Here is a 57,671-nt window from a genome sequence, read left to right on the forward strand (position 1 = left end):
GTCCGAATCCGCCTTCTTGGACGTGGGCGGTCAGGGCGGTGGTGCCGGCGGGGCCGGTGAGGGTGACCATGGTGCCGTCGGGAATGTCGTAGAGGCCGCCGATGATGAGGGTGTTGTCATCGAGTCCCTCCAGACCCACCCGGGAGCGGATGACGGGGGAGACCGCTTGCTCGTCGACGACGTTGACTGTGAGCTCCTGGGAGTCTGCGCCGTCGGGGGCGGCTTGGACGGTGAGCTCGGGGACGAGCGTGGTGGTCTGGATGCCGTTGATTCCTTGGATCTGTGCGGTGAGCGAGGCGGTGTCGTAGCCCGCGGTCATGCCCTCGATGCGGATGTCGATGGGGGCTCTGGAGCTGAGGTAGGCGTCCATGGAGGCGTTGATGCTCGCCACGCCGACGACCATGGTGGTGGCCACGCCGACGGATACGAGGAGGGCAGCGGTGATGGCGGCGGCGCGTCCAGGGCTGCGGGCGAGATTGCGGGCCGCGAGATGGAGGATGGGGGCGCGTTCGGCGCCGGCGAGGCGCCCGAGGAGCCGCGCGGCGCCGACCACAATGAGCGGCAGGGCGGCCAGGACGCCGAGGAGGAGGATGACGGCCCCGGCTACCGTGTACTGCAGGATCCTGAGGTTCATCGCGAGGATGAGAATCGAGGCGCCCCCGGCGGCGATGACGGCTCCCCCGATGACGGCGGCCAGACGGCGCCTGCCCAGCGCCCGGTCGTCGGCGACCTGGCCGGTCAGGGCGATCAGCGGTGAGACACGGGCCGCCTGGCGGGCGGGGCGCAGGACGGCGACGAGGGTGACCAGGACGGATATCCCGACAGCCAGGGCCAGGGCGGTCCAGGTGATAGTCAGATGCCGCGGCTCGAGACCGTTGATGGTCCCGGAGCGGATGAGGAGCGCGGCTGCGCCGGTTCCCGCCGCGGCCCCGATGACGGAGCCGAGCAGGCCGGTGAGTGCGGCGGTGCGCAGGACGGCGCCCATGACCTGGGCTCGGGAGGCGCCCACGCAGCGCAGCAGGCCGGTGGTGCGGGTCTGGCGGGCCACCAGGGTGGTGAAGGTGCTGGCGATAATGATTGCGGCCACGATCGCGCAGACGGGGCCGAGGATCACGAGCAGCTGCAGCGTGGTGGACGCGCTGCTGCCGCCGTTGCTTTCGGCGCGCATCGCGACGATCTCGTCGGCCGTGTAGACCTTGGCGTCGCCGGCGGCCTTCGTCACCGAGTCCAGCAGGTCGTCGGTGGAGGTTCCCTCGCGTCCGGTGACGTAGAGGACGGCGGGTGCCTCGCTGACCCCCAGGGCGCTGCGCTCGTCCGCGGTGGCGAAGACGAAGGAGTCCTCCGGGTTGCGCCGAGTCAGCTCGGCTGCCGGCTTGATAATGCCGACAATGGTCGCCGTCGAGCGCGATCCGGTGGTGGTCTCGCCGTCCGTGAAGGCGACGGCGCTGCCGACCTCGACACTCTGGCTCTGGACGAAGGAGGGGGAGACGGCGATCTCGCCGCCGGTCGCGGGCAGGCGACCGGCTTCCAGGCGCGTATCACCCGTCAGCTCGGGGACGTCCAGGACGAAGGTGTGGGAGTCATTGGCGGTGCCGGGATTGTCGATGTAGGTGAGTCCCTCGATATACGGTCGCACCTTCTCGATCTCGGGAGCCGCGGTGATCTTCTGCGCGGTGTCTTCGGACAGATGCTCCTCATGCCGCCCGGGCAGGACGACGACGTCGGCGTTGCCGACGGAGGCGCGGGCGCCGGCCTGCAGCTGGGTGCGCAGGGTGTCGGAGGTGATGAGGGCGAAGGCGATGAGGGCGGCGCTCATGGCCACGGCCACCAGGGCGGCGGTGATGCGGCGCGTATCGAGCAGGGCGGGCATCAGCGGGCCTCCGTCCCGCTGGTGCGCCCGGTCCTCGGGCGGGTGCCCGCGGCGTGGGCGCCGGCCGCGTGGTGCACAGGGCCGTCGCCGACGACGTGCCCGTCGCGCAGGTGGATGGTGCGGTTGGTGGTGGCTGCAGCGTTGTGGTCGTGGGTGACCATGACGACAGTCTGGCCGAGCTCGGCGCACATGCGGGCCAGGGTCTCCAGCAGGGAGGCGGCTGAGGCGGTGTCCAGGGCGCCGGTGGGCTCGTCGGCGAAGACGACCTGGGGCTGGCCGATGAGGGCGCGGGCGACGGCGACGCGCTGTTGTTGTCCGCCGGAGAGCTCGGTGGGGCGGTGGGTCAGGCGGTCGGCGATGCCCAGGGTGGTGATGACGGTGTGGTGCCAGGCAGGGTCGGGTTTGCGGTGGGCCAGGCGGGTGGGTAGGAGGATGTTCTCCTCAGCGGTGAGGGTGGGCAGGAGGTTGAAGGACTGGAAGATGAAGCCGAGGTGGTCGCGGCGCAGGCTGGTGAGCTGCCTGTCGTTCATGGTGGACAGGGGGCGGCCGGCGATGAGGACGTCGCCGGTGGTGGGGGTGTCCAGGCCGGCCAGGCAGTGCAGGAGGGTGGACTTGCCGCTGCCGGAGGGGCCCATGACGGCGGCGAACTGGCCGCGGGTGATGGTCAGGCTCACGTTGTTCAGGGCGGCGACCCGGGCCGGGCCGGTGCCGTAGACCTTGGTGAGGTTGCGCGCCTGGACAACCGCGTCGGCCGGCGGGGCCGCGGCCAGTGGGGGCGCGGCCGGCGGGGCTGTCTGGTGGGCCTGGTGCGGGTGGGTGGCGGGGTGGTGGGGCACTGCTGTCTCCTTACGGGGCGACCGGGCGGGTCCCGGAGCGACGATTCAAGGCTAGGAATCGGCACTACGACACCGGAATGCGCCCAAAGAACCGACCCGTGCGGGGCCTCCACCGAAAGGAGGAGGCGCCCCGCGCCGTCGGCCCGAACCGATCTCGGTGCGGAATACGGCCGATCTCGAGCCGGAGGTGAACCGATCTCGATGTGGCGGTGCGGTGCGGTGCGCGGTCAGTGCCGCCGGCGGCGACGGTGGATCTCCGGGACGTCGAGCACGGGGACGGCGCGCAGCATGAAGGTGTCGAAGTCGGGGGCCGTGAAGGCCGCGTAGCCGTGCTGGGGCGTGTAGAGCAGGCCCATGTCGATGAGCTGGGAGCGGATCGGGGCGACCTGGGGCGACTCGCGGCCCATGAGGGCGGCGACGTCGGCCGCCCTCTGGGGCTCGGGCCCCAGCTGGGCCATGGCCCGCAGGGGGTGGGGCGGCGCCAGAAAGCTCGTCAACGAGCGGCCCTTGGTCGTCGATAAATGTAAGGATCCTTCTGGCGGAGCTCTAGATAGACGACGCTGGTCATTGTGGGGTCACCTCAATAATGCCGCACCAAGGCAGGTCCGTGCGGCTCAGGGGAGGAAACTCAGGAAGTGAGCGACCTGCAATGCAGAAAGTTCATGCAGGGCACTCCGAATCATCAATGGGTCTTTATGCCCAATGTTGCTCAAGCGGATGGGGACGGTATTGAGCCGCCGAGCGGCGCATGAGATTGCGGTGGTCTGAGCGGCGACCGCCCGCCCCGACGGGAGCGGGCGGCTTGCGGGACGATGGGGCGTGGCTTGTGGCTTCGCGCGTGTCGGGTCCGACGCGCTCCGGGCGCCGGTCGCCATCTGTCCGCTCGACGACGTCCGGCACCCGGAGCTGTTCTGCGCAGCCTCTCGGCACTGCCGCGCCACAGCCTCCGTCCGGCACGACCGCGCTACTCCGGACGGAGACGGAGTCTCAGCCTGCGCTGTCGCTGCCATCTCCGACGTCCGCGCGGTCCGCGGCGCCTCCGCCGGCCCCGCGTCAGCGGCGCAGCCTCACTCCGGGTCGGCTGCGCGGTCTGCGCCGGCTGCCTCGGATGCGCCTCCTGTACCGGCCGCCCTGGCCGGGTCGGCCAACCCGGTCGCGCCGCCGGCGCCATTGGCGCTGCTCGCGCCCTCCGCGGCCTCAGCCCCCTCGGCGGCGAGCTCGGCGCGCAGGCGGTCGTTGGCCTTCTCCACATCGAGGCGCCACAGCAGCAGAAGGATGATCCCGTTGGCGATCGCGGGGATCCACAGGTACATGAAGTAGAGCATGGAGATGGTCGAGGCAGGCTGCGTCTCGGCGTTGGCGACGTACCCGCTGGAGGCCAGCAGCCAGCCGGCCATGGCCGTGCCCACGCCGCCGCCGACCTTCACGCCCAGCGACGTGCAGGAGAACATGATCCCGTCAATGCGCTTGCCGCTGCGCAGATAGGTGTACTCCGAGGCCTCGGCGATGAGCGCGTTGAGCGTGCCCTGCAGCGGACTCATGCCGATGGAGGCCACGGCGGTGAAGACGAGCATGAGCGGGACGCTGCCCAGGTACCCGGCGACCACCACGCCCAGGCGCCCGATGACGGCGATCGCGTACCCGGTGGTCGTCACCCCCTGCATCCGGCCGAACCGGGAGACGATCGCAGGGGTGAGCACCAGGCCCGCGATGAGCGGGATATTGATCGCCCAGGCGAAGGCGCCCAGCAGGTTGGCGTCCTTCAGGATGTAGGTCATGAAGTAGATGCCCATATTGAGGGTCGCGGTGAACACCTGGGTGAGGACGAAGACGACCAGGATAATGAGGTAGTACCGGTTCCCCAGGAGCAGGCGGGCGGACTCCCGGGCGGTGGGCTTGTCGGCCGCAGCACTGGGCTCTGCGTCGGATGCGCCGGCCTCTGCCCCGGCCCCGGCGCGGTCCTCCAGCTCCTCGTCGGGCAGCTCGCGCACGGACATGACGGAGATGGTGTTGGCCGCCAGCCCGATGAGCGCGTAGATGATCGCGATCGTGCGCCACCCCTGCTCGCCGCCCCCGAGGATCTCGACGCCCTTGACGGTCACGGTCTGAATGAGCAGGCTCGTGCTGAAGGCGAAGATGAACCGGATTGATCCCATCTGGACGCGCTCGGCGCTGTTCTTGGTGATCAGCGCGGTCAGCGTCGAGTAGGCGATATTGTTCGCCGTGTAGAAGCCCGCGTTGAGCAGGGTGTAGGCGATGAAGAACCAGGCGTACTTCGCATTGTCCCCCAGACCGGCCGGAATCGCGAAGATCGCCACGATCAGGGCGGCGCACCCGAAGAACGCCCACAGCATCCACGGCCGGGCCCTGCCCATGCGCGTGCGCGTCTTGTCGATAATGGCGCCGAAGAAGATGTCGGAGACCCCGTCGAAGATGCGCGCGAGCATCATGAGGGTGCCGATCACGCCCGCATTGAGCCCGGCCGTGTCCGTCAGGTAGATCATGACGAAGGCCGACAGGAGCGCGTACACCACGTTCCCGGCGATATCGCCGGAGCCGTAACCGACCTTGTTGTACCACTTCAGGTACTTCTTCTCGTTCATCAGTTCACCTCATTGTGCTGAGCGGGGATGGGGGAGGAGAGGAGGGGCAGGAGCACCAGGTCGAGGCCGAGCGCCCCGCCGTCGACCCGGTACTCGGGCCGCAGCTCGGGGCCGCAGCTGGCCGACCCGATGCCGGCCATGGCGCCGTCGAGGCACAGGACGGTGCTCCCGCACTGCGCGAGCTCGACGTTGTGGGCGGTGCGGGTCAGCTCCTCCTGGGTGTAGGGCGAGGCGTTGAAGGAGAAAGGTCGCAGCCCCACGGCGGTCAGCTCCAGGGCGCCGTCGGAGAGGGTGACGTACTCGCAGTCGGCGCGGCTGCCGCTCTCCTGGGGGCGGATGCAGCTCCGGTGGAGCTCGGCCGCCAGCTCGGCGACCGTCGTCGTGAACTCGCCGTGACGGCAGGAGCGGCGCTTGTCGACATAGCTCTCTCCCGGCCCCAGGCCGTAGTAGGCGACCTTCTGCATGGCCTCGGGCAGGAAGAGCCGCAGCCCGAACCGCGGCAGGCCGGGGAAGCCCGCGGACGTGTGCGCGCGCAGTCTCACGGCGAGCTCCCCCGTCCTGGTGACCGTCCACACCGCGCGGACGCCCAGCGCCGGCTGGAGGGCGTCGGCGGCCACCGAGATGTCGGCGTGGAGGAAGACCGTGCCCTCCTGGCCGGCGCTCCGTGCCGAGTAGACCCGGGTGGCCCGCGCGGCGGCGCGGTCGTAGCCGGCCCGCTCCCACTGCTCGCGGACGTGACGGTCGTTGTCCGTGGGGGCGCGCCAGATGTTGAGCTCCATCGGGCGCTCCAGCAGCTCCCGGCCGTCTACGCGCAGGGATTGCGGCAGGCCGGTGCGGGTGTCGAGCACGACGGCGAGGTCGCCGCCGGCCAGGGTCACCTCGCACCCGTCCTGCTCGACGGCGGTCGAGCCCGAGCACTCGACGGTGGCGGCCGCGCCCGCGCAGCCTGCGACCGGCCCCAGGGCGGCCACGGCGCGGTGCCGGGGGTCGGCGTTGGCCAGGGGGATCTCGTCGAAGCCGAGCTCGTGGCCGGCCTCCAGCAGCGGGGCCGGGTGGCGCAGGCGGGAGGTGACGACCAGGTGGCAGCGGCCGGCGTCGGGCACCTCCGGCGCGCAGGCCAGCGTCACGGCCGTGTGGGGCGGGATGGGGCCGGGCGGCTCCAGGGGCCCGCTCTCCACGACGTCGCCGTCGCAGCGCAGCTCGTAGGACAGGGTCGCGTACTGGTCGAGGTCGGTGAAGTCGAGGTCGTTGCGGACGGTCACCAGCCCGCGCTCCTGGTCGTAGCCGACCACGCGCGCGGGGCGCTGGACGTTCTTGAGCTCCAGGAGCCCCGCGTGCGGCACCCGGTCGGGCGAGACGAGCCCGTCGACGCAGAAGTTGGAGTCGTGGACGGCCTCGCCGTGGTCGCCCCCGTAGAGGTAGACGGGCCGGCCCTCGGGGCTAGTCCCGGCCAGCACGGCGTGGTCGCACCACTCCCACACGAAGCCCCCGCAGGCGCGCTCGTCGTCGAGGATGATCTGCCAGTAGTCCTCCAGGTCGCCCGGGCCGTTGCCCATGGCGTGGCAGTACTCCACCAGGATGAAGGGCTTGTCCGGGTCGGAGCCGAGGTAGTCGCGGACCTCCTCCAGGGACGGGTACATCCGGGAGTACAGGTCGATATTGGAGTAGTCGTAGGCGCGCTTGGAGTCGCGGTAGTAGGCGCTCTCGTAGTGCGTGACCCGGGTGGGGTCGGTCCGCTTCATCCAGGCCAGCGCCGCCTCGAAGGTGCACCCGTAGCCGCACTCGTTGCCGGCCGACCAGGAGATGATGCAGGGGCGGTTGCGCTCCCGGACCACGCAGCTGCGCACCCGGTCAAGAGTGGCCTCCGTCCAGGCCGGGTTGTCGGCGATCGGCTCGTTCCAGTGCTCGACCTGGCTGGCCCAGGAGGGGTCGGCCAGCATGCGGGCCTGGGTGCCGTGGCTCTCGTTGTCGGCCTCGGACATGACGACGAACCCGTACTCGTCGCACAGCTGGTAGAAGCGGGGGTCGTTGGGGTAGTGGGAGCTGCGCACCGCGTTGATGTTGTGCCGCTTCATGAGGGCCAGGTCGCGCTCCATGTGCTCCAGGCCGATCGCGGGCCCGGTGACCGGGTCGGAGTCGTGGCGGTTGACGCCGCGCAAGGTCAGAGGCCGTCCGTTCAGGCGCAGGACGGCGTCGACGACGTCGACCTCCCGCAGACCCACCCGGTCGGTGATCGCCTCGTGGTCCGTGGCCATGGTCAGGGTGTAGAGATAGGGGTCCTCGGGGGTCCACGGGTGCGGGTCGGGCACGTGCAGCACGGCGCAGTGGGTGAGCTCGGAGCCGTCCGCGGCCGGCGCGAAGGCGCCGTCGGCCACGAGTACGCCATCGGCGTCGTGCAGCCTCAGCGCGGTGGGGGCGAACCCGCCGCGGAAGGAGGCGCGCACGGTGACGGCGGCGGCCCCGGGCGACAGGGAGGTGGTGGTGGCGTAGTCGGCGAGAGCCGCGCGGGGGCGGGACAGGAGGTAGACGTCGCGGAAGATGCCGGAGGTGCGGAACTTGTCCTGGTCCTCCAGGTAGGTCCCGTCGCACCACTTGAGCACGAGCACGGCCAGGCGGTTGGTGCCCGGCTCGACGACGTCGGTCACGTCGAACTCGCTCGTGGCGTGGGAGACCTGGCTGTAGCCCACGTAGACGCCGTTGAGCCACACGTAGAAGCAGGAGTCCACACCCTCGAAGACCAGGTGGGTCCGCGGGGCCTCCAGGACCGCTGTGTGCTCGAAGTCACGCAGGTAGACCCCGCAGGGGTTGTCCTGGGGCACGCGGGGCGGGTCGAGGGGGATCGGGTAGCGGACGTTGGTGTACTGGTGGCGGTCGTAGCCCAGGTGCTGCCAGCTGCTGGGCACGGGCACGGAGTCCATGCCCTCCAGCGGCATGTCGCGCCCCCAGAAGGGCTCGGTCAGCTCGTGGATGCTCGGGTGGTAGGCGAAGGACCACCGGCCGCTCAGCAGGTGGACGCGGTCGGAGCGCTCGCGGGCGCGCGGGCCGGGGGTGATGGGCGCGGACGCGGGCAGGTAGTAGGCGCGCGGCGGCAGGGTGTTCTCGTGGAGGACCCCGAGGTCCTCGTAGTGCCTGGGAACGATCGTCATTGGTGCTCCTGGGTGCGGTTGGGACGACGGCGTCGGGCCCGGCGGGCACGGCGCGCCTCGGCTCGCGTCCCCCGCATGTCCGGGCCGGCGGCGCCGGAAGCGCTGCGCTGCCGCCGTCGGAAGCGCAGCGCCGCCGGCGCCGCCGTGCCCGCACGGGAGTGCGAACCTGGATGTCGACGTTAACATATCTGCTAGAGTCAAGTACATGCGCAGAAGCGATTGCTATGCCAGCAATTTACTTGCCCGTAGGCGATGGTGGACGTCCATGACCAATATCGTTAACATAGATGGCTTGCCGAGCGCGGCCGGAGCGCTTGGTAGCCTCGGCCTCATGGGTGAGGCCGGAGGATCGCGACGGCGCCGGTCCGGCGCCCCGTCGGTCGCGGACGTGGCCCGGCTGGCCGGCGTGTCGACCCAGACGGTCTCCCGGGTCTCGAGCGGCGCCGCGAACGTGCGCCCCGGCACGCGGGACAAGGTGCTGCGGGCGATGGAGCAGCTGGGCTACTCGCCCAACCTCGCCGCCCAGGCGCTGCGCAGGGGCTCGTTCCGGACGATCGGGGTGGTCACCCAGCACATCCAGCGCACCGGCGAGGCGCTGACCACCGAGGGCGTGCTCGCGGCGGCCTGGGAGGCCGGCTACACCGTCTCCATGGTGCAGGTGGAGCGCCCGGCCTCCGAGGACATGCGCACCGCCGTGCTGCGCCTGGCCCATCAGACCGTCGACGGGCTGGTCGTGGTCCAGGCGGGTCGCGCCGGTCGCGAGCACCTGTCCCTGCCCGCGGGCGTGCCGGTGGCCGTGTCGGACTCCGCGCTCGTGGGCTACTACCCCTCCGCCTCGGCCGATCAGGTGCAGGGGGTGCGCGACGCCGTCGGCCACCTCCTGGCGCTCGGGCACCGCACGGTCCACCACGTCACCGGGCCGGAGGACTCCCAGTCCGCCCTCATCCGCTCGGCCGCCTGGGCCGCCCGCCTCAAGGAGGCCGGTGCGGCGGTGCCGGCCCCGGTGCCGGGGGACTGGACCGCGGCCTCCGGGTACGCGGCCGGGGAGCGCCTGGCGGCCGAGCCCGGGGCGACGGCGGTCTTCTGCGCCAACGACGAGGTGGCGATCGGCCTCATCCGGGCCATGCACGAGCGCGGGCGGCGCGTGCCGCAGGACGTCTCGGTGGTCGGCTTCGACGGCCTGTCGCTGGGGGAGTACAGCTTCCCGCCCCTGACGACGGTGAAGCAGGACTTCCGGCGGGCCGGGGTCGAGATGGTCGGGCTGGTCCTGGAGCAGGTGGCCTCCGGCCGGCGGGACGGTGGTCGGCAGATCCTCATCCCCACCGAGCTGGTGGTTCGCGGAAGCACGGCGCCGCCCGGCCGCCCCTGACGCCCGACCTCGGCAAAAGGGGCGAGACGGCGCGCCCCTGGGGTGCACATGAGAATCGATCTCATGTAAGGTGGTGGTCGCAGGGCCGGTCCGGCCCGACCGCGGAAGCGCCGCGGCAGCCGCAAGCACAGGAGAGACCGTGAACGATCAGCAGGCCGAGCAGATGCGACACGGAGCGGGCTTCATCGCCGCGCTCGATCAATCCGGGGGCTCCACGCCCAAGGCGCTGGCCGGCTACGGCGTCGGCCCGGAGCGCTACTCCAACGACGCCGAGATGTTCGAGCTGGTCCACGCCATGCGCACCCGCGTCATCACCTCCAAGTCCTTCACCTCCGACCGCATTATCGGCGCCATCCTCTTCGAGCGGACCATGGACGGGCAGATCGAGGGCCGCCCCACCGCCGAGTACCTGTGGGAGGTCAAGCACGTCGTCCCCTTCCTCAAGGTCGACAAGGGCCTGGCCGACGAGGAGCACCACGCCAAGGTCATGAAGCCGATCCCCGGCCTGGACGAGCTGCTCGCCCGCGCGGTGGCGGCCGGCATCTTCGGCACCAAGATGCGCTCGGTCATCCTGGCCGCCGACCCCGAGGGCGTGCGCGCCGTCGTCGACCAGCAGTTCGAGATCGCCGGGCAGATCATCGCCGCCGGGCTGGTGCCGATCATCGAGCCCGAGGTCGACATCCACGCCGCCGACAAGGCCGAGGCCGAGAAGCTCCTGGTGGCGGCGCTGACCGAGCACCTCGACGCCCTGCCCGAGGGCAGCGACGTCATGCTCAAGGTGAGCATCCCGACCGTGGACGGCCTGTACTCCGGACTCATGAAGCACCCCCGTGTCATGCGCGTGGTGGCGCTGTCCGGCGGCTACGAGCGCGAGGACGCCAACGCCCGCCTGGCCCGCAACCCCGGCCTCATCGCGAGCTTCTCGCGTGCCCTGCTGGAGGGCCTGAGCGACGGCCAGAGCCAGGAGGCCTTCGACGCCACGCTCGCGGCCACCGCCGAGAGCGTCTACGAGGCGAGCGTCGCCTGACGCGATCAAGCCCGGGCCGGCCGGTGGGGCCGGTCCGCTGAGCCCGGCTGGGCGCTCCGGGCAGTGGTGCAGCGCCTGATGGCGGCCGTCGTCGGTTGGGGTTCCGACGGCGGCCGCCGTGCCGCCCGGCTGCCCGGTCTGTGCCGCTCCCGTGCTGCTCTCCGGCGACGCGACGTCGAGTGGTGCGGCGCACATGCGTGGCCGTCGCCCCCGTGGTCCGGGCGATGCGGGTGCGACTCGAGTCCTCCGGACCTGGCGGGAGACGACCCGACGTGCAAGGCTGTGCCTGTCATCAGGAAGGTGGTGCCCCATGACTGTCGACCCCAGACCCGGCGCGGAGAGTCCGGACGGCGCAGTGCCGGCCGACTGGCCGACCGACCCGGGTCCGTACCGTCACCATGACGCCCCGGTGCGGCGGAGTATCCCCGGAATCGGCCAGACCCGGGCCTACTGGGTCGACGAGACGACCCTGGCCTGGCCCGTCGACCTGCTTCCCCACGGGGTGACGCCCTCCATGTGCGTGGGCCCCGGCGGCGGCCCCCCTCGCAGCGCCCCGCCGGTCAGCTTCGGGCTGGTCGCCTCCCCCGACGGGCAGGTCCGAGTCGAGAACGGGATGCTCCACCGCGGGTCCCGGGGATTCGAGCTCTCGCTCGTCCTGACCGGCGAGGTCGCCCCCGAGGTCGTGGCCGCTCACCCTCAGCTGGCCGGCTACCTGGCCCTGACCACCGCCGACGAATTCGGTGCCCCCCGCCTGGGGCGCGAGGACGTCGAGGCGCTTCTGACCGGGCAGCTCGCCGTCGTCCAGCGCACCACCGTGGCCAGCGGCGGCTGGCTCACCGCGTTCACGGGGGTCCAGATCTGGCCGGTGATCGACCGCTTCTGGGGGCGTGCCGCCTCGGCGAGGGACGGCTCGGCGCCCCTGGGGGTCCGCTTCGTCGAGGTCGCGGGTGCCGAGCCCGGGGACGCGGGGGGCGCTGCCGGTCCCGACGGCGCTGCCGGCGCCGGCTCCGACGCCGGGGCCCCCGGCTCGCAGGCGGCCTCCGGTCCCGGCTCCGGCGATGGGCGCACGGTCCCCGCCGGAGACGCGCTCCCGGCCTTCGCCCTGTGGGCGCCCACCGCCCTGGCCGTCACGCTGCTGGCCTGGGAGACCGGCGACGCGACCGGCTCGGCGCCCCTGGTTGACGGCCCGCCCGCGCGTCTGCCCGCCTGCCGGTGCGACGACGGCCGGTGGGAGGTGGGCGAGGGCCGTGTCGGCGCCGGCGCCCAGTACCTGTGGGAGGTCGAGGTCTTCGTCCCCTCGACCGGCCGGATCGAGCTCAACCTGGTCACCGACCCCTACAGCACGGCCCTGACCCTGGACTCGCGCCGCTCGGTCGCCGTCGACCTGAACCAGCGCGCCCTCAAGCCCTCCTCCTGGTGCGAGAACCTCAACCCCGTTGTCGACTCCGACGCCGCCCGCGTCATCTACGAGCTGCACATGCGGGACTTCTCTGCCATCGACGCCTCCGTGCCGCCCGAGCTGCGCGGCACCTACGCGGCCTTCACCGTTGACTCGGTCGGCACCCGCCACCTGGGCGCGCTGGTGAGCGCGGGCATCGACACCCTGCACCTGCTGCCGATCTTCGACATCGCCTCCGTCCCCGAGAACCGGGCCGACCAGCAGGTTCCCGAGATCCCGGTCGACGCCTCCGCGGCCTCGCGCCGCCCCCAGGCGGCCGTGACCGCCGTCGCCGACCGGGACGCCTACAGCTGGGGCTACGACCCGTACCACTGGATGGCCCCGGAGGGCTCCTACGCCCGGGAGGGCCGCCAGGACGGCGGCGCCCGCACCCGCGAGGTGCGCGAGATGGTGGGGGCGCTGCACGGCATGGGCCTGCAGGTGGTCCTCGACCAGGTGTACAACCACACCGCGGCGGCGGGACAGGACCGGTACTCCGTGCTGGACCGGATCGTGCCCGGCTACTACCACCGCCTCGACGCCGACGGCGCCGTCGAGATGAGCACCTGCCACAACAACGTCGCCACCGAGCGCGCCATGGCCGAGCGGCTCATGATCGACGCCTGCGTGGCGTGGGTGCGCCACTACCGGGTGGACGGCTTCCGCTTCGGCCTCATGGGCTACCACAGCGTCGGGACGATGGCGCGCTTGCGCGAGGCGTTGGAGGAGGTTGCCGAGGACGCCGTCGGCCACCCGATCTACCTCTACGGCGAGGGCTGGCACATGGGGGAGGTGGACGACAACGTCCTGTTCCGCCAGGCGTCCCAGGGCCAGCTCGGTGAGCTGGGCATCGGCACCTTCAACGACCGCGTCCGCGACGCCGTCCACGGCGGCAGCGTCGAGCAGCCCGACCCGCGGACGGACCAGGGCCTGGGAAGCGGGGAGGTGACCGACCCCAACGCCCTGGAGAGCCGCAGGGAGGACGCCTCGCGCAGGGACCTCGCCTGGCGCAGCGACCTGATGCGGCTGTCGCTGGCGGGCAACCTGCGCGAGTTCACGCTGCTGACCTCCGACGGGCACTGGCGCCGCGGCGAGGAGATCGGGTACGGGGACTCCCCGGCGGCCTACGGCGTCCAGCCCGCCGACTCCATCGCCTACGTGTCGTCCCACAACGACGAGACCCTTTTCGACCGCCTCGCCTACAAGCTGCCTCTGACCACCTCCATGGCGGACCGTGTGCGCATGAACACCCTGTGCCTGGCCGCCGTCACCCTGGGTCAGTCGCCGGCCTTCTGGGCGGCTGGGTGCGAGATGCTGCGCAGCAAGTCCCTCGACGCCGACTCCCGCGACTCCGGCGACCACTTCAACGCCATCGACTGGACCGGGCGGGACAACGGCTGGGGGCGCGGACTGCCGCCGGCGGACCGCAACTTCGAGTCCTGGATCATTCAGGCCGATCTCCTCGCCCGCGACGAGCTGCGCCCCACCACCCACGACATCGCCGTCGCCCAGGCGCAGGCCCTCGACCTGCTGCGCCTGCGGCGCAGCACGCCGCTGTTCTCCCTGGGGTCGGCCGAGCTCATACGCGAGCGCGTGAGCTTCCCGGTCTGCGGGCCGCAGGCGCAGCCCGGCGTCATCGTCATGGTGATCGATGACGGCGCCGGCGAGGCGGACGTGGACCCCGCGCTGGATGGGGTCGTGGTGGTGCTCAACGCGACGCCCCATGAGATCAGTCAGCGGGTCGACGCCCTTGTGGGGCGCTTCCTGGTGCTCTCCGATGTCCAGGCCGGCGGGGCGGACCCGGTGGTGCGCGAGACGCGCTTCGACCCCGCCACCGGCACGATGACGGTGCCCGCGCGCACGGTCGCGGTGCTCGTCGAGCCCTAACGGGCCGATTGCGGGGCCGCCCGCCTGCTTTCGCCGCGATCGGTCGTATTCCGGCTCGAGATCGGTTCAAGGGGGTTTGCGGGGCCCGTCGCCGGGCCTCCATCAGCTCTCCGGGATTCCTCAGGAGGCCCCGGGAGGCCGACATCGACCGGGAAAAGGTGGTTCCTACGCACTTTTAGCACCGGCTTCCGCCCCGCCCTCGTCGTAGAATCGCGGAATCACGCCGATCCCCACCGTGCCCAGGAGGGGTGATCGCTTTAAAAGTGCGTGGGAGCCACCTTTTTGAGGGGGCGCAGCTCGCGGCGGCAGCCTGTGGCGGGCGTCAGGCGAGTGGTGCGGCGTCGTGCTTCTCCTGTCCGCGTCCGCCTGGGGATAGAGTGGGGATATGAGCCCTGATCGGATCGATCTTCCTGCCGCCTCCGCCGTCGTGATCAAGGGGGTGCGGGACGAGCCCTCGCCCGACGACGGCCGGCGCGTCCTGGCCGACCGCCTGTGGCCGCGCGGGGTGAGCAAGGAGCGCGCCGCGCTGGACGAGTGGGCCAAGGACGCCACGCCGTCGACGGCGCTGCGCCGGGCATTCCACTCCGGAGACCTCGCCTGGGAGCAGTTCGTCCCCGCCTACCGCGCCGAGCTGGAGGAGGAGCCGGCCGCCCGCGAGGCGGTCGACGGGCTGCGCGCCGAGGCGCTGAGCGGGCGGGTGACCCTGCTGATCGCCGGGCACGACCGGAACCACACCCACGCCCGGGTGCTGCGCGAGGCCATCCTGGGCGTGGACGACCCGGACCTGCCCCGCTGAGTCGGGGTGCCCGCCCCCTGTTCGGGCGCCGCGCCGGCCACTATGCTTTTTCTTGAGGCGCCCGGGGGGATCGGGTGCGGGGTGACGCGTGCCACGGGGCTGCCTCCCGGCCCGGGGTCGCGCGGGCTCGTTGGGACGTGCCCGCCCCCGCTCGTGTGCTCTGGACGAGGAAAGAGAGCTGAGACTGAGATGAGGAATGAGACCGGCGCCGTCGTCGGGCGGCGCGCCCTGATCGGCGGCGCCGCGGCCCTGTCCGCCCTCGCGGCGAGCGCCCTGGCCGCCTGCGGGAAGAAGAAGCAGAAGGCCGACGGCCCGGTGGAGGTGGAGCCCGGCGACACGTGCGCGCGCTGCGGGATGCACATTACGGATATGCGGCACGTCGGGGAGATCATCGGCGTCGAGGACGTCTGGAAGTTCGACGACGTCGGCGAGCTCTTCGTCTACCACCAGGAGCAGGGTCTGAAGGACGGCGACGTCCAGGCGATCTACGTCAAGGGCTATGACACGGGCAGGTGGATCGAGGCGGGCTCGGCCGGCTACGTCGTCGCCCCCGACGTCGAGACCCCGATGGCCACGCACGTGCTGGCACTGGGCAAGGAGGACTCCGTCAGCACGTACACCGCCTCCGCCGGCGCCCGGGAGACGACCTACGACGATCTCCTCGCCAGCCCGCCCGAGGCCACCATGGACACCATGGACATGGGCTCCGGCGGCATGGGCGGCACGGAGTCCCCGTCGAGATAGACATTTTCGTATGAGGTAGACGGTGACACCGTCTACCTCATACGAAAATGTCTATCTCGACGCCGGGGAGCGGCGCCGAGCGGGCCCTCGAGCAGGGGTCCCGGCCCTCGTGCGCCGAATTTAAGAGCGGGTGTTGGGCATGAGGTAGTGGGGGCCGATGAAGCCGATGTGCACCTTGCCCGTGCGGCCGTCGGTGTCGTCGTGGAAGTAGACGCGCGGGGCGAGGTCCTTGCCGCCCTCGGCGATCTTGAGGTGGCTGTACATATAGGTCCTGCCGCTGGGATGGACCTCCTTCGCCACCGGCAGGAGCCTGCGGTCGTTGAACTTGGGAGCGTTGCGGACGGTCTCGCTCTCGGTCATCGACAGCTTCTTGTCGGTGGCGGGCCAGCTCTCGGGGAAGCCCAGGTGGCACCACTCCCAGAACCCGCCGGAGAAGTGCTCCTCCCGGCAGTGCCTGGCGTAGGCGGCCAGCGCCCGCAGCCCCCGCCAGGTGGTGTCCCCCCAGACGGTCGCCTGGGGGATCGCGACGAGGCGGTCGAGATCGTGCTTGGCGGTGTCGGGCAGGCACAGGTCGTCCACGAGGTAGGTCTGTGCGGCCAGAACGGCCTCCTCGATGTCCTGGACGGTGTCGGGCACGTCGGTGCCGGGGTCGTCCTTGGCCCCCCAGTAGATCTCCGGCCGGCCGATCTCGTCGAGCCGGGAGCGCAGGCGCGCAAGGTGGCCGCGGAGCCGGTTCACCTCGCCGTCGCGCTCTTCGAGGTCCTCGCGCAGGGCGTCGGCCTGGGACAGCGCGTCCGCCAGCTCGCCCTCCAGGAGCGACACCTGGTCGGGCGATGCCACGCCATCGCCGTCGGACCCGCTCGAGGGTGAGAACACGGCGAGCGTCGGCGGCGCGGGCAGCCGTGCCGACAGCGCGGCGGCCGTCTCGATGACACGGTCGACGCCGGGCCCCCACGAGGGCTGGAAGCGGTTGAGGAGGAAGTACCGGTGGCGCCGCCCGTCGCCGTCCTGGTCCAGGGGCGCCGGCGAGTAGACGCGGACGCTGCCGTCCCATGCCGCGAGGCTCCCCAGGCGCTCCCGGAAGACCCGGGCCGCGGCGCGGTCCAGGGTGAAGACGGTGGCGAGCCCCCGGGCGCGCTCGGCGATCACCCGGGCGCGCATGAGCCAGGCGTCCTCGTCGTCGTGGTTCGGCTGGGTGCAGACGATCGCCGGCAGCCGGCGGCCCGACGAGCGCAGCACCTTGTCGACCAGGAGCGGGATGCCGATGGCGGGTATGGCCTCGGGCGCGGACAGGAGCCGCGACATCCCCAGGCTCGGCGCCCCCGGGATCGCGAGCAGGTCGTCGACGACACGCGGCCGCTCGATGGGCGGCCGCCGGGTGGGGTCGGAGGTTTCCATCCGGTTCTCCACGACGACGTCGACGCGCTCGTCGTTCCCGACGGCCCGTACGACGACCTCCCAGCGCGTCGTCGTACCCACGGCGCCGGCCATCGTGTCCCAGACGATCCCCTCGAAGCTGGTGAGGTCGGCATCGTCCCCGGGGACGCTGCCGTGCGGGCTGCGGATTCTCACCGTGCGCTGCCGGTCGGTCAGTGCAACGGTGTGCTCGCCGTCGGGCAGCTCGGCCTGGGCGCCGTCTGTCGCCCAGGCAGCGAACGATGCCCGGGCATCGGAGAGGTAGTGGGCGATGCCGTCATACGGGCGGTCGTGCCACTGGATGCGGGCGAGGATACTCATAGTGCTTCTTCGGATTGACTTCGAGTTTGAGGCGAATTACATGCGCGGGCAAATTATATGGACGGCTCCCGACGACGGCGCGACGGCACGACGAGTCCCGACCGCAGCGCGTCGGTGCTCTGCCAACGGCGTACAGCCGACCGGGGCGCCCGTGCCGCTCGCGTGCGGCGCACTCAGCCGCGAGCGGAATCCCGGGGAGGACGGCGCTTCCGATGGCGCCCATCCATCGTGATCGGTTCGGTGCCGTTTCGAGATCGGTTCGAGATGCCCGAACCGGCGGCCTCGGAACCGCGAGCAGGAGCCGGGCCGGTTGGGTGCCTCGGCCGTGGTGGGGCGCGGACGTGCCTTCCCGGCGTCAACGTACATTTTGTCCCGGTCCTTCTGGGGGTGGAGGTCAGAAGGATGGGAGAAGGGCGCGCCCATGCGGCGAAGCTCCGTCCGCGCCGTCAACCGTCGTCGATGCTCGGCGTCGGCCCACGCTGCCCGCCGGCGTCGGCCCCTCCGGAGCCTTCCCGGTGCCGGCTCGGGGCTCGCCGAGGCCTTGGAGGCCCTTCGGGCGGGCGGCACTCGGAGGATGGCGGCACCCGGTGGGCGCTTCGAACCGATCTTGAGCCGGAAGTGAACCGATCTTGAGCCGGAAGTGAACCGATCTCGGTGCGGAACTCGACCGATCCCGGCCCTGGTCCGCGACCTGGACGTCAAGGCCCGTGGGCTGTCCCGCGGTTGGGAGGGGCTGGCGGTTATTGACGTGCGTCCTACGCCCAGCATCTCCAGCGTGGCGATCTCGCTGGAGGTGTCCAGCGACCTCCCTTCGAAGGCGGCGCAGACCGCGAGGCGGTTCCTCGACCAGGTGCTGGACCTCATGCGGGACGAGGGGAACATCTTCAAGAGCGCCAGCCGCGAGCTCGCCTGCGCCTGATCATGTCCGCCGCCCAGGAGGGAACCGCAACGCTGGGCTGACCGACGCCATTAAGACTCCGGCCCGACGTATGGCCGCTGAGATCATCTACATCGTGCGCAACTCGTTCAACGACGTCGCTGTCAGCCAACCCGGCAGCCATTGAGGCCCGCGCTGGGTGCGGGTGCTCACGTCGCCCATGACCCTTCTTCCGCGTCGGCGGAGCAGGTCGACGTCGTAGCCCTGCTCGGCCTGCCCGTGCCCGCTCGTACTCAGTCCCGGGAGGCCCGCCGCTCCCGCCGCAGGGCCTCCCAGTGGGCCAGGCGCTCTCGGATGCGCCGCTCGTAGCCGTGGTCGGTCGGCTCGTAGAAGGGCTCGCGCTCCTCTGGTGGAGGGTACCCCTCCGGCATGTAGTCGGCGCCCGAGAAGCCGTCGGCGGTATCCGGGTCGTACTGGTAGCCGGCCCCGTAGCCGAGCTCCTTCATCAGCCGCGTCGGCGCGTTGAGAATATGTGCGGGCGGGGCGAGCGACCCCGTCCTCCCCGCCGCCTTCTGCGCCCGCCCCAGTCCCCGGTAGACCGCGATCGACTTCGGCGCGGTGGCCAGGTAGACGACCGCCTGGGCGATGGCGAGCTCCCCCTCGGGGGAGCCGAGCCGCTCGTAGGCGTCCCAGGCGGCCAGCGCCACGGTCAGCGCCCCGGAGTCCGCCACCCCCACGTCCTCGCTGGCGAAGCGCACGAGCCGCCGCACCACGTACAGCGGGTCCTCGCCCCCGGCCAGCATCCGCGCCAGCCAGTACAGGGCGGCGTCCGGGTCGGAGCCGCGCATCGACTTGTGGAGAGCGGAGATGAGGTTGTAGTGCTCCTCGCCGGACTTGTCGTACAGGGGCGCCCGTGAGGCGACGACGACGGCCAGCTCCTCGGCGTCCAGGAGCCCCCCGCCGCCCGCGGCGGCGTCGGGGGGCTCGACGGCGGGGGCCGTGGGCGTGCCGGAGGCCGCGGCCGTGCCGGAGGCCGTGGGTGTGCCGGAGGCCGTGGCCGTGCCGGAGACCGCGGCCGTGCCGGAGGCCGTGGGCGTGCCCGCGCCGTCGGCGTCGTCGGTGGTGCGGGGCCCTCCATCCGCGGCGTCGTCCTCAGGTCCTCGGGGCGGCTCGTACTCGGCGCCCTCAGCGCTGTCAGCCGCCTCGGCGCCTCCGGCGCCCTTGAGGCGCGCCCAGCCCAGGACCTGCTCGATCATGCCCAGCAGGTAGCGGCCATCGCCGTCGGCCATGGCGAGCAGGGCCGCGCGGGCGGCGCCGGTCAGCGGGAGCGGCCCGCCGGCCAGCGCCTCGGCGCGCTCCAGCAGCACTGCCAGGGAGGCCTCGTCCAGGCGGCGCAGCACCATGACCTGGCAGCGCGACAGCAGGGCGCTGTTCAGCTCGAAGCTCGGGTTCTCCGTGGTGGCGCCCACCAGCACGACCGTCCCGTCCTCGACGTACGGCAGGAAGGAGTCCTGCTGGGCGCGGTTGAACCGGTGGATCTCGTCGACGAACAGCAGCGTGCCCTGCCCGACCTCGCGGCGGCGCGCGGCCGCGGCGAAGACCTTGCGCAGCTCCGCCACCCCGGAGAAGGTCGCCGAGACCTGTTCGAAGGTCAGGCCGGTGCGCTCCGCCAGCAGCCGGGCGATCGTCGTCTTGCCGCAGCCGGGCGGCCCCCACAGGATGATGGAGGACAGGCGCCCCGCCTCGATCATGCGCCCCAGGGACGCGTCCGGGGCCAGCAGGTGGTCCTGCCCGACGACGTCGGCCAGCGCGCGCGGCCGCAGCCGGTCCGCCAGCGGCCGCGTCGGGTCGTCGACGACGGGGCCGCCGCCTTCCGCCGCGGCGTCGAAGAGCGAAGGGGCGTCGGTGCTCATGGGCCCAGGCTACGGCGGTGCGGGTGGGCCGGCGTCCGTCTCGACCGGCTCCCCGAGACGGGAGTCGAGGGATGGCGGCGCCCGGCGGGCGCTTCGAACCGACCTCGGCGCGGAAGTGAACCGATCTCGAGCCGGAATACGACCGATCTCGGTGAAGGGGGGCGGCTGGCGCGCACCGGCGTCGTCGGCCGGGACCCCCGCCGGCAGGGCCTACCGGCCGGGCTCCCGCGCCGCCCAGGCGGCGAGGCCGGCGGGGCTCGCGACCTCGTCCAGGGCGGCCTCGGCGGCGCCGACCAGCGCGGCGTCGGCCCCGAGCTCGCCGACGACGACCCGCGGCGCCTCGCCGCGCAGGCACCGCATGAGGCCGCCCGCCAGGGACTCCTCGAAGGCCCGGGGTGAGTGGTCGCGCAGGAGCGGCCCGATCCCGCCGAGGGTGACGACGTCGGGGTCGGTGATATTGATCAGCCCGGCCAGGCCGCGGCCCAGGCTCGCGGCCGCGGCCGCAAGGACCGGGCGGTTGGCGGGGTCCGCCTGGGCGATGACCGCCCCCACGGACGCCGCCGAGTCGTCGTCGGCCCCCAGCCGCCGGGCCAGCGCCCTGGTCCCCAGGACGGTGTCCCAGCAGCCCCGCGCCCCGCAGTCGCAGACCGCCTCCGGGTCGCCGAGGGGGAGGTGCCCGACCTCCATGGCCAGGCCGGTCGCCCCGAGCACGGGCGCGCCGTCGAGGACGAGGCCGCCGCCGACGCCGGTGAGCACGGTCAGGTGCAGGGCGCTGCGCGAGCCGCGCGAGGCGCCGCGGCGGGACTCCGCCAGCGCCTCGCAGGTGGCGTCGTTGGCGACGAGGAGGTCGGCGCCCGGCGCGGCCAGGGGGGCGAGGCTCACCCGGTCCCAGTCCAGGACGGAGGACTGGACGACGGTCCCCTCGCGGACGGTGGCGGCCGCGGCGACCGACACGGCCCGCACCCGGCCCGCACGCTCGCTCGCCTGCGCGGCCACCGCCCGGCGGACGGGGGCGAGCACGTCGGCGGGGGCCCGGCCGCGATGAGGGGCGGGGGCTGCGGCTGTGAGGTGGCCGTCGAGGCCGGCGGTCGCCGTCCGCCAGCCGGTGGCGGTGATCTCGACGGCGATGACGAGCGGCCCCGACGGGTGCGCGGTGAGCGCCGAGGTGGGCCGCCCGCGGCCGCGGGGGACGGGCGCGCCCTCGTCGAGGACGGCGGCCTGGCGCATGCGCGTCACGAGGTCGGCGGCCGTGCCGCTGGAGATGCCGAGCTCCTGGGCGACCCGCGCCCGGGTGATGCCGGGGGAGCGGCGCACCAGGGCGCAGACGTCGGCCGCCAGGGCCCAGCGGAGCTGATCGGCGGTGCTGTGTCGGTGCGTCATGGGCTTCTCCGGTTCTCCGTCTAGCATTTTGATCGGCTCACGAGTTTAATAGGTGCATGACCTCATTCGCGCACCATCTTGCCCCCTGCCGCGCCGTCCTCCTCGACATGGACGGCACCCTGGTGAGCTCCACCGACGCCGTCGAGGCCGCCTGGACCGCCTGGGCCCGCGCCAACGGCGTCGAGACGGCCGCCGTCCTGGCGGTCTGCCACGGCCCGGACGCCGCCACCACCGTGCGGCGCTTCCTGCCGGGCATCGGCGAGGCGGAGCTGGCCGGGCACGTCGCCGCCCACCTGGAGCGCGAGTGCGCGGACACCGACGGCGTCCGCCCCGCCCCCGGCGCCCTGGAGCTGGTCTCCTGGATGGACGAGCGGGGTCTGCCCTGGGGGGTCGTCACCAACGCGCACCTGCGCCTGGCCCGCGCGCGCCTGGGGGCGGCCGGGCTGGACCCGCCGGTCATCGTCTCCCGCGATGACGTCGAGCGCGGCAAGCCCCACCCGGAGGGGTACCGGCTGGGGGCGCGGCGTCTGGGGGCGGAGCCCCGGCGCACGGCCGCGGTGGAGGACTCCGCCCCCGGCCTGGCGGCGGCGCGGGCCGCGGGGGCGGTCGTCGTGGCGGTGGGCGGGGCCCGGGACGGCGACGTCGTCTGCCGCGACCTGCACGAGCTGCGCCGGCTCCTGGCCGCGGCAGGGCGCCGGGTCCCGTGAGGGCTGCGGCGGGGCGGATCGTCCTGGCCGAGGCTGTTCGGGCTTGTTCGGGCCCGTTCGGGTTGCTCGCCCCGGCTATCGCGGCCGTCGCCGGCGGTGGCCCGGGCGCCGTCATGCTGGATCCGCACGGTGCTCCGCGGCGGTTCCGACCTCACCGGCACCGGTGGGCTCCGGAAGGTCCGAGGGGTGTGCGCGAGCCGCCCTCGCCGCAGGGTCGCCGGCGCCCTCGGCCGTCTTACGGGGTCAGTGGCGTGATACGAAGGGCGGTACGCACATGGGAGGGCGGGGGCCCGGCGGGATGGGCATCAGGTTTTGTTGTTATTCCGCGGTTCTGCTCATGACGTCGAGACGTGTTGACGCGCTCCCATGTGCGCACAGGGGGGCCTGGGCACATGGGAGCGCGTCAACACATCTCGACGATCGCGGATGATCCGCATATTTCCAACGAAAAATGGCGCTTCACTTGCGAATGCCCTTCTCTCCCATGTGCGGTTCCCCGTTGGCTGCCGTGCGCAGGTGCTCGGCGGGTCGTGGCCGGGCGCGTGCGCAGCTCTTCTGCGACGCCCTCGACGCGTCCAGGCATCTCGAGGGCCGCCGGAAGCCGGCGCGGACCATATCTCGGGCGGTGCCGTGTCTCAGGGGATCGGTGACCGCCGCGTCTCGGGCGGTGCCGGCCGCCCTGGGGAGAAAACTCCGGTGCTTCGTGGAGGATCTCTTCGGGAGCTCTGCTCGCAGGAGCCATAGCGGCACGGCTTCCGACATCACTCGGCTCTCCATGAAGGGGGTGAGGGCCGAGTCGGGGACGGCGTTCACGTCGACGCCCAGGATCACCTCAAGCCCGGGCTCCGGGTGCGACAGGTCCGCGAGCCCCGTCGGTTCGTCCATGTGGAACAGCAGGTCGATGTCGGAGCCCTCGTGCTCGCGGCCTATTGCGACGGGTCCGAAGGCGCACTCCGCAGCCGCCGGCACTTCTGATCGCACGTATGACCTCCCCGCGCTGCCTCCGCAGCCGCCGGGCCGAGGGGTGACGCCGCCTGGTCTGGTCGGGGGCGTGGTGCCGCCTGGAAGCGGATCGGGCGGAAGACCCCGGGCTGGGAGCGGCCGGGGCTGATGGGGCGCGTCGGGTGCTGCCCCAGAACTTGCGGCGGGCAGAAAAATAGATATCATTTTGCTAGCCAAGGAGGTTCTCATGTCCACCAGTCCCACCGCCCCTGCTGCTCCGACCGACCCGGCCCTGGAGCGTCCGCCGAGCGCGCCTGACCGGATCCCCGGTCGCGTCGACATCGCGGAGAGGCCCGCGCGCGCCGCCGGACCCGCGGCTGCCTTCCTCGCCCTCATCCTCCTGCTGGCGATCATGGCGGGCCTGATCGTTCTGGCCGTCGCCAATATCGACGCCGCCGACGCGGGCGAGCCGGGGGCGGTGGCCCGAGTCGTCGGCGGGTTCGTGGGGGTCACGCTCGTGGTCGTGCTGCTGGTCAGCTCCTTCGTGATCGTCGTCCCCGGGCAGACCAGCGTCCGCCAGTTCTTCGGCCAGTACATCGGCACCGTGCGCCGCACCGGCATGGTGCTCGTCCTGCCGCTGACCACCGGCAAGAAGGTCTCCGTCAAGGTCCACAACTTCGAGACCAGTGAGCTCAAGGTCAACGACCTGGAGGGCAACCCCGTCAATATCGCCGCCATCGTCGTGTGGCAGGTGGCCGACACCGCCCGCGCCGTCTTCGCTGTCGAGGCCTACGAGGAGTTCATCAAGGCGCAGGCCGAGTCCGCGCTGCGCCACGTGGCCACCACCCACCCCTACGACGAGCCGGGCCCGGGCGAGACCTCGCTGCGCGGCGGCACGGACCTCGTCTCCGGCGAGCTGGCGGCCGAGGTCGCCACCCGGGTCGCGCTGGCCGGCCTGGAGATCGTCGAGGTGCGCATCTCCTCGCTCGCCTACGCTCCCGAGATCGCCCAGGCGATGCTGCAGCGTCAGCAGGCGGGCGCCGTCATCGCCGCCCGCGAGCAGATCGTCGAGGGCGCCGTCACCATGGTCAACCAGGCCCTCAGGCGCCTGGAGAACGACGACATCGTCGACATGGACGACGAGCGCCGCGCCCAGATGGTCTCCAACCTCCTGGTGGTCCTGTGCTCGGATCAGCGCACCCAGCCCGTGGTCAACACCGGGTCTCTCTACGCCTGAGTCGTGGCCGGGAGGGAGCGCAAGCAGATCCTGCTTCGGCTGGACCCCGCCGTCCACGCGGCCATCGCCACGTGGGCGGCGGACGACCTGCGCTCGGTCAACGCCCAGATCGAGATCATCCTGCGCCGCGCGCTCGCCGATGCCGGCCGCGGCGTCAGGGCCGCCCCCATGCGCGGGCGGGGGCGGCCGCGCAAGGACAGGGACTCCGACAGGGACTGCTCCGACGAGGACTGCGGGGAGCCGCGCGAGAAAGGGTGACGGCGACGGCGGGGGCACGGGTGAAGCGGTGGCGGCGCCCCCGGGGGGGCCGGTCCGGGCGACTGGTGCGGCCCTCTCAGGTGCGCGGCTCCGGGGATCGCCGCGCCAGGTGCGCCGCCAGGTAGCGGCCGGTCGTCGATTCTACCGCCGTGATCTGCGAGGGCGTGCCCGCGGCGACGACGCGCCCGCCGTCGGCCCCGCCGCCGGGCCCCATGTCGATGACCCAGTCGGCGTTGGCGATCATGCCGAGATCGTGCTCGATGACGAGCACTGTGGCGCCCGCATCCACGAGCCGGTCCAGCACCCTGAGCAGGACGCGCACATCCAGCGGGTGCAGCCCGATACTGGGCTCGTCCAGTACGAACACGGTCCCGTGCTGGTCGCGCCCCAGGTCGGTGGAGAGCTTGAGGCGCTGCGCCTCGCCGCCCGAGAGGGCCGTCGTCGTCTCCCCGAGGGTGAGGTAGCCCAGGCCCAGATCGGCCAGCAGCCGTAGGTGGCGTCGCACTTTCGGCAGGTCCGCGCACGCCCGCTCCGCCTGCTCCACCGTCAGGGCGAGCAGTTCCGGCAGGGACAGGGCGCCGTCGGTGGAGCCGCCTGTCGGGATCCGGCGGATGTTGCGGGCGTCCTCGCCGTAGCGCGAGCCCTCGCACTGGGGGCAGACGATGTCGACGTCGGGGAGGAACTGGACGTCGAGGACGATCTGACCGGTGCCGTCGCAGTGCTCGCAGCGCAGCGAGCCGGTGTTGTAGGAGAAGTCGCCGGCCTTGAGGCCAGCCTCCCTGGCGGCCGGGATCCGCGCGTACACGCGCCGCAGCTCGTCCATGACCCCGGAGTAGGTGGCCACCGTCGATCGGACGTTCGTGCCGATGGGCGAGGCGTCGACGACGACGACCCGGCGGGCGTGGTCGGCGTCGATCGTCGCGGCTGGGGCGGGTGGGGCGCTGGACGTGGCTGGGGCGGGTGGGGCGCTGGACGTGGCTGGGGCGGGCGGGGGCGCGTCGTTGGCCAGGGACCGCAGCGCGGGGACGAGGGCCTCCAGGACGAGGGTGGTCTTGCCGGAGCCGGACACGCCGGTGACGGCGGTCAGCCGCTGCTCGGGGATGGCGACGTCGAGCGCGCGGACCGTGTGAATCGGGGCGGTCTCCAGGCGAACGGCGCCGTGGTCGAAGACCTCCTCGGCCGGCGCCTGCTCGCGACTGAGGACATCGGCGCGCCCGGTGATGAACGGTGCGATGCGGCTGGTCGGGTCGGTGACCGCATCCGCCATGGGGGCGCTCACGACGATCTCGCCGCCGTCGTGCCCCGAGCCCGGGCCGATCTCCACCAGCCAGTCGGCCTCGCGCAGCAGCGCCGCGTCGTGGTCGACGACGAGCACCGAGTTGCCGTCCGCCAGCAGGTCCCGCATGACGCCGAGAAGTCCATCGACGTTGGCCGGATGCAGGCCGATGCTGGGCTCGTCGAGGACGTAGAGCACCCCGGTGGTGCGGTTGCGCACGGCGCGGGCGAGCTGGACGCGCTGCCGCTCCCCGGTGGACAGGGTTGACGATGTGCGATCCAGCGACAGGTAACCCAGGCCGAGTTCGAGCAGGCGACGGGCGGTGACGGCCAGCTCGTTGACGATCTGGTGGGCCATGGCCACGAGCTCGACCGGCATGGTCTCCGGTATCCCGGCGGCCCATTCGACGAGGTCGTCCAGGCTGAGGCGGCAGGCCTCGTCCAGGCCGAGGCCGCGGACTCTGGTGGAGCGGGCGAGCTCGGACAGGCGCGAACCGCGGCAGGCCGGGCAGGTGCGCACGGTCATGAATCTGTTCAGGCGCTCGACGCCCTTCTCGCTGTTCGCTCCGGACATGGCCTCCTCGACGGCGGCGATGGCGTTGCGGTAGGTGGCGTTGAGGTCGAAGAGCTTGCCGGTCTTGGAGGGGATGGTGACCCGGCGCGTGACCCCGGGGCCGTGCATGACGGTCTCGCGCTCGTCGTCGGTCAGCTCCCGGAAGGGGACGTCCACGCGCACCCCCATGGCCTCGGCGACGTTCCACATCCAGCCGATGCCGAAGATCCCCCAGCTCTTCACCGCACCGTTGCGGATGGTCGCGGACTCATCGGGCACGAGCGCGTCCTCGTCGATCTCGCGGATCTCGCCGGTGCCCTGGCAACGGGGGCAGGCGCCGTCGGAGTTGAAGGCGAAGGACTCCGCGCCCGGCTGGGTGAACTCCGTCCCGCAGGCGGTGCAGTGCAGGGGGACGTCGAGGGCGACGTCGATGGTGGGCTCGTTGAGGTGCCCGTTGGGGCACATGTGGTGGCCGAGGCGTGAGTAGGCCAGGCGCAGGGAGCTGAGTACCTCGGTGGAGGTGCCGAAGGTGGAGCGCACTCCGGGCACGGGCGGGCGCTGGTGCAGGGCCAGGGCGGCGGGCACGTGCAGGACCTCGTCGACGTCGGGGCGGGCCGCCTGGGTCAGGCGCCGACGCGTGTAGGTGGACAGCGACTCCAGGTAGCGGCGGGCGCCCTCGGCGTAGAGCACTCCGAGGGCCAGGGAGGACTTGCCCGAGCCGGACACGCCGGCGACCGCCACCAGCCTCCCCAGCGGCACCTCGACGTCGATGTTCTTGAGATTGTGCACGCGGGCGCCGCGCACGCTGATCGCGGTGGGAGCCGAGAGAGGGTGTCCGGCCATGGACGTGACGCTACACCTGGCGCGTGGCCGGACGGCGGGTGGTGGGGGCGCGCCGGGTGCCTGCCCGGGCGTCCGCCCTGCGCAGTGCGCCCGGCCCGGCGCGCGGGCGAGTTCGCGCGCCGGGCCGGGCGCACGAGTTCGCGAGGGGACCGGTGCACGGGCTCGCGCGCGGTGCGTGGGCCGCGCCGCCGCGACGTCGCCGACAATGCCGTGCGCGGCGCCTCATGAGATGCGGTGATGTGAAGATGCGGTGATGCAGGGATGCTACTGTGTTCTCGTGCGAACGACGCTGGATATCGATGACAGTGTTCTCGCCGTCGCCAGGGAGAAGGCGCGGCGTGAGGGCCTCTCCCTCGGCCGGGTCGTGTCGGACTACGCGCTGCGTGGGATTCACGGTGGCGGACCGGACGCCGGTTCTCGCGGGGTCCCCGTCTTCACACCTCCGCAGGGGGACCCGTCCCATACGGTGACTCTGGACCTCGTCGAGAGGCACCGCGATGGCGACGAGTGAGCGGCCGCTGCGCCTGCTCGACGTCAACGTGATGCTTGCGCTCTCTCTGGCCAATCACGCTCATCACAGGGCCGCCACCAGCTGGTTCGAGGATGTCGGCGCGTGGGCCACGTGCCCGATCACCGAGTCGGCGTACTGCCGGCTTCTGCTCAACCCGCGTGTCACGGGGTTCGAGCTCGGCGTCTCGGAGGTCTTCGACGCCTTGAGGACGTTCTGCTCGGTCAGCGGGCACGAGTTCATCGAGGACTCGGCGTCATTGACCGCTCCTGCCATCGATGTCAGCGGGCTCGTCGGATACCGTCAGATCACGGACTTCCACCTCGTGGACCTCGCGGCGCGTTCCGGGGCCCTGCTGGCGACGCTGGACGCGCGGATCCCTCCGGCTCTGGCGGACGAGGATCGCCGCTTCGTCGAGGTCATCCCCGTCGCCTGAGGGGCGGGCCGGCGATGTCGCGGTCGCCCCGGGGCCCGCGGGGTCCCGGGCCGGGCCCGCACGGGTGCGGCGGCCGATTCGGGAGCTGCGGCGCGGACCGCGGGGTTGAGCGGCTGCACGAGGAGGAGCGACGGCGGGATCGACCGATCTGTTCGATCTCGCCCTGTTCATCCACGAGGTCGAGGAGCTCACCGGTTTCCCGACGGATGCGATCTCCGATGCGGAGGTGCCCGCCGCTCTCGCCGACGCGGTGCGCGAGGCGGTCCCGCTGTGAGCGAAGAAGGTGACGCGGCGCGTTTCGCGCCCCGGGCCCGCCGTCCGGCTACGCGTCCGCACGACCGGGCGAATCTCGACGCCGAGCTCGGGTTGATTCGGGCCAGGATCGGCGCCGTCATCGCTCGCGGACGCGAGGGCTTCCATGACGGGGAGGAGACCCATGACGTCGCCTGCATGGTGATCATTCGGTTCGCCGCCCTGCTCGAACGGCCCGAGTTCGCGCCCCACCTGGCGGCGGTCACCCGGGAGGAGCGTCTCGCCATCCGCACGACGCGCAATATCGCGGCTCACGCCAGATACCGGCCCATGGACGACGACTTGTTCTGGCTCGCCGTCACGCGGCGCGTGCCCGCCATACTGGATCGCCCCCGCAGGCGGTGACGGGCGAACCCGCCTCGCACCGGGTCCGATGACGATCGCCTCGGTGCTGCGGACGAGTCGTGGTGACCTGCCGCCTCGGCCGAGCGCGCGGGTGCCTTCGGGGGCCGGATGACGGCTGATGCCGAGGCGTTCCTCCCCCGAGGGCGCCCGTTCCGACCGCTCGGTGTCCGAATCTGCCACAAAGGTCGTTTTTGTACACTCGAAGGAGTGGTCGATCCGCGTGATTCCAGCGATCTGCAGCGCGCCGCATGGTACAAAGCGAGGCCTTTGTGGCAGATTTGGACACGTACTGCCCGGGCATGGTCCCACGTGCCTCACGCGCCCCATCGGCCGCGCCTCGGCCTCTCGGTCCCGTGAGCGATGGCGGCGAAGGGCTTGTTCCGCGCGGGCCGGGGTCCACCTACGGGCCATGCGGGTGGCGGGCGTGGCGCGGAGTCGGTTCCGCGCGAGCCGGGGTCCACCGCGAAGAGTGTCTTCGTCTCGCCGTATGGTCGGGTCGATTCCGTGCCAACCGGAGCCCGCTGGTGCCGTCGCGTCCCGCGATTCGTGTCGGAGGCCCCGCCATACTGGGCGCATGATCGCCGAACCGACCGCAGCCCCGGGGCTCCCGGATGCCTTCGCCCCCGCGACCCGGGCCTGGTTCGGCTCCGTCTTCCCGGACGGCCCGACGCCGGTTCAGGAGCGCGCCTGGGCGGCCATCGGCCGTGGCGAGAACGCGCTGGTCATCGCGCCCACCGGTTCGGGCAAGACGCTGGCCGCTTTCCTGTCCGCCATCGACCGGCTCCTCCGGGACCCACCGCCCGGCCGCGGCGCGACCCGGGACGGGAGCCCGCCCGGCCACGGCCGCCGCGGCGTGCGGGTGCTGTACATATCCCCGCTCAAGGCCTTGGGCGCCGACGTCGAGCGCAACCTGCGACATCCGCTGGCCGGGATCACCGAGACCGCCGCGGAGCTCGGAGCACCGGCCGTTCCGGTGGGTGTGGGCGTGCGCTCGGGCGATACGCCCGCCGCCGAGCGCCGTCGTCTGCGCACCCGCCCGCCGGACATCCTCATCACGACGCCGGAATCCCTCTACCTCATGCTCACCTCCGCCGTGCGGCAGACGCTGCGCACCGTCGAGACCGTCATCGTCGATGAGATCCACTCCTTCGCCGCCACCAAGCGCGGCACGCACCTGGCGCTGTCCCTGGAGCGCCTCGACGACCTCCTCGAACGGCCGGCCCAGCGCATCGGCCTGTCCGCCACCGTCGCCCCGCGCGAGGAGATCGCCCGATTCCTCGGCGGAACCCGCGCCGTCACCATCGTCGCCGACGATGGGCGCACGGCACCGGAGGTGACTGTGACCGTGCCCGTCATCGACATGGCCCGGGTGCCGGCCACCGCGGACAGGCGCGCCCGCATGGACCGGGCTCTCGCCGGGCCCACCGACGCCATCCGTCGGGAGCGTCGCGGGCGCCCGGGCAGGGGAGACGACGTGCGGGCGTGGCGCTCGGACCGCGCCCTGCGGCAGGCCCTCGCCCGGGGACTGGATGGTGCCAACGGGGTTGAGGATGCTGGCGGCCCGCGCGGCGCGGGCGGCACCGATGCGGACGGCCTCGCCCCGACGGACCCGGTGGGCGGCGAGTCCACGGATCGGGCGGGTCGTGGGCGCGCCTCCCAGACGACGGCCTCCATCTGGCCGCACATCGAGGAGGCGATCCTCGACCAGGTACTCGCTCACCGTACCACCCTCGTCTTCGTCAACTCCCGCGGAGCCTGCGAGCGGCTGACCGCCCACCTCAACGAGGCCCACGCCATGCGCGTCGCTGCCGGGGGCGGCACTGGGCCCGGGTCGGACTCCGGTGCCGGGGCCGACTCGAGTGCCCGACCCGGTGGGGCGACGGGCGATCCGCGGATGACCAGCGCCGTGGATGCCCATGGGACGAGCCCCGCGTTGGCAGGGCCCGCCGAGCCCGCGCCGGAGTCCGCTGGGCCCGCACCGGGGCGAGCCCGCCTTGCACCCAAGCCCGCCGAGCCCGCGCCCGCCCGCCACCACGAGTCCTGGGAGATGGGCGAGACCAAGCGCGCTCAGCCCCTGCCGGCCGACACCCCCGTCATCGCCAGGGCCCACCACGGGTCCGTCTCCAAGGAGCAGCGCCTCGCCGTCGAGCGCGAGCTGAAGTCCGGGCGGCTGCGCTGCGTGGTCGCCACCGCCTCCCTCGAACTGGGCATCGACATGGGTGCCATCGACCTGGTCCTCCAGGTCGCGCCCCCGCCCTCGATCGCCTCCGGTCTGCAGCGCGTGGGCCGCGCCGACCACCGCGTCGGCGGGCGGCCGCACGGCACCATCTACCCGATCGAGCGCACCCAGCTCATCGACGCCGCCGTCGCCGCCGAGGGCATGCGCGCGGGCGCCATCGAGCGCTCCGCGCTGGTCGCCAACGCCCTGGACGTCCTCGCCCAGCAGACCGTCGCGGCGGCGAGCGTCGAGGACCTGGACGCCGACGACTGGTACGCCACCGTCCGCCGAGCCGCCCCCTACCGGGAGCTGCCGCGCGTCTCCTACGACTCCGTCCTGGAACTGCTCGCCGGCGGCTACGCCTCCGCGGACCTCGCCGGCTTCGCCCCGCGCCTCGTGCGGGACCGGGACACCGGTGCGCTCACCGCCCGCCCCGGCGCTCAGCGCCTGGCCGTCACCGCCTCCGGGACCATCCCCGACCGCGGCATGTTCCCCGTCGTCCTGCCCGAGGGCGCTCAGGACGGCGGACGGCGCCGCGTGGGCGAGCTCGACGAGGAGATGGTCAACGAGACCGCCGTCGGCGACATCATCACCCTGGGGACCACGAGCTGGCGGGTGCGTGAGATCGGTGCCGACCGCGTCGTCGTCGACCCCGCCCCCGGCCGCAGCTCCCGCCTGCCCTTCTGGAGGGGCGACGGGCCCGGGCGCCCCGCCGCCACAGGCGCCGCCCGGGGCGCCTTCCTGCGCGAGGCCTCCGCGGGACTGAGCGACGTCCCGGCGGCTGGCCCCGATGCGACCTCCTCCCCGTCCGCCCCGGTACCCGCTCCCGAGCTCGCCGCCGGGCCTGGCGCGACGCCCGACCTCCTGGACCGCCTGGCCGCCGCCGGACTGGACGCGAACGCCCGGGCCAATCTCATCGCCCTGCTGCGCGAGCAGCGGGCCGCCACCGGCGTCGTCCCCAGTGACACCACCCTCGTGCTGGAGCAGTACGAGGACGAGAGCGGCGGCCTGCGGATCATTCTCCACAGCCCCTACGGGAGGCGCGTCCACGAGCCGTGGGCCATGGCGATCCGCGAGCGCGTGCAGCAGCTGCTCGACCTCGCCCCGCAGATCGTCGTCGCCGACGACGGGATCGTCCTCCAGGTGCCGGCCCTCCAGAGCCGCGGGCCGGGCGGCGGGCGGGCCGGCGCGCGGGATCGTCTGCTCGGAGGCGAGCTCGTCGTCTTCGACGCCGAGGAGCTGACCCGCCTCGTGCGCTCGCGGATCGACGGCACGGCCCTGTTCGCCGCCCGCTTCCGCGAGTGCGCCGCTCGCGCCCTGCTCATGCCGGTGGCGAGTCCCGGACGGCGCACACCCCTGTGGCTCCAGCGCATCACGTCCGGTCGGCTCCTCGAGGCCGCCGGCCAGTTCCGCGACTTCCCCGTCCTGGTGGAGGCGGCGCGCGAGTGCCTCCAGGACGTCTACGACCTGCCCGCCCTGGCCGATCTCATGAAGCGGATCGCCGCGGGGACGGTGCGCCTCGTCGATGCTGCGACCCCGACGCCCTCGCCCTTCGCCCGCCCGCTCCTCTTCGGCTACACGGCCGCCCTGCTCTACCAGGAGGACCTGCCGCGCGCCGAGCGCCGCGCCCACCTGCTGTCCTTGGATCCCGACGCCCTCGCCGCGCTGGTCGGCGACGACGCGGCCGATCTGCTGGACGAGGAGGTCCTGGCGAGGGTCGAGGCCGAGCTGCAGCGGCTCGCTCCAGGGCGGCGGGCGCGGCCCGACGCCGAAGGGGTCGCCGATCTGCTGCGCGAGCTCGGTCCGCTGACGATCGACGAGCTGGTCGCCCGGTGCCGGGGCGGGGAGGAGCACGGTGAGGCGGCCGGGGATGGTGATGCGCATGCGGACCGAGTCGACGGTGCGAGCGGGACCGGTTCCGTGGACCGAGCCGACGGTGCGGGCGGGGAAGAGGACGGCGGTGCGGAGGCCCAGGATCCGCGCCGCACTGAGCCGCTCGTCGCCGAGCCCGCCGTCCGCGGTGCGCTCGCCGAGCTGGAGCGCGCTCGTCGGGCCCTGCCCGTGCTGATCGGCGGGCGTCCTCACTGGACGCGTGCCGAGGACGCCGCGGTGCTGCACGCCGCCCTGGGCGTCGACATCCCCGTCTGGGCCGGGAATCAGGGTGACATCGTCCGACGCACTGCCGGCCGCGGCCCGCTGGACGACCTCGTCCTGAGGCACGCGCGCACCCGTGCGCGTGTCACCGTTCGGGGCGTCGCCGACGCCTTCGGCCTCGGGACGGCCGTGGCCGGGGAGTCCCTCGCGCGGCTGGCCGGGGAGAACGCCCTGGTGCGACTCGACGGGACTCGTGGGCACTCCCCCGAGAGCGCTCGCGGTGTCCTCGGGGACGACACCGGCGGTGCTCGGGGACCCCGCGAGGATGCCGGGGGCGGCGCTGGTGAGAATGCAGCCGGCGAGTGGTGGATGGCGCCCGCCGTCCTGAGGCGCGTGCGCAACCTGTCCCTGGCCCGGGCGCGGGAGGCCATCCGACCCGTGAGTCCGCATGCCCTCCAGCGACTCGTGCTGACCCGCGCCGGACTGGTCGAGCCGCGCGCGGGCATCGACGCGCTCGCCGACGCCGTCGCCGCCCTGGAGGGAGTGTGGTTGCCGGCCGCCGCCTGGGAGACGACGGTCCTGCCGACGCGCGTGAGCGACTACCGGCCCGCCATGCTCGACGAGCTCATAGCCTCCGGCGACGTCATCTGGCGGGCGAGGGGCGGGGCCGTGTCGGCGGACGGGACCGCGGGGGGCACCGGGAGAGGCGGTTCTGAGAGCGCCGCCGGAAGGGGAGAGGCCCCCGGCTCACCGGCCGAGATCGCCTTCTACCCCTCCGACTCGCCGTTGGCCCCCGAGATCGGCGAGCCCGTCGACGCCCAGCACGCCGACGAGGTCTGGGCTCTGGCCGTCCGCGGCCTGGCCACCGCGGCCTCCTTCGAGCCGGTGCGCCGCGGTCTGAGCCCGGGCCCGGTCGCAGCGCCGCGCAGGCGGGTGCGCAGCCGTCGTGGTCGCCGACGCTACGCGGATCTCCTCGGTCCACGGGCCCCGGCGGCACGGGCCGCCGCCTCGGCCGATGGCGCCTGGCCGGCCGATGGGGCGAGCCCGGAGGATCGGGGCGGGGCGGCCGAGGCCGTCGGGGCCCTCACCGCCGCGGGCGGGGCCGGTGCGGGCAGTGGGAACGCGAGCGGCTCCGCCGCCGCGTCCCTCGTGGCGACAGCGACCTGGCGCCGGCTGCGGGATCCACGAGTCGACGACGTCGAGACCGCCCTGGCCGGCGTCGAGTCCGTCCTGGACCGTTACGGCGTCCTCACACCGGATATCGCGCTCGCGGCGGGACTGCCCGGCGGACTCGGACCGCTCATGCCTCTGCTGCGCCGGATGGAGGACACCGGGGCGCTGCTGCGCGGGCGGTTCGTCGAGGGGCTCGGCCCGGTCCAGTTCGCCGAGCGGGAGACCGTCGAGGTGCTGCGCTCCCTCGCCGAGCGGGACGGCGATGCGGGCCGGGGCACGGACGGTGCACGCACCCGGCGCGCATGCGCTGGCGGCGACGGGGCCGCGGGCCGGGCGAGCGCGTCCGGTCCTCCCGTCGTCGTCGACATCAAGGACCCCGCCTGCCTCGTGGGCCGCGGTGTGCCCTGGCCCGACCCGGCGCTGCCGCCGGAGCAGATGGGATCGCCCGGCGCGTCCGGGGCCGGGGAGGGGACCGCCGTCGAGCGGCCCACGAGGCGCGGGGATGCGAAGGTCGTCCTCGTCGACGGCCGACCCGTCCTGCACGCGACCGGGGGCTGGCGGTCGCTGACGTCCTTCACGACGGAGGAGAGCGAGTTCGACGCTGCTCTGGCCGCGCTCGTCGTCGCCGGGCGGGCCGAGGTCCGGGCCGCCGTCATGAAGGGGGAGGGGCGGGCGTCACGCCGTATCGTCGAGCGCGTCAACGGGCGTCCCGCGTCGGGGCGGGAGATGAGCGCCCTGCTCGGCCGGGCCGGGCTGGTGCGCGATCCCAAGGGCATGCGACTGGTCGTCGATCCCTACGGTCGTCGCTGAGCGGGCTCGGCGCCGATCGCCGTGCGGGGTGGTGGGGCCAGCGCGCATTCCGAGGCGCCCAGCGGAGCGTCCGCGGAGCGCAGGGCGGGCCCCGCCGGTCGTCGCCTTGGCAGGGACGCCAACGAGGGGCGTTCGCGGCGCGCAGGGCGAGCCCCGCCCGACCGCGGATATCCCGGGGCGAGCATCGGAGCGCTCGCGGCGCGCGGAGCGGGCCCCGCGGTCGGTGCGCGTTCGCGGGCCCATCACGCCCTCGGGAGTCCCCCATCGGTAGCCCCCGCTCCGGCGCGCGCTCGCCCGGAGGACGATCCGTCCCACTTTCGGTCCGACGCGCGGGCCCCGCGTCCGGTCGAAAGAAGGATGCCGCTGCTCCCCCTCGCAGGAGTCCCCGACCGGGCCCCTCTCGCGATGCTTCTTCCTGTCATCAGGAGAACGTGAGGACGGCGACCCGCCGGTCCCGCCTCATCGACAGGAGAGGCCATGATCGAGACCGCACAGCAGCGCTACCGCCTGCGCCGGGACACGATGTTCAGCGAGTCCCCGCAGGGGATCTACTTCTCGAACTCCACCTCGGGCTTCGAGATCTGCGGGGCCAACGCCTACAGGGCCTTTCGCGCCGTCTACCCCCTCCTGGAGGGCGAGCACACCGAGGATGAGCTGCGGGAGGCCCTCGGGGAGGAGGCGTGGGAGCGGCTCCAGGTCTTCATCGTCCCGCTGCGCGAGCACGGCTACCTCCGACTGGTCGACCCCTGCGAGGACGTCGTTCTCGACGGCGCCACCGAGATGCGCTTCGACGATCAGCTCAACTTCCTGTCCCACTACACCGATGAGCCCCGCCGCGCCTTCTCCCGCTTCCGCAGCGCCCCCCTGGTCGTCGTCGGCGACGGCGAGTGCGCTCGCGCCCTCGTGCGCGCCCTGATCGACAACGGCGCCGGCGACGTGCGCCTCGTCCTGCCGACCGCCGACGCCGAGGCCCTTGTCGATGCGCCCCCGGAGGCGAGGGTCGTGCGCGGCGACCCGCGCACCGACCACGAGATCCTGCGCGGGGCGCAGGTCCTGGTCCTGACCCCCTGCGCCGCCTCCAGCGACCTCCTTCTGCACGGTGTGGACGAGGAGCCCGACCGGCTGGTCCTGCCGGTGTGGGCCTTCGGGGACGAGCTCATCGCCGGACCCGTCAACTGGGGCGGCGCGGGCTCCCGCGGCCCTCGCTGGGCCGACGCCGTCCAGTCGCTGACCACCCATGACACCGGCTCCGCGGGCGCCCTCTTCTGGTCGCGGGCCTGGGCCGGCATGCCCACCGGGTGCGAGGCGACCTGGGTCCCCGCCGTCGAACGGATGATCGCGGTCATCGCGGCCTTCGAGGTGTTCAAGGCCGTCACCGGCGCGATGGAGCCCGAGACCGGGGAGTCCATCCTCGTCCTGGACTGCCGGACGGGGGAGACCCGGCGCCATCGGGTCCTGCCGAACAGGCTGCTGCGGACCGCTCCCCGGAACTCCGCGCGCCTGGCCGAGATGGCCCGGGCCGCCGCCGAGTCCCTCGCCGGGCCCCCGGCCCCGACGGCACGGATCCTCACGGAGGACCTCGACGCCTACAAGGACCTCGTAGGTGCCCGGACCCGTCCCGTCAGCGAGTTCCTCGACGAGGACCTCGAGCAGCTGCCCCTCAAGATCAGCGCTGCGCGGCTCGTGGACGGACCGCCGCGACCCGTGGACGTGGGCGGCGCCGACCTGTGGAACGTGGCCGGAGCCCGGCTCGACGCGGTCAGGCGGGCCCTGGCCCTCCACCTGGAGCACTGGGCTCCGGCGCGCGAGGCGGAGTCCCCGTCCCCGCGCCCCGTCATCGACTCCCTCGGCTCCCGCCTGCGCCATGACCTGGAGCCGACCGGGCCGACCGTCCCCGCGGTCGACGTCTCCACCGGCGGCGCCCTGGCCGTGCGGGCCGCGGCCACCGCCACCCTGTCCCCGGCCGACAGCGCCAGCGCCTATGTCCGCTCCTGCGGCGGGACCGGGGTCGGCCACGACGTCCGGGAGGCCGTCGAGGACGCCCTGGCCTCGGCCGCCGTCGAGCTGGCGCTGCGCGCCGCCACGACGAACGGCGCCGGAGCGCCCCTCACCGACTGGGACACCGACGAGCAGACCGCCTTCCTGCACTCCTGCGCCCGGGACATGACGGTCGTCCCGGAGCTCATCGATCTCGGCACCTGGCTGGGACGGCACGTCGTCGCCGCCCGGGCGGACTCTCCCTCCGGACCGCTGTGGGAGGCCGCCGCGGGGAATAGCCGCCGCAGCGCCGTCGCCGCGGCCCTGACCGGGCTCATCGGCGCCCTCCAGCGCGGCGACGGGACCGGGACCTGGACCTCCCTGTCCCATCCCGGCCTCACCGGCGCGTCCATCGCCGTCACCGAGGACGGGGCGCCCGCGGCGCACGAACCCCGGATCCTCATCTGCGACATCACCAGTCCCGAGCTCGACGCCGTCGGCCTCGTCGCCTGCAAGGTCCTCACCGAGGACGCCGGTGAGGAGACCGCCTGATGAGTCCCACCGCCCCGTCCGCCCGGCCGCTCTCCGTGCTCCCCCTGCAGGAGTTCGAGTCCCTCCTGCCCGCCCCCGGCCCGGGGGACCGCCGGGACGACGATCGCCTCGCACCGCCCCTCCTCGTGACCGACGAGGACTCGGCCGTTCTCGTGGACGGATCCGACCCCAGGCTGTGCCCGGGCTGCCTGCTCGACGGGATCCAGCGGTCCCGCCACCAGCGGCACCGCGGCCCCGGAACCCGGTGCGCGGGCGCCGTCGACGGGTGGGGCCCGGTCATCGGCCTCGCCGAGCAGCTCCTGGCGCTGCCGCTGGGGGCCGAGAGCCCCTTTCCCCGTGCGCGGGTCCTCTCCCGGGGCGCCCTGGCGACGACGATCGTCCCCGTCAGCCCCTCCGAGCGCTGCGCCTGCAGGCGCCGGATCCCCGCGAGCGGGCTCCCCGAGCGCATCGCCGAGGACCTGGCCCGTCCCGACGGGCCGGACTACCGGGCCGTGTCCCTCGACGAGGTGGCCCGCGACATCGCCGGCCTGGCCAACCCCTTCTGCTCCGGCCTCGGCGCGCACGCCGTGCGGGACCTCTCCATCGAGACCACGGCGAAGGTCTCGGGGGCCTACGTCAGCCGTTCCGCGGACGGCGCCTGGACCTGCCCCTGGGGCGGTCACACGAGCCGCTACACGCGCTCGCACGCCATCGGCCTCCTGGAGGGTCTGGAGCGGATCGCCGGCGCCCGCCCGCCGGTCGGCGCCCCCGCCTGGTACGGCACCGCCGCCGACGCGCCCCTCCCGGCCTACCCGCCCTCGGCCTTCGGCCTGCCCGATGAGGCCGATCCGCTCCCGACGCGCTGGGTCGCCGCGACGAGGCTCTCCGACGGCGCCGAGGTGGCCGTGCCCCGCGATGTCGCCTACTACCTCCCCGAGGACGCCGGGGAGCACGAGGAGCGCGGGGAGCTCGTGCCCTCCGGGAGCGCCGAGACCGGGTCCCCCGGGGATCTCGGGGCCCTCGAGACCGGGACCCCCGAAGGCGCCGGGCGCTCCGGGCAGCTCGTCCGGGACTCCTCCAACGGCTGCGCGTGCGGCGGCGGTCTCGCCGAGGCGATCCTGTACGGGCTGCTGGAGGCCGTCGAGCGCGACGCCTTCCTCATCGGCTGGTACGGCGCCCTGGCGCTGGACGAGATCGACCCCGCCTCGATCCGCGACCGGTCCAGCCGCGAGCTGCTGGCCCGCATGAGGCTGCTGGGGCAGCGGGTCCGCTTCTTCGACTCCACGACGGGCACCCGCGTGCCCACCGTGACCGCGGTGGCCGAGTCCCCCCTCACCGGCTCGCTGTGCTTCGGGGCCGGGGCCCACCCCGACGCCGAGCGGGCCCTGGCCTCGGCCCTGAGTGAGGTCGCCTCCGACTACAGGGTGGTCCAGATCCGGCTCGAGCGGGGACGACGGCGCATCGAGTCCATGCTCGCCGACTTCTCCCTCGTGCGGGTCATGGAGGACCATGCCGACCTCTTCTCCCACCCGGGCGCCCGACCCCTGGCCTCCTTCCTCCTCGACTCCCCGCGGGACTCGCTGCGCGACCTGGGCTCCCTGACCGTCCCGGGGGCGGGAGCCGGCGTCCGCTCCGACCTGCGCCTGTGCCTGGATCTGCTCGACCCCGGGCTCGACGTCCTCGTCGTCGAGCAGACCTCACCGGCCCAGCGGACCCTGGGGATGCACGGCGTCAAGGTCCTCGTGCCCGGCCTGGTCCCCATCGACTTCGGCTGGCACCACCAGCGCGCCCTGCGCATGCCCCGAACCCGGGAACGAGCCGCGCACTACCGATCCCGGCACCTCCTCGCCGCCCCCCGTCGGACGCCCGCCCCCGTGCCGCACCCGTTTCCGTGAAGGAGCCCCGACCATGACCAGACAAGCAGTCGCCCTGTGGGACGCCATGCCCGTCGAACGGGCCGCGGCCGGCTACGCCGACCTCATCATCAACCGCGTGGAGCGTCGCATGCCCACCGACTCCTGGAGCATCGACTGGGAGGACGCCCCGACCGACCAGAAGGTCTACCCGTCCGCTCAGCGCCTCGTCCTGCCCGCCTCCGCCCCCGGCCGCGGCCTGCTGGACGACGCCGCGGACGGCCTGAGGGGGCCGGCGCGGGCGGACGTCCTGTCCGATCTGCTCCACCTGTCCTACGGCCTGCTCTCGCAGCGCTCCAGGGTCAACTGCAACGACCACCCGGAGGTCCTGGCGGAGGCCAGCCACTACCGGTGGGGCAGGGGCGCGGCCTCCGGCGGCGGCCGCTACACCGTCTCGGTCTACCGCGTCGTGGGCCGCCGGGCCGACCTCGCTCCCGGGATCTACCACTACTCGCCCCTCCACCATGCCTGGGACGTGCTCGCCCTGGGCGACCATACGGCGGCGGTGGCCGCCGCCCAGGGCTACCCGCGGACCGGCGACGACTACCTGCTGCTGACCGTCGACTACTGGCAGTCCGGCTTCAAGTACAACGACTTCGCCTACCAGGCCACCTCGATGGACATCGGCACCCTGCTCGGCACCTGGCGCTACCTCCTGGGCGAGCGGCGGGACCAGGTCCGCCCCGACATGTGGGTCGATGAGGAGGCCCTCGCCGACCTGCTGGGCATCGACCGCCGGCAGGAGGGCGTCTACGCCGTTCTCGATATCGGCGGGACCCACGAGGCGCGCAGGCGGGGCGGGCGCGTCGAGCTCGTCGGCCACCAGCGCTCCCGCCGCGTCCGGACCTTCCCCACGACTCGCGCGCTGCAGCGGGCCATGGCCGGGACCCCCGCCCGGCGCGTCCCCGCCCGCGGCCGCCCCCGGCCGCTGCCCGGGCCGACCGCGACCCCGCTGCCCGACCGGGCCCCGGTGACGGTGGAGGACAGGGTCCGCGCCGTCGTCGGCCGGGAGACCTCCTTCGGCCGTTTCGACGGCGCTCCCATCTCGCGCGACGACCTGCTCACGATGATCGTCGCCGCGGCCGGGGCCGGCGAGCTCGTCGCCGCGGATCTCGGAGCGATCGCCACGGACTGCGTGCGCCAGTACGTCTTCGTCGAGGACGTCACCGGCCTGGAGCCGGGGCTCTACGAGGCGGACCCGCGCGAGGGCGGGCTCAGGCTCGTCGATGCGGGGAACCACGCGGAGCTGCTGGCCTCGTCCTACTTCCTGCACAACTACGACGGGCGGAGAGCCGCCGCGACGATCATCCTCGCCGGCGACGTCCTGGGACTGTCCGAGGAGCTCGGGGTGCGGGGCTACCGGATCATCAACGCCGCCGCCGGCGCCGTCTGCCAGGTCCTCAGCCTGGAGGCCTCGCGCCTGGGCGTCGGCCTCGGGGCGGCCCTGGGCTTCGACGCCGCCCGGCACGTGACGGGCATCGGCCTGGCCGACGTCCCCCAGAAGCCCATGCTCATGCTCCTGGCGGGCCACGACACCGGGACCTCCGGCGCCTGGTGCGGCCGCCTCAACACCCTGGAGAGGAACTGATGACTGTCACCGTTGACGAGATCGTCCAGCTGCGGGTCGGCGGGCTCCCCGTCGAGACCGCACGGGACCTCGCGTCCCCCGAGGCCCTGGAGTGGGCCGAGCGGGTCCTCCGCACCCGGGCGCGGGTCGCGGAGCTGCGCGAAGGAGCCTCGGACCAGCTGGCCGGGCACGTGAGGGGCGCGCCCGACGGCCTGCGCAAGGAGCTCGTCCAGATCCGTCGCGCCGTCTTCAACGGCCGGCGCGCGGACCGGGCGATCGCCGCACTTCCCACCGGGCTCGACGAGGTCGTGTCCGCCCTCGTCGAGCCGGTGCGGCGCGCCGAGGCGGAGCTGGCCGAGCTGGAGGCCGCGGGCCGGACGAGCTTCCCCGACTGGCTCGTCGATGAGCGCCGTCGCCTCGCCTCGCTGCTGGAGGACGAGGACTTCTTCGACGGGCTCGCGGTCGCCGTCCCCGGCGCCGGGCGCTCACTGCGCGTCTACCCCCGCAAGGGCGTGGTGGCCGTGCCGAACAAGCAGATGCGCAAGTGCGAGCGCTCCCTCATGTCCTACGCCATGCGGGCGGCCGCCAAGGCCTCGCCGTTCTCGACCTTCACGCCGACGGCGCTGACGAGCTTCACGGCCGGCGCACCCGGCTGGGAGCACCTGCCGTCCCGTCCCCGGCGCCACTCGCGGTGGAGCATCTACCCCGTGGCCCGCGCGCTGGGCGGGCTGCGCGAGGACCGTCGTCGGCTCCGGGGCCTGCCCCTGCGCCTGTCCCGGACGGTCCAGCCCCGCTCGGACGGCGGGCTCGACGTCGTGCGGTCGGTCTACGAGTACAAGGACAGCCACCGGGGGGAGGACTACGCCACCTGCGAGCAGTCCGTCGTCAGGCTCCGGCAGTCCGAGGTCTGCCGGATCGTGACCGATCTGCTCAAGGAGGGGACGCTCGTCTTCGAGACGGTCGTCGCCGGACTCGCCGAGCGGGCCGGCCTGACGCACGGGCGGGCCGGCGAGGCGCTCGCCCGATTCGTCGGGCTCGGTCTCGTCGAGGTCGATGGACTGGATCTCCACCCCCACACCGCGCACCGGGCGGGCACCGCCCGCCGGACCCTGTGCGCCGCAGGCGACGACGCCGCCGGGCTGGCCCGGGCGCTGGACCGCTACGAGGAGTCCGCCTCGGCGGTCGGCGGCACGACCGGCGCCGAGCGGGAGCGGGCGGTGGCCCGGGTGCGCGACGTGGTGGAGGATCTCTACGAGATCGCCGGGCTGGAGGCTCGGCCGCCGCGCACCGTCGTGTACGAGGACTGCGCCCTGGGGCGCGGGATCTACCGGGGGCCGGCGCTGCGGTGGAGCGAGGAGGAGTGCCGCGCCCTCGGGGTGCTCGCGACCCTGCTGGATCCCGCGCAGACGGACCGCGCCCTCATGAGGGGCTACTTCGTCCAGTCCGTGGGGGAGGGCGGCCGCTGCGCCGACGTGCCGGGCTTCCTCCGGTCCTTCGACGCCGACCTCTACGACTCGCACAAGACGCGGACGCTGGACCCGCGGGCCGTGACGAGCGAGGACCCCTGGCTCAGGTGGGGGGAGGCCTGGCGGTGGGAGGAGGCCCGCAGGGCGCTGACGTCGCTCATCGAGGCCGGGGAGGGCGAACTCGACCTGCTGCCGGTGCTCACCGGCGACTCGGAGCTCCTGCGGGGCCTGGACCTGCCCCGGTACCGCTACCGGCATCTCTTCCTCTTCGCCCAGGTGCTGCCCGAGGGCTCCGCGGGATCACTGGTCGTCAACCGGATCTTCGGGCACGCCGGCTTCGGGCTGTCGCGGTTCGCCTACATGCACGGCCCGGAGGGGGACCGAGTCGCCCGCGACCAGGAGGAGCGCGCCCGGCTCTCGGGCGTCCGCCTCGCCGAGGTCTCGGGGGGCGCCGCCTTCACGAACCTCAACCTGCACGGCCCGCTGCTCGGCACCGAGATCATCCAGCCGGGCGACCCCGGCGGGTCGAGCGCGCCGACGCGGATGGACCTCGACGGCCTCGTCCTGGAGGACCGCCCCGGGGAGAGTCGGCTCGCCCTGGTGACCCCCGACGGCGAGGAGGTGCAGCCCGCCTATCTCGGCTACCTCGTCCTGTCGGCCACGCCCCTGCCCACCCAGCTGCTCGCGCTGCTGGCGCCGGCCTCCAACGTCACGGCCTCCTTCGTGCCCGACCTCCCGGAGGGGTCCGGTCCCCGGACCCTGTCGCGGGTGCGCATCGGTTCGCTCATCGTGCGCCGCCGCACGGTGCAGGTCCCCACCGAGCTGCTGCCCGAGCCCGATCCCGCGACGCCGGAGGGCTACCTGGAGTGGGTGCGGTGGTGGCGGGACGCAGGCCTTCCCGAGCGCTGCTACGTCTCCCTGGCCGGTCGGGACGGCAGGCCCCCCGGCAAGCCCCGCTACCTCGACGTCTCCGGCCTGGTCAATCTCGCCGCCTCCAGCCACGAGTGGCGCGGCCAGGACGGCTGGCTCAACGTCGCCGAGGCGCTGCCCGACCTCTCCGAGACCGTCATCAACCGCGAGGACGACCACCGGATTCACGAGATGGTCCTCGGATTCGACCTCACGAACCCCGTCACCGAAGGAGCGGTCTCATGACCACCAACCCGGATATCCGCGCCGCCGCCGCCGACCGGCGCTGGATGGCCTACCACGTGTTCTACGGCGGCAACCCGGAGGTCCTGCTCCAGGAGTGCCTCCTGCCCCTGGCGGCGCAGCTGGAGGAGGAGGGCCTGGTACGCCTGTCCTTCTACATCAACTACTGGCTCGAGGGAGGGCACGTGCGCCTGCGCCTGCTCCCCGCGGACGAGACCGCCCGGGACGAGATCCACGGACGGGTGATGCCCGTCATCGGCCGGTACCTGGAGCGTCGCCCCTCCATGCACCCCATGGCCCGGATCGAGTCCCGCTCCTACTACGACGACCTCTTCGCCCTGGAGTACGGCGACGAGCTGCGCCCCCGCTACTTCGACGCCGAGGGCCGGCCCCTGCTGAGGCCGAACAACACCGTGGAGCCTCGGGACTACGAGCCCGAGCTGGAGCGCTACGGGGGCCGCGTCGGCATGGTCATCTCGGAGGACTTCTTCGCCGACTCCACTCGGCTCGCGCGTGAGGTCATCGACCTGGGCAACACCGGCACGCGCACGATCCTGCTCGGGATCGGAGCCGAGGTCATGGCGGTCACGGCGGCCGCGCTCCTGGAGGACCGCGACGTCGTCATGTCCTTCCTGCGCGCCTACCACTCGCGGTGGGCCGGGAGCTACGGCGTCGAGTCGACCTACGCCGAGGACGCCGACCAGCCGCGGTACCGGCGGATCGTCGACTCCCTCCGGGAGGCGGTGGTCCCCGTGATCGAGTCCGTGCTGGCGGGCACCGGCGACCGGCTCCCCGGGTTCCTCGGCGACTGGGCCCGAGCCTGCGCCGGCTATCGCAGGCGCATCGAGGACGCCGTGGCCGAGCGGGCCATCGTCTTCCTCGACGAGAACGGCGACGAGACCCGGCCCGACCACCCCTCCAACGCCGCGTGGCGACTCGGCATGTCCTTCATCCACATGACCAACAACCGGCTCATGGTGTCCATCGAGGACGAGGCCTATCTCGCCTTCGAGATCCTCCAGGCCATGGAGGCCGGGACGACGGAGGCGGCAGCATGAGCACCGCAGCGCCGATCGTGCACTCCGTCGCCGCGCCCGACCTGCGCATCGGACCGGCGGGCTGGGACGGCAGGGCCCTCGTGGCCGAGGCCGCGGCCGGGGAGAACGGGAGCATCTACTGCCTGGGCCCCCTGGAGACCCTCGTCCTCGACGCGCTGCGCCGGCCGGGAACCGCCGAGCAGGTCCAGGACCGCGTCCAGGATGGATCCGGCGTGCGCGTCCCCCTGGCGACCGTGGGCGGACTCATCGACGCCTTCACCCTTCGCGGGCTCGTCGAGAGCCCGCTCCAGGAGACCGCCCCGAGACCGCGCGCGGACGAGCGGGCGGGCGACCCGGCGCGGCGTCGCAGCCGCCCGGCCGTCCCGCGGCCGCGCGCCGGGGACCGGACCGCCGGCGCACGGGCCGGGGACCGGACCGCCGACGCACAGGCCGGAGCCCCCTCCCCGTCCCCGCGCTCCGGTCCCACGGACTCAATGGCGACGAAGCCGTCGCCGGCCCCCTCCCCGTCCCCGCGCTCCGGCGCCCTGACGGGCGTGTCGAGGGCCGCGTGGGCGGTGGCGCGGACCCCCGTGCTGCCGGTGCTCGCCGTCATGGGCCTCCTGCTGGCCGGTCTCACCCTCGTGCGGACCGCGACCCGCTGGACCGAGGTGTCGGCGGCGGCGGGCGGCCTGACGGCCCTGCCCCTCCCGCGGATCCTCCTGGTGGTGCTCGGCGTCGTCGTCTGGCACATGGTCTCCCAGCTGGGGCACGAGCTGAGCCACGGCATGGCCTTCGTCCGTCTCGGCGGCGGACGCCGGCCGGTCCTGTCCCTGACGTCGCTGGGCCCGATCCCGATGCCCTCCACCCGTCTGGACGGCCTGGGACTCGTGCCGGCCAGGTGGCGCGGCCTGGTCATCGTCGCCGCGGGGCCGCTGTTCACCCTCGCGCTCGCGGCGATCCCGGCGACCGTGGCCGTGCGGGCCCCGGCGGGCGACGTCGCCGCGACCTGGGGGGCGATCAGCCTCCTCATCGACCTCACGATCGTGATCCTGAGCCTGGCGCCCTTCCCCAACACCGACATGACGCGGGGGCTGGAGATCCTCACCGCGACCCGGCAGCTGCCCATCGCCTCGGCCCGCTTCCGGCGGGGAGGGCGCGTGCCCGACTCCCTGCCCCCGGCGACGCGCCTGGCGGTGCGGACCTACCCGTTGCTCCTGGTCCCGGCCGTGTCCGCGGTCCTGGCCTGGGCCACCTGCCTGCTGATGTCGCTGATCTGAACCGACCCGAAACCGACCTGAACCGAAGACTTCCGGACGCCCGTCCGGACCCGGCGGACGGCAACCGCCGCCCGTCACCCAACCCCGGTCGCCGACCGGACTTGTGAAAGGAAATCAATGATGACCAGCAATGCCGCTTCCGCCGCCGCCGCGATCGCCGGTGAGCTCGGTGAGCTCGACGTCGAGACCTTCGAGGTCAAGGACTACCTGGACTACTCGGACACGGTGTTCGGATCGACCTGCTCCTCGTCCACATCCAGCTGCTCGTCCTGCTCCTCGACGTCGTCCTGCGCGACCGCCTGAGCATGATGCGGGGCGCATGCCGGGATGCGGTCTCGGCGATCGATGGTCTCCGGGCGCGCGCCACCCCGGTGGCGCACCCGGGGACCGTCGCCCGCGCGAGCGGGCCGACCAGAACGAACGGGCACGATCATGAAAGGAGATCGCATGCAACCGGTGGTTGTGCGTGGTGTGCGTCAGTCGTATGGGGGTCGTGAGGTGCTGCGGGGGGTGGATCTTGTTGTGGAGCGGGGTTCGTTCCATGGTGTGATCGGTCCTAATGGTGCGGGTAAGACGACTCTGGTGGAGATTGTTCAGGGTGTTCGTCGGTGCGAGGCCGGTGGTGTGGAGCTGCTGGGTCGGGCGCCGTTGCCCAGGGATCCGGGTCTGCTGGCTCGGGTGGGTATTCAGCCGCAGGCCACGGCGTTCTTCTCGCGGGCCACGGTGTGGGAGCACTTGTCGACGGTGGCCGCGATCTTCGGGGCCTCGGCCGCCCGCGCCGAGCAGGTCCGCGACTCCTTCGGCCTCACGCGGGTCAGGGACACGCGTGTGGAGAGGCTCTCGGGGGGTGAGCGTCAGAAGCTGGCGGTGGCGTCGGCGATGGTGCATCGTCCGGAGGTGTTGTTCCTGGATGAGCCGACGGCGGCTCTGGATGCGACGGCGCGGCATGATCTGGTGGGTCTGCTGGGGTCGGTGCGTGAGGAGGGGACGACGGTGGTGTACACGACTCATTATTTGGAGGAGGCCGAGCGCTTGTGCGATGTGGTGAGTGTTCTCGATGGTGGTCGGGTGGTGGCCACGGGGTCTCCGTCGTCGTTGGTGGCTGGTGCTGGTGGTGGTGCGTCGGTGCTGTTGCCGGGTGCTGGTGGTTGTGCGGATGTGGTCGTGGGGCTGGGTCCGGTTGTGGGTGTCGAGTCGGGTGCTGATGGGCTGGTGGTGCGTGTGCGTGATGTGGGGGAGGCGTTCGCGGCCTTCGGTGCGGCGGGTGTGCCGGTCGAGGGTGCGCAGGTGCACGGCCCGACGCTGGAGGACGCGTTCATCGAGCTGACCGGAAAGGAGCACGAGTCATGATGCGCGGGACACTCGCCGCCCCGACGGCGCGCGGATACCGATTCGGCCCGACCACCGCCCTCGGGGCGCCGCCGGCCGTCTGGGACCTGGAGAACGAGGTGGACCCGCCCCCGGGCACCAGGGTCTTCCGCAGCGAACGGACCCTGCTCGTCTGGCCCGCGTGGGCCGCCGGGATCGAGGGCGCCTACGCGCTGCTGCGCACCCGCTGGGCCGCGACCCGATCGCCCATCGTCCAGGGCCAGTACAGCCTGGGCAACCCGCTCCTGGGGCGCCGGGACCTCGTGCCGCGTCGTCGCGCGGACGCGGAGGGCCTCCAGGCGCTGGCGGACGTCCTGAGCCCGAGCCCCGTCCGCCTCGGCACGGGCTGGCGGGTTCCCGTCTGGGAGCTCGACATCGTGACGAGCCGCATCCGTCGGGGCGAGCTCGCCGTCCTCGTCGGGGAGACCGGACCGACGCGCTCCGACGGCTCCGGCCCGCTGCGCCGTCGTGGGCTCGACGACCTCCCCCTGGACCCCGAGGCCCTCATCAACCCCGTGTGCGGCATGGTCGCGGCCGACGCCGACCAACGGCTCGACTGGGAGACCACGGCCCCCGTCGCGGGCCAGACCCCCGTGTGGAACGACGGCCGCGTGCGCCCCCTGACCTGGAGCGGTCAGGCCGCCTCCTACGCCCGCAGCCGCACGGCAGCCATGCTGGAGAGCCTGGAGAGGGTCGTCGGCTCCCGCCAGCACACGGGCACCACCGTCCTGGCCGCCCAGGCCGACCTCGCCGCCTCCGGCAGGGAGCACCGGGTGCCCGGGGACTTCGGGGACTACGGGCCCGCCGCCTACCGGGACATCATGGTCCCCTTCTCCCCGCACGACCCGCACGAGTGGGTCGCCTCCGAGTCCCTGCGCGATGGTCGCGCCGTCCTCGTGCCGCGGGACCTCGCCTTCTTCGGCCAGCCGCTGTCCACGTCCCGCTGGGCGATGGTGTGCTCCTCCGGCGTCGCCACCGGCTCAACCCGGCAGGAGGCGATCGTCTTCGGTCTCATGGAGCTCATCGAGCGCGACGCCTTCGTCAACAGCTGGTACGCGCGGGTGCCCGGTCGGCGGATCGACGCCGAGTCCGTTCCGGGACTGCGCCCGCTCCTGACCCGGGCCTCGCTCCTGGGCCACCGGATCGAGCTGCTCTCCCTGCCCTCCGAGACCGGCCTTCCCATCATGGTCGCCGTCGCCCGCGCCACGAGCGCCGCCGCCGTCGGCGCCGCCGCCCACCCGGAGCCCGCCCGCGCGGCGCGGTGCGCCGTCGAGGAGGCGTGGACCTACCTGCCCGAGCGCACGAGGGCCGTGGAGGCCGACCGTGCCCGCTGCCTGGAGCTGCGGCGGGACCCCTCGCTGGTCAGGGAGATCGACGACCACCCGCTCCAGTGCCTGCTTCCCGAGGGCGCCGAGGATCTCGACGACTACCTCGGCGACGGCCCCGCCCTGCCGCTCGACGAGGTCGTGACCGTCGGTCCCCTGGCCCGCATGGGGGCGGCCGAGCTCCTGTCAACGCTGGTGGGGTCCCTGGGGAGGATCGGCGTCGAGCCGCTCGCGGTGCGCTGCACCGCACCGGTCGAGTCCGCACTCGGGCTGGAGACCTGGTCGGTCCTGGCGCCGGGGCTCGCCCCCCTCGACTTCGGATGGCACCGCCAGCGCGTTCTGACCATGCGCAGACCCTTCGACTACTCCCGGCACGTCGGCGCCGTCGCGCCCGACCGCCTGCGGGACCGCCCGCACCCCTTCTCCTGAGAGGAAGACCCGTGAACGAGACAACCGCCCGCCCGAGCGCCGCCTCCCCCGGCGCCCTCGTCATCCTGACCTGCAGCGCGATCGCCATGTCCCTCCCGGGAGCGGTGCTCGCGGGCCCGCCCGGGCTCCTTGTCGCCGTCCTCATCGCGCTCGCGACCCTCTGGTGCTGGACCAGGACCCGCCCGACCCCGCCCCCCACCCGGCTGGGGCGCCGGGGCGCGGCCTGGGTCCAGGCAACCGCAATCGCGGAAGGGGTCGTCACCACCACCAGCTTCATCCCCCTGATGATGACGGGCCATATTCGATGGTGGCTCCCGCTCGTGCTCTGCTCGGTCTCCGTCCACCTGACGACCTTCCTGGTCTGGGCGCGCCGGAGGGCGGACCTCCTCCTGGTTCCCGTCTCGTGGGCGGCCGTCGGCCTGTCGGCGGCCCTCACGGCACGGGGGCAGTGGCGCGCCGGCTGGGTCGAGGGCGGCTGGGTGATGGCCGTCGCGGTCCTCGGCTACGTCCTCGTCCTGGCGACGCCCGCCGGAAACGTCCTGTGCGGGCCCGTCAGGATGGGACGGGCCCGCACGGTGGTGAGGAGGTGAGGGTGAGCGAACAACTGATTCCGCTGATTATTGGCCTTATTAGCCGTGGCAACTCCAGATAGCGAGACAACCTCTCCAACTCGCCGCGGGCGCCGAGTGCGATGCGCCCTGCGGGGACGGCGTCGGCGACGACGGGGCGGCCGCCGCGGGGGCGGCGAGCCCCAGGAGCGAGGTGGTCAGGGCGAGGGCGGAGAGGGCGTGGAGGGAACGGCGCATCTGAGTGATTTCCTTGTCGGTGGGCTGCTTGTCATCCCGGTGGGATGGCCTCCACCCTGGTCGATCCGCTCGGGTGTGCGATTCCTCACTTGGGTCCTCGGGGTCTCCTCTTTTCGTCGGAGGAGGTGATCGGTGTGCGGGCGCAGTCGGCGGCCCGTCAGCCTCCGATGCCCCTCTTGTGCGCCTCGACGACGATCTCGAGGCGGCTGCCGACGTCCATCTTCCGCATGATGGAGGAGACGTGGGTCTTGACGGTGGTCTCCGCGACGTTCATCTGGCGCGCGATCTGATGGTTCGTTCGGGCCTGGCACAGGAGGCGGAGCACCTGCTGCTCGCGGTCGGACAGGTCCAGGTCCGTGATGGTGCCGGCATTGGGGGACTGACCGTGAAGGTATCGGTCCAGGATCCGGCTCGTCGGCTCGGGCGAGAGGACCTTGCCGCCGGCGTGGATGGTGCGGATCATCCCCGCGATCTCCGTCGGGCGCGTCGTCTTGAGTAGGAAGCCGGAGGCGCCGGCGGCGATCCCGCCGTCGAGGAACGTGTCGTCGTCGAAGGTGGTGAGCAGGAGGACCCGCGTCCTCTCGCTGGTCTCCAGAATCCGGGAGGTCGCCTCCACGCCATTGAGCACGGGCATCTGGATGTCCATGAGGGCGACGTCGATGGTGCGCTCGTGGACGAGGCCGACGGCCTCGGCGCCGTCGGCCGCGGTGGCGATGACGTCGATGTCCGGCTCGGAGCCGAGGATCGAGGACAGCGTCTCGCGGACGATGGCGTCGTCATCGACGACGATGACGCGGATGGTGCCGGTCGGGTTCTGGTGGGTCATGGGGTGTCCTTGGGTGTGAGGGGGAGGGTGGTGTGGAGGATCCATTGGTGGTCGGTGGGGGTGATGGTGGTGGTGCCTCCTAGGGCGCGGGTGCGTTCTTGGATGCTGAGGAGTCCGAGTCCGGAGGAGAGTTGTTGGTCGTGGTGGTGGTTGGCCAGGGGGTTGATGACCAGGAGTTCGGCGTGGGTGTCGGTGATGTCGAGTTGGATGGTGCACTGGGCGTCGGGGGCGGCGTGCTTGATCATGTTGGCGGTGGATTCGTGGAGGATGCGGGTCAGGGTGGTGGTCAGGGTGGGGGGTAGGTTGGTGAGGTCTCCTTGGTGGGTGATGGTGGTGTGCAGGCCGGCGGTGGTCAGGTCGTGGTGGGCTTGGGTCAGGGCGGTGGGTAGGTCTGTGGTGGGTGTGGGGTCGAGTGGGGTGGTGGTGTCCTGTCGGAGGAGGCGGAGCATGGTGCGCAGGTCGGTGACGGATTGTCGGCCGGTGGTGATGATGTCGTTGAGGGCGGTGGTGGTTTGGTGGTGGTCGTGGGGGTTGTTGCGGGCGTTTTGGGCTAGGAGGACGATGTGGGTGTTGGCGCGGGCGAGGGTGTCGTGGAGCTCGCGGGCGATGAGGGCTCGTTGGTTGCGCAGGGCCTCGGTTCTGGCGGTCTCGGCCCTGGCCACGCTCGCGTCGGCCCTGCGCAGCACAGCGGCCATCCCGAAGCAGATGAAGAACCATGAAGTCTGTTGCTGGATGAACACTCCCATGTTCTGGCCCGCGTGCCAGGCCAGGAGATTCCCGCTCGCGGTGGCCGCCGCGATGACCAGGGCCTGGGGGCGGCGACGGGCCCGCAGGAGGATGAGCAGCGCGAGCCACGTGGCGACCACGGTTCCTGTGAACTCGCCGGCGCCGATGGTGCAGGCCGTGCTCAGCGCCATGACCGCGGTGACCGTCCACGGAAAACGGGACAGCAGCAGAAGCCCCCAGGGAACGAGGATTCCGAGGAGGGCGAAGACCTCGAGGTCCAGGGACATCAGTGACAGGGCGGAGAGGCACAGGCTGGTGGCCGTCAGGGTGTACAGCCCCCAGCGGGCGCGCCAGGCCGCCCGCAGCCGGGCGGGGGCGCGGCGGAGCGTCGGCGGCGACAGGGATGGCATCGGCGACCTTTCAGATTCAGGTTGGTCCTAAGCGTAGTCGACTTCAGTTCGACTCCGACTAAAGGAGGACCGCCCCGGGACGGGAAGAAGGAATCCACGCCCCCCGCCGCCGCGGGATGCTGATGCCGTCACACAGATCGACGGCTCGCCGCCGTCGCCCGAGCAGAGGAGACAGGCATGACCATTGTCCTTGATCGTCCGCGTCCGGCCCCCTCCCGGCCGGCGCGCCCCTCGGAGGGGCCGCCCCGGGCCGCCGCCGGCCGCAGAGCGGAGACGGTCCCCACCGCCGCCGAGCCCGTTGCGGCGACCGCCGCGGCACCGGTGGTTGTGCGTGGTGTGCGTCAGTCGTATGGGGGTCGTGAGGTGCTGCGGGGGGTGGATCTTGTTGTGGAGCGGGGTTCGTTCCATGGTGTGATCGGTCCTAATGGTGCGGGTAAGACGACTCTGGTGGAGATTGTTCAGGGTGTTCGTCGGTGCGAGGCCGGTGGTGTGGAGCTGCTGGGTCGGGCGCCGTTGCCCAGGGATCCGGGTCTGCTGGCTCGGGTGGGTATTCAGCCGCAGGCCACGGCGTTCTTCTCGCGGGCCACGGTGTGGGAGCACTTGTCGACGGTGGCCGCGATCTTCGGGGCCTCGGCCGCCCGCGCCGAGCAGGTCCGCGACTCCTTCGGCCTCACGCGGGTCAGGGACACGCGTGTGGAGAGGTTGTCGGGGGGTGAGCGTCAGAAGCTGGCGGTGGCGTCGGCGATGGTGCATCGTCCGGAGGTGTTGTTCCTGGATGAGCCGACGGCGGCTCTGGATGCGACGGCGCGGCATGATCTGGTGGGTCTGCTGGGGTCGGTGCGTGAGGAGGGGACGACGGTGGTGTACACGACTCATTATTTGGAGGAGGCCGAGCGCTTGTGCGATGTGGTGAGTGTTCTCGATGGTGGTCGGGTGGTGGCCACGGGGTCTCCGTCGTCGTTGGTGGCTGGTGCTGGTGGTGGTGCGTCGGTGCTGTTGCCGGGTGCTGGTGGTTGTGCGGATGTGGTCGTGGGGCTGGGTCCGGTTGTGGGTGTCGAGTCGGGTGCTGATGGGCTGGTGGTGCGTGTGCGTGATGTGGGGGAGGCGTTCGCGGCCTTCGGTGCGGCGGGTGTGCCGGTCGAGGGTGCGCAGGTGCACGGCCCGACGCTGGAGGACGCGTTCATCGAGCTGACCGGAAAGGAGTACACGTCATGACCGCCTACAAGACACTCACCGCCTCACTGGCGCGCACCTGCCTGCGCGACCCCGTCACCCTGTTCTTCTCATTCGTCTTCCCACCGGCGCTGCTCCTGGTCCTCGCCCTGAGCATGGGCGACCTGCCCGGAATGGACGGACACGCCCTCGTCGATACCATCGGTCCCAACGTCATGGGCTTCGGCATCGCCTTCGTGGGCATGTTCGCCGGGGCGATGAACATCGCCGAGTGGCGCGAGAAGGGCGTCATGCGCGTCCTGCGGAGCGCCCCGATGAGTGTGGGCTCGATCCTCGGCTCGGCCCTGACCGTCGCCGTCGTCACCGCCCTCATCCAGGCCGTGCTCGTCGTCGCCGTCGGACTCGTCCCGGCGGTGGGAGTTCACCTGTCGGTCTGGGCGGGGCTGTCGATCGTGCCGGTGTTCCTGGGCACGCTCTTCTTCTACTCCCTGGGCGTGCTCGTCGGCCTGGCGGTTCCGACCGTCTCCGCCGTGTCCCTCGTCGTCACGATCGTGGTCATGCCCATGGGATTCGCCTCCGGTGCGATGATGCCGCTGGAGATCCTGCCGAACTGGGTGCAGACCCTCTCGCACGTCCTCCCGCTGACCTATCTGCTCGACGCTCTGCGCTGGTCGCTCACGGGAGTGGCCGAGCTGAGCGACGCGCTCCTCGGGTGCGGCATCACCGCCGCCGCCGGAGCGGTCCTCTTCCTGACCGCCACCCGACTCATGCGCTGGAAGTGAGCGGGCCGCCGCCCCGCGCGGGCGGCTCGGATGAAGCGCCGGCGGGCCGCCTCGCACGTACTAGCGAGGCGGCCCGCCGGCGCTCGTCCGCGCGCAGGCGAACCGACCCGCCCGCACTCGTCCGCGTACGTCTGCGCCCGCCTGCGTCCGCCCGGCCCCTTCCGTCGGCGGGCGCACCTTCCGTCGGCGGGCAGGAGTCCCCACGGACTCCGGGCCCGCCGTCGCTTCATCCGTCTTCGTCCGCAGCCGGCGACCGGATTCAAGGACCCCGGACGCGCGTCAGAGGCGCGGCGTGCGCGCGACAGGCGCGCGACAATGGGGTCGTGACAGACGTGATGGATCCGCATCCGCTGACCGGCACGGGCTTCGAATCGCCCGTACCTCCCGGCACCGGCTGGCCCGGCGATCCCGCGGACGCCGACACGCCCGTGGCGCGCTCGGCCGGCGACGTCGCGCGCCTGGCGCGTCAGGCCCGCGATGCCGCCGCCCTCGACGCCCTGATCAGCGTGTGCCGCGCCTGCCCCCGTCTGGTGGCGTGGCGGGAGGACGTCGCCACGACCAGCCGCCGTGCCGCCTTCGCCCACGAGCCCTACTGGGGGCGCCCCGTGCCGAGCGTCGGGCCGGCGGACGCACGGATCTACGTCGTCGGACTGGCACCCGCGGCCAACGGCGCGAACCGCACCGGCCGCATGTTCACCGGGGACAGGTCCGGCGACTGGCTGTGGGCCGCCCTCCACCGCGCGGGCCTGGCCACCCGGGACTCCTCCCGGTGCGCCGGAGACGGGCAGGAGCCGATCGGTCTGCGACTGGGCGCGGCGGTGCGGTGCGCCCCGCCGGCCAACAAGCCGACGACGGCGGAGAAGGGCGCCTGCCTGCCGTGGATCGCCCGCGAGCTCGCGCTCATGCCGCGGGTGCGCGTGCTGGTCGCGCTCGGCGGCATCGCCTGGGACACGGCGCTGCGAGTCGTGCGCCGGGCGGGGTGGGGCGTGCCCCGGCCCAAGCCCCGTTTCGGGCACGGCGCCGAGGCCGCCCTCACGCGTCCCGACGGGAACGAGGTCGTGCTGCTGGGCAGCTACCACCCCAGCCAGCAGAACACCTTCACCGGTCGGCTCACCGAGGACATGCTCGACGCCGTGCTCGCGCGGGCCGAGGACCTGGCCGGGTCGGCGGCATGAGGTGGTCCGGCCGTCGCCGGGCTCGGAGGCCTTGCCGAACCTGCCGGTGCTGCCGAGCGTGCCGGACCCGCGGAGGCTGCCGAGCTCGTTGAGCCTGCCGGCATCGCTGAGTTCGTCGCCCCTGCCGGGCCTCGCGGGACGCGCTCCGGGCCCCGGCATCGGGTATCGGCCGGCCTAGCCGGCCCGGCTGCCGTCATCCTGCCTCTGGACCAGGACCGCGACCGTGCGCGCCGGGACGTTCACCGTCCCGGTGGACCGGTCGAAGCCAGTGCGCTTGACGACGTCGTCGGCCCCCCTCGCCTGGATGGGGGAGAGGCGGAAGTCCCGGCCCGCCAGCTCGCCCAGGCACTGGGTGAGCGTGTGCCCGGTGGCGTTGAAGACCACGAGCACGCCGTCCAGGGACGGATCGACGTCGCGTCCGACGGTGTCGTTGATGAGCATGACGATAATGCCCGGCGGCGCCGCGAAGCCCGAGCCCGGGAAGCTCAGCTTGGTCTGGATGAGGCCGGTGTCCCCGAGGCTGAACAGGGGCGTGGAGGAGCGCAGCCTCAGCAGGTCCAGGGCCTGGGCGCGGGCCGCCGCGATCTCGTCGGGCGAGGGCCGCAGCCAGGCGTCCGCCAGCAGCGGCCCCTGAATGGACCAGGCGGCCTCATTCTGCCTGGCGGGCGGCAGCCCCCGGCCGAACCCGTTGTGCTGCCCCGAGAAGTCGATGGCGTTGAACCAGTCCCCGGAGTTGTAGGAGTTCCGGTCCAGGGACTTGCTGCGCAGCAGCTCGGTGCCCGCGCACCAGAAGGCCGGCGACTGCCCCAGCGTCACCGTGGCCAGGCACACGGTGTTCATCCGCACCCGGTCCACCACCGGCATCCCCCGCGGCAGCTTGTAGGCCAGCAGGTCGTAGAGGGTCTCGTTGTCGTGGGCGTCCACGTAGTTGACGTTCTCCTGCGGGACCGAGGCGTAGGCGGCCGGGGCGTCGTTGTGGATGAGGTCGGCGCCCCGGCGCACCGAGCCGTCCGAGATCGTCATGACGTAGTCCCTCAGGTTGCCCGCCAGCCCCAGCCGCACCAGGTCGGTGCGGTGCGCCAGGTCCGCCGACTGGTCGCCCCAGCCGCGCGGGTCGAGCCCGCTGGACTGGGTGAGCAGGCCCGTGCCGAAGCCCTGGAAGATGCGGTGGTCGGGATCGAAGGGCGCCCCGCCGTGGACGGCGTCGCGCAGACGGTCGTTGAACACGCCGATCCCGGTGCCGCCCAGCTGCCCCTGGACCGCCTGGACGAACAGGGCGTTGTTCGCGACCTCCCCGAAGTTCCAGCCCTCCCCGTACAGGTAGAGCGAGGCTCCGTCCACGCCGTCGTCGGCCATGGTGAGCCGGTCCAGGGCCGCGCGCACGCGCTCCATGACGGCCCGCGGATGGTGCCCCATGAGGTCGAAGCGGAAGCCGTCCACCCGGTACCACCTGGCCCAGCGCACCACCGAGTCGATCATGAGGCGCGCGCACATGGCGTTCTCGGTGGCGGTGTTGGCGCAGCAGGTCGAGCTCGTCACCGTCCCGACGGCGTCGAGGCGGTGGTAGTAGCCGGGCACCACCCTGTCCAGGACGCTGAAGGGGTCCTGACCGCAGGCCGCCGTGTGGTTGTAGACCTGGTCGAGCACCACCTGGTAGCCCAGGGCGTGCAGGGCGCCTACCATCTGGCGGAACTCGACCACGCGCGCCCCGCCGTCCTGGTGCCCCTCGGTGGCGTAGGAGCCCTCCGGCGCCCCCCAGTGGAGGGGGTCGTACCCCCAGTTGTAGGCGTCGCGATCGGCCACCGCGGCCACGGCCGCCTGCTGGTCGGCGGACGCGGGGCCTGCCGCCTCCGGGATCCGCGGGGCGCGCTGGGCGGAGCGGTCCTCCGGGATGGTGGCGATGTCGAAGGTGGGCAGCAGGTGGATGGTGTTCATGCCCGCCTCCGCCAGGTCCGCCAGGTGGCGCACCCCGGCGGAGTCCTCCACCGTGAAGGCCCGGTAGGTGCCGCGCAGGGCGGCCGGGACGCTCCGGTCCGCGGCCGAGAAGTCCCGCACGTGCAGCTCGTAGATGGTGCGGGCGGAGTCGTTGCGCACCCGCGGGGCGGGCGTGGCGGCCCACTGGGCGGGGGCCAGGCGCGGATCGGACAGGTCGACGGCGACCGACCGCGTGGAGCCCGTCGTCAGCGCCGTCGAGTAGGGGTCGGTGACGATGTTGGTCTCCACCTTCCGGGTGGAGGGCACGTAGACCTCCACCTCCCACAGGTACTGGCAGCCGACGCCGACGGCCCCCTCCGCGTTGGGCACGCTCCAGCGGCCGTCGTCGCCGCGGACGGCGGGGGTGCGCACGGGCGGGCCGGGCACCTCTGGCACGGCCCCCAGTGGGTCGCCGGTCTCCCA

The 57,671-nt window shown here is 72.9% G+C and carries 38 protein-coding genes (2 of these 38 cut by a window edge); 25 read left to right on the forward strand and 13 right to left on the reverse strand.

Annotation, left to right across the window (positions count from 1 at the left end):
- The 5 genes from AIF0345_RS00740 to AIF0345_RS00760 form a co-directional block, all read right to left on the reverse strand.
- A protein-coding gene (locus AIF0345_RS00740; protein WP_285296844.1) for an ABC transporter permease crosses the window boundary here: on the reverse strand, positions 1-1,870 show its 5' portion. 599 nt of this gene lie to the left of the window's left edge; the window shows 1,870 of its 2,469 coding nt (coding positions 1-1,870); the start codon lies at positions 1,868-1,870; its stop codon lies off the left edge, out of view.
- On the reverse strand, positions 1,870-2,640 hold the full coding sequence (locus AIF0345_RS00745) for an ABC transporter ATP-binding protein (protein ID WP_052375110.1): 771 nt from the start codon (positions 2,638-2,640) through the stop codon (positions 1,870-1,872). The genes AIF0345_RS00740 and AIF0345_RS00745 overlap by 1 nt, the downstream gene beginning before the upstream one ends.
- A 293-nt stretch (positions 2,641-2,933) precedes the next feature.
- Entirely contained in the window at positions 2,934-3,203 is a 270-nt protein-coding gene (locus AIF0345_RS00750; protein ID WP_268917241.1) for a hypothetical protein, read from the reverse strand.
- A 570-nt stretch (positions 3,204-3,773) separates the two neighbouring features.
- Positions 3,774-5,309, reverse strand: coding sequence for an MFS transporter (locus AIF0345_RS00755; protein WP_285296845.1), 1,536 nt, complete (start codon positions 5,307-5,309; stop codon positions 3,774-3,776).
- Positions 5,309-8,455: a glycoside hydrolase family 2 TIM barrel-domain containing protein gene (locus AIF0345_RS00760; protein ID WP_285296846.1), complete on the reverse strand. Its 3,147-nt coding sequence runs from the start codon at positions 8,453-8,455 to the stop codon at positions 5,309-5,311. Before AIF0345_RS00760 ends, AIF0345_RS00755 begins: the two co-directional genes overlap by 1 nt.
- Before the next feature lie 331 nt (positions 8,456-8,786).
- On the opposite strand from AIF0345_RS00760, the gene AIF0345_RS00765 reads away from it, so the two are divergent.
- From AIF0345_RS00765 to AIF0345_RS00785, 5 genes are all read left to right on the forward strand, one after another.
- Positions 8,787-9,824 (forward strand): LacI family DNA-binding transcriptional regulator, encoded by a 1,038-nt coding sequence (locus AIF0345_RS00765; protein ID WP_285296847.1) that lies wholly within the window; start codon positions 8,787-8,789, stop codon positions 9,822-9,824.
- Between the two features lie 139 nt (positions 9,825-9,963).
- Entirely contained in the window at positions 9,964-10,851 is an 888-nt protein-coding gene (locus tag AIF0345_RS00770) for a fructose bisphosphate aldolase (RefSeq protein ID WP_285296848.1), read from the forward strand.
- A gap of 310 nt (positions 10,852-11,161) precedes the next feature.
- Entirely contained in the window at positions 11,162-14,176 is a 3,015-nt protein-coding gene (gene pulA, locus AIF0345_RS00775; protein WP_285296850.1) for a pullulanase-type alpha-1,6-glucosidase, read from the forward strand.
- 385 nt (positions 14,177-14,561) lie between these two features.
- Entirely contained in the window at positions 14,562-14,972 is a 411-nt protein-coding gene (locus tag AIF0345_RS00780; protein ID WP_043563428.1) for a DUF488 domain-containing protein, read from the forward strand.
- A 189-nt stretch (positions 14,973-15,161) separates the two neighbouring features.
- Positions 15,162-15,716 carry a nitrous oxide reductase accessory protein NosL gene (locus AIF0345_RS00785; RefSeq protein WP_285296851.1) on the forward strand — a complete coding sequence of 185 codons (555 nt, stop codon included), beginning with the start codon at positions 15,162-15,164 and terminating at the stop codon, positions 15,714-15,716.
- A gap of 120 nt (positions 15,717-15,836) precedes the next feature.
- Here the strand turns inward: AIF0345_RS00785 and AIF0345_RS00790 are convergent, their stop codons facing one another.
- Positions 15,837-17,453 carry a hypothetical protein gene (locus AIF0345_RS00790; protein ID WP_052375102.1) on the reverse strand — a complete coding sequence of 539 codons (1,617 nt, stop codon included), beginning with the start codon at positions 17,451-17,453 and terminating at the stop codon, positions 15,837-15,839.
- 640 nt (positions 17,454-18,093) lie between these two features.
- On the opposite strand from AIF0345_RS00790, the gene AIF0345_RS00795 reads away from it, so the two are divergent.
- The gene (locus AIF0345_RS00795; protein WP_052375103.1) at positions 18,094-18,372 is read left to right on the forward strand and encodes a hypothetical protein; all 279 of its coding nucleotides are present in this window, start codon (positions 18,094-18,096) and stop codon (positions 18,370-18,372) included.
- A gap of 251 nt (positions 18,373-18,623) precedes the next feature.
- On the opposite strand, the gene AIF0345_RS00800 is transcribed toward AIF0345_RS00795, so the two are convergent.
- Both AIF0345_RS00800 and AIF0345_RS00805 read right to left on the reverse strand, forming a co-directional pair.
- Positions 18,624-20,243: a replication-associated recombination protein A gene (locus AIF0345_RS00800; protein ID WP_285296852.1), complete on the reverse strand. Its 1,620-nt coding sequence runs from the start codon at positions 20,241-20,243 to the stop codon at positions 18,624-18,626.
- A gap of 210 nt (positions 20,244-20,453) precedes the next feature.
- Entirely contained in the window at positions 20,454-21,623 is a 1,170-nt protein-coding gene (locus AIF0345_RS00805) for an ROK family protein (RefSeq protein ID WP_268917249.1), read from the reverse strand.
- Positions 21,624-21,679: 56 nt separating this feature from the next.
- Between AIF0345_RS00805 and AIF0345_RS00810 the strand changes: the two genes are divergently transcribed.
- Entirely contained in the window at positions 21,680-22,330 is a 651-nt protein-coding gene (locus AIF0345_RS00810; RefSeq protein ID WP_268917250.1) for an HAD-IA family hydrolase, read from the forward strand.
- A 459-nt stretch (positions 22,331-22,789) separates the two neighbouring features.
- Here the strand turns inward: AIF0345_RS00810 and AIF0345_RS00815 are convergent, their stop codons facing one another.
- A complete protein-coding gene (locus AIF0345_RS00815; protein ID WP_285296853.1) occupies positions 22,790-23,311 on the reverse strand; it encodes a nucleotidyltransferase family protein in 522 nt (173 codons plus the stop codon).
- Positions 23,312-23,519: 208 nt separating this feature from the next.
- On the opposite strand from AIF0345_RS00815, the gene AIF0345_RS00820 reads away from it, so the two are divergent.
- Positions 23,520-24,509, forward strand: coding sequence for an SPFH domain-containing protein (locus tag AIF0345_RS00820; RefSeq protein WP_268917252.1), 990 nt, complete (start codon positions 23,520-23,522; stop codon positions 24,507-24,509).
- Positions 24,510-24,512: 3 nt separating this feature from the next.
- Positions 24,513-24,767, forward strand: a complete 255-nt coding sequence (locus AIF0345_RS00825) for a hypothetical protein (RefSeq protein ID WP_268917253.1) — start codon at positions 24,513-24,515, stop codon at positions 24,765-24,767.
- Positions 24,768-24,843: 76 nt separating this feature from the next.
- Here AIF0345_RS00825 and AIF0345_RS00830 read toward each other — a convergent pair whose 3' ends face one another.
- Positions 24,844-27,438, reverse strand: a complete 2,595-nt coding sequence (locus tag AIF0345_RS00830) for an excinuclease ABC subunit UvrA (RefSeq protein WP_268917254.1) — start codon at positions 27,436-27,438, stop codon at positions 24,844-24,846.
- Between the two features lie 497 nt (positions 27,439-27,935).
- Here AIF0345_RS00830 and AIF0345_RS00835 point away from each other — a divergent pair, with 497 nt between their 5' ends.
- The 13 genes from AIF0345_RS00835 to AIF0345_RS00895 all read left to right on the forward strand — a co-directional run bounded on the left by AIF0345_RS00835 (position 27,936) and on the right by AIF0345_RS00895 (position 49,966).
- Positions 27,936-28,382, forward strand: a complete 447-nt coding sequence (locus AIF0345_RS00835) for a TA system VapC family ribonuclease toxin (RefSeq protein WP_268917255.1) — start codon at positions 27,936-27,938, stop codon at positions 28,380-28,382.
- Positions 28,383-28,652: 270 nt separating this feature from the next.
- Complete coding sequence (locus AIF0345_RS00840) at positions 28,653-29,039, forward strand: antitoxin (protein ID WP_285296854.1); 387 nt, start codon at positions 28,653-28,655, stop codon at positions 29,037-29,039.
- A gap of 574 nt (positions 29,040-29,613) precedes the next feature.
- On the forward strand, positions 29,614-35,334 hold the full coding sequence (locus AIF0345_RS00845) for a DEAD/DEAH box helicase (protein ID WP_285296855.1): 5,721 nt from the start codon (positions 29,614-29,616) through the stop codon (positions 35,332-35,334).
- Between the two features lie 477 nt (positions 35,335-35,811).
- The gene (locus AIF0345_RS00850) at positions 35,812-37,863 is read left to right on the forward strand and encodes a hypothetical protein (protein ID WP_285296856.1); all 2,052 of its coding nucleotides are present in this window, start codon (positions 35,812-35,814) and stop codon (positions 37,861-37,863) included.
- Positions 37,863-39,737: a YcaO-like family protein gene (locus AIF0345_RS00855; protein ID WP_268917259.1), complete on the forward strand. Its 1,875-nt coding sequence runs from the start codon at positions 37,863-37,865 to the stop codon at positions 39,735-39,737. The genes AIF0345_RS00850 and AIF0345_RS00855 overlap by 1 nt, the downstream gene beginning before the upstream one ends.
- Before the next feature lie 13 nt (positions 39,738-39,750).
- Positions 39,751-41,343: a nitroreductase family protein gene (locus AIF0345_RS00860; protein WP_268917260.1), complete on the forward strand. Its 1,593-nt coding sequence runs from the start codon at positions 39,751-39,753 to the stop codon at positions 41,341-41,343.
- On the forward strand, positions 41,343-43,943 hold the full coding sequence (locus AIF0345_RS00865) for a lantibiotic dehydratase (RefSeq protein ID WP_285296857.1): 2,601 nt from the start codon (positions 41,343-41,345) through the stop codon (positions 43,941-43,943). Before AIF0345_RS00860 ends, AIF0345_RS00865 begins: the two co-directional genes overlap by 1 nt.
- A complete protein-coding gene (locus tag AIF0345_RS00870; RefSeq protein WP_268917262.1) occupies positions 43,940-44,998 on the forward strand; it encodes a lantibiotic dehydratase C-terminal domain-containing protein in 1,059 nt (352 codons plus the stop codon). The genes AIF0345_RS00865 and AIF0345_RS00870 overlap by 4 nt, the downstream gene beginning before the upstream one ends.
- Positions 44,995-46,254 (forward strand): hypothetical protein, encoded by a 1,260-nt coding sequence (locus AIF0345_RS00875; RefSeq protein WP_268917263.1) that lies wholly within the window; start codon positions 44,995-44,997, stop codon positions 46,252-46,254. Before AIF0345_RS00870 ends, AIF0345_RS00875 begins: the two co-directional genes overlap by 4 nt.
- Positions 46,255-46,371: 117 nt before the next feature.
- On the forward strand, positions 46,372-46,557 hold the full coding sequence (locus AIF0345_RS00880) for a thiazolylpeptide-type bacteriocin (protein ID WP_268917265.1): 186 nt from the start codon (positions 46,372-46,374) through the stop codon (positions 46,555-46,557).
- Between the two features lie 144 nt (positions 46,558-46,701).
- Complete coding sequence (locus AIF0345_RS00885; RefSeq protein WP_268917266.1) at positions 46,702-47,604, forward strand: ABC transporter ATP-binding protein; 903 nt, start codon at positions 46,702-46,704, stop codon at positions 47,602-47,604.
- Positions 47,601-49,376 carry a YcaO-like family protein gene (locus AIF0345_RS00890; RefSeq protein WP_268917267.1) on the forward strand — a complete coding sequence of 592 codons (1,776 nt, stop codon included), beginning with the start codon at positions 47,601-47,603 and terminating at the stop codon, positions 49,374-49,376. Before AIF0345_RS00885 ends, AIF0345_RS00890 begins: the two co-directional genes overlap by 4 nt.
- Before the next feature lie 11 nt (positions 49,377-49,387).
- Positions 49,388-49,966, forward strand: coding sequence for a hypothetical protein (locus AIF0345_RS00895; RefSeq protein ID WP_268917268.1), 579 nt, complete (start codon positions 49,388-49,390; stop codon positions 49,964-49,966).
- Between the two features lie 373 nt (positions 49,967-50,339).
- Here AIF0345_RS00895 and AIF0345_RS00900 read toward each other — a convergent pair whose 3' ends face one another.
- Both AIF0345_RS00900 and AIF0345_RS00905 read right to left on the reverse strand, forming a co-directional pair.
- Positions 50,340-51,008, reverse strand: coding sequence for a response regulator transcription factor (locus AIF0345_RS00900; protein WP_268917269.1), 669 nt, complete (start codon positions 51,006-51,008; stop codon positions 50,340-50,342).
- A complete protein-coding gene (locus tag AIF0345_RS00905) occupies positions 51,005-52,144 on the reverse strand; it encodes a sensor histidine kinase (RefSeq protein WP_273167427.1) in 1,140 nt (379 codons plus the stop codon). The genes AIF0345_RS00900 and AIF0345_RS00905 overlap by 4 nt, the downstream gene beginning before the upstream one ends.
- 177 nt (positions 52,145-52,321) lie before the next feature.
- Here AIF0345_RS00905 and AIF0345_RS00910 point away from each other — a divergent pair, with 177 nt between their 5' ends.
- From AIF0345_RS00910 to AIF0345_RS00920, 3 genes are all read left to right on the forward strand, one after another.
- Positions 52,322-53,359, forward strand: a complete 1,038-nt coding sequence (locus AIF0345_RS00910; RefSeq protein ID WP_285296858.1) for an ABC transporter ATP-binding protein — start codon at positions 52,322-52,324, stop codon at positions 53,357-53,359.
- Positions 53,356-54,099: an ABC transporter permease gene (locus tag AIF0345_RS00915; protein ID WP_268917272.1), complete on the forward strand. Its 744-nt coding sequence runs from the start codon at positions 53,356-53,358 to the stop codon at positions 54,097-54,099. The genes AIF0345_RS00910 and AIF0345_RS00915 overlap by 4 nt, the downstream gene beginning before the upstream one ends.
- Before the next feature lie 332 nt (positions 54,100-54,431).
- Positions 54,432-55,274 carry a uracil-DNA glycosylase gene (locus AIF0345_RS00920; protein ID WP_285297867.1) on the forward strand — a complete coding sequence of 281 codons (843 nt, stop codon included), beginning with the start codon at positions 54,432-54,434 and terminating at the stop codon, positions 55,272-55,274.
- 174 nt (positions 55,275-55,448) lie between these two features.
- On the opposite strand, the gene pulA (AIF0345_RS00925) is transcribed toward AIF0345_RS00920, so the two are convergent.
- Positions 55,449-57,671 carry the 3' portion of a pullulanase-type alpha-1,6-glucosidase gene (gene pulA, locus AIF0345_RS00925; protein WP_285296859.1) on the reverse strand. It continues 696 nt past the right edge of the window, so the window shows 2,223 of its 2,919 coding nt (coding positions 697-2,919); its start codon lies off the right edge, out of view; the stop codon is at positions 55,449-55,451.

The sequence above is a fragment of the Actinomyces israelii genome, assembly GCF_030253495.1.
Taxonomy (GTDB): Bacteria; Actinomycetota; Actinomycetes; order Actinomycetales; family Actinomycetaceae; genus Actinomyces; species Actinomyces israelii.

What these genes read in the sequence shown, in the direction of transcription:
- AIF0345_RS00755 (WP_285296845.1), bottom strand. Translation starts at nt 5,309, where the DNA reads ATGAACGAGAAGAAGTACCTGAAGTGGTACAACAAGGTCGGTTACGGC.
- AIF0345_RS00760 (WP_285296846.1), bottom strand. Translation starts at nt 8,455, where the DNA reads ATGACGATCGTTCCCAGGCACTACGAGGACCTCGGGGTCCTCCACGAG.
- AIF0345_RS00765 (WP_285296847.1), top strand. Translation starts at nt 8,787, where the DNA reads ATGGGTGAGGCCGGAGGATCGCGACGGCGCCGGTCCGGCGCCCCGTCG.
- pulA (WP_285296850.1), top strand. Translation starts at nt 11,162, where the DNA reads ATGACTGTCGACCCCAGACCCGGCGCGGAGAGTCCGGACGGCGCAGTG.
- AIF0345_RS00780 (WP_043563428.1), top strand. Translation starts at nt 14,562, where the DNA reads ATGAGCCCTGATCGGATCGATCTTCCTGCCGCCTCCGCCGTCGTGATC.
- AIF0345_RS00785 (WP_285296851.1), top strand. Translation starts at nt 15,162, where the DNA reads ATGAGGAATGAGACCGGCGCCGTCGTCGGGCGGCGCGCCCTGATCGGC.
- AIF0345_RS00790 (WP_052375102.1), bottom strand. Translation starts at nt 17,453, where the DNA reads ATGAGTATCCTCGCCCGCATCCAGTGGCACGACCGCCCGTATGACGGC.
- AIF0345_RS00800 (WP_285296852.1), bottom strand. Translation starts at nt 20,243, where the DNA reads ATGAGCACCGACGCCCCTTCGCTCTTCGACGCCGCGGCGGAAGGCGGC.
- AIF0345_RS00805 (WP_268917249.1), bottom strand. Translation starts at nt 21,623, where the DNA reads ATGACGCACCGACACAGCACCGCCGATCAGCTCCGCTGGGCCCTGGCG.
- AIF0345_RS00810 (WP_268917250.1), top strand. Translation starts at nt 21,680, where the DNA reads ATGACCTCATTCGCGCACCATCTTGCCCCCTGCCGCGCCGTCCTCCTC.
- AIF0345_RS00820 (WP_268917252.1), top strand. Translation starts at nt 23,520, where the DNA reads ATGTCCACCAGTCCCACCGCCCCTGCTGCTCCGACCGACCCGGCCCTG.
- AIF0345_RS00830 (WP_268917254.1), bottom strand. Translation starts at nt 27,438, where the DNA reads ATGGCCGGACACCCTCTCTCGGCTCCCACCGCGATCAGCGTGCGCGGC.
- AIF0345_RS00835 (WP_268917255.1), top strand. Translation starts at nt 27,936, where the DNA reads ATGGCGACGAGTGAGCGGCCGCTGCGCCTGCTCGACGTCAACGTGATG.
- AIF0345_RS00845 (WP_285296855.1), top strand. Translation starts at nt 29,614, where the DNA reads ATGATCGCCGAACCGACCGCAGCCCCGGGGCTCCCGGATGCCTTCGCC.
- AIF0345_RS00850 (WP_285296856.1), top strand. Translation starts at nt 35,812, where the DNA reads ATGATCGAGACCGCACAGCAGCGCTACCGCCTGCGCCGGGACACGATG.
- AIF0345_RS00855 (WP_268917259.1), top strand. Translation starts at nt 37,863, where the DNA reads ATGAGTCCCACCGCCCCGTCCGCCCGGCCGCTCTCCGTGCTCCCCCTG.
- AIF0345_RS00860 (WP_268917260.1), top strand. Translation starts at nt 39,751, where the DNA reads ATGACCAGACAAGCAGTCGCCCTGTGGGACGCCATGCCCGTCGAACGG.
- AIF0345_RS00865 (WP_285296857.1), top strand. Translation starts at nt 41,343, where the DNA reads ATGACTGTCACCGTTGACGAGATCGTCCAGCTGCGGGTCGGCGGGCTC.
- AIF0345_RS00870 (WP_268917262.1), top strand. Translation starts at nt 43,940, where the DNA reads ATGACCACCAACCCGGATATCCGCGCCGCCGCCGCCGACCGGCGCTGG.
- AIF0345_RS00875 (WP_268917263.1), top strand. Translation starts at nt 44,995, where the DNA reads ATGAGCACCGCAGCGCCGATCGTGCACTCCGTCGCCGCGCCCGACCTG.
- AIF0345_RS00880 (WP_268917265.1), top strand. Translation starts at nt 46,372, where the DNA reads ATGATGACCAGCAATGCCGCTTCCGCCGCCGCCGCGATCGCCGGTGAG.
- AIF0345_RS00885 (WP_268917266.1), top strand. Translation starts at nt 46,702, where the DNA reads ATGCAACCGGTGGTTGTGCGTGGTGTGCGTCAGTCGTATGGGGGTCGT.
- AIF0345_RS00890 (WP_268917267.1), top strand. Translation starts at nt 47,601, where the DNA reads ATGATGCGCGGGACACTCGCCGCCCCGACGGCGCGCGGATACCGATTC.
- AIF0345_RS00900 (WP_268917269.1), bottom strand. Translation starts at nt 51,008, where the DNA reads ATGACCCACCAGAACCCGACCGGCACCATCCGCGTCATCGTCGTCGAT.
- AIF0345_RS00905 (WP_273167427.1), bottom strand. Translation starts at nt 52,144, where the DNA reads ATGCCATCCCTGTCGCCGCCGACGCTCCGCCGCGCCCCCGCCCGGCTG.
- AIF0345_RS00910 (WP_285296858.1), top strand. Translation starts at nt 52,322, where the DNA reads ATGACCATTGTCCTTGATCGTCCGCGTCCGGCCCCCTCCCGGCCGGCG.
- AIF0345_RS00915 (WP_268917272.1), top strand. Translation starts at nt 53,356, where the DNA reads ATGACCGCCTACAAGACACTCACCGCCTCACTGGCGCGCACCTGCCTG.